Consider the following 56,234-nt stretch of genomic DNA (forward strand, 5'->3'; position numbering starts at 1 on the left):
CGCCCGACCTCACGATCATCTCCGGCGGGCTCGGCGGCAACGACATCGGCTTCCTGCGCCGGGTCTACCGCGCGCTCGGCCCGGGGGAGCGTCCCTTCGACCTCGTCGGCGTGCACCCCTGGCCCGGTGACGACGCGCCCGCGGCGGTCGACGCCTCGGCGCCGCTGACCGGCACGTTCGGCGCCTACGACGACACGTTCGCCGGGTACCGCGACGTGTGGCGGGTGCTGGTGGCACACGGCGACGACGACCTCGGTCTGTACGTGGGCGAGTTCGGCTACAGCACCAGCGACCACGGCGACGTCCGGGGAACCGACGACGCCACCCGCGCCGGCTACGTCGCCCAGGCGCTCGGCATCGCCACCTGCACCCCGTACGTCGTGGGGCTCTCCTGGTACTACCTGCACCCCACGCCGTGGAACCCCGCTTCGTGGACCCTGCTCGACGACCAGGGCACCACCAACCGGACCTACGCCGCGCTGCGCACCTGGACGCAGCGCCGCCAGGAGCTCGTGGACGAGACCGCTACCGACTCCGGTACCGGCACGGGGGACGAGTCGTGAACCTCAGCCCGCCGACCGCTCCCACCTGGGACGACTCCGCGCGTTCCCACCCCTTCGAGGAGACTCGCTTGCTACTCTCAGGCGCCGCCTGGGTCCCCGCCCGGCCCGACCAGCACGAACGTCGGACCGTCCAGTCGCGGCTCGTCCCCCCTGGAGGTAGCCGAGATGGCGTTCCGCCCCGGCCACGCGCTGCGCTCCGCAGCGGCCACGATCAGCTGCCGCTGCGGTCACCCGCGCAGTGTGCACCAGCACTACCGGGCCGGCAGCGACTGCGGTCTCTGCGAGTGCCGGGTCTTCCTGCTCCGGCTGCTCGGGCGGGTGCGCAGTGAGCGCCCGGCCGGCAGCGGCGGGGCTGCCTGACGCCACCGTCGTCGTCTGCGCCTACACGGAGAGGCGCTGGGACCAGGTCGTCGCCGGCCTCGCGGGCGTGGACGCCCAGACCCGGCCCGCGGCGCGCTACGTCCTGGTGATCGACCACAACGACGCCCTGCTCGAGCGCGCCCGAGCGGCCCTGGCACGTCCCGCGTCGCGGGAGGGGTGCGAGGTCGTGGTCGTGCCGAACACCGGTGCCCGGGGCGCCTCGGGGGCCCGCAACACGGGCACGGCCCTCGTCGACACGCCCGTCACCGTCTTCCTGGACGACGACGCCGTGCCCGAGCCCGCGTGGCTCGAGCACCTCCTCGCGCCGTACACCGACTCCACGATCGAGGCGGTCGGCGGGCACGCCGAGCCGGTCTGGCCCGACGGGGACGCGCCGCCCCAGCTCGCGCCCGAGCTGTGGTGGGTCGTGGGCTGCACGTACCGCGGGATGCCGACACGCACCTCCCCGGTGCGCAACCTCTGGGGCTGCAACATGAGCGTGCGCACCCAGGTGCTGCGCGAGGTCGGTGGCTTCGACGAGACGGCCGGCCGGGTGGACACCTTCCCGCTGGGCTGCGAGGAGACGGAGCTGTGCATCCGCATGGCGGACCGGCACGGGCGCGGACGCATCCTGCTCGAGCCGCGGGCCCGGGTGCACCACCACGTCTCCCGCGACCGCGTGGCCTGGTCCTACCTGCGTCACCGCAGCCTCCTGGAGGGTGTCTCGAAGGCCGCGATGGCCGCCCGCGTCGGCGACCACCGCGCCACCGAGACCGAGTGGGGCTACGTCGCCTCGGTGCTGCCCCGCGGCGTGCTGGCCGGTCTCGGCCGAGGCCTGCGCGGCGACCCCGCCGGCTGGTCCGCCGCGGCCGGGATCGTGGCATCGCTCGTCCTGGCCTCCCTCGGGTACGCCCGGGCGCGGCTCGGGCTGGCCGGGCGTCTCGGCAGGCTCCCCGCCGGAGGTGCCTCGTGACGGACCTGCCCGTGCTGATGTACCACTCGGTCGGCGGACACGTGCCCGCCGCGCTGCGCGAGCTCTGCGTGCCGCCCGGCCTGCTCGCCGAGCAGCTCGCGGCCCTGCGGGGCGCCGGCTACGCCCTCACGGGGCTGACGCACGCGCTGGCCCTCCGTGACCAGGGGGTCGCGGCCGCGGCGGTCACCGTCGACGACGGCTACACCGACTACGTGGAGCACGCGCTCCCCGTGCTGCGCGGCGTCGGTGCCGCCAGCACCCTGTACGTGCCGACCCGGGAGCTCGGTGGCGCCCCCGGCTGGCTGGCGGACGCGGGGGACCTGCGCCTGCTCGGGATGCCCGAGGTCGCGCGACTGGGGGCGGAGCCCGACGTGGAGATCGGCAGCCACGCCGCCGTCCACGTGCCCCTCGACGCGCAGCTCGCGGCCCGCACCGCCCGCGAGGTGGCCGAGAGCCGTCGGGTGCTGCAGGACGCCACCGGGCAGGAGGTGCGCTCCCTCGCCTACCCGCACGGCTACCACGACGGACGGGTGAGAATGGGTGTGCACGCAGCCGGGTACGAGAGTGCGTGCGCCATCGGTCACCGGGTGAGCCCCGCGGGGGAGGACCCGCTGGCCGTCAGTCGCCTGCTGGTCGGCCCCGACGACACACCGGAGGGGCTGCTGGCACGGGTGCAAGACGCCGGGGCTCCCGGCCTCTCCGCCCGGGTCAAGCAGGTGGCGGGCCCACCCTGGCGGTGGACCCGGCGCGCCGTGCACAGCGCCACCGGGAGGTACCTGACATGACGACCAGCAGCCGCGTCGAGGACGACACCACGAGCGCGTCCGCACCCCAGCCGGGGCGGCCCCGACCCGTGGGCACGGTCGGTGTCCTGGTGTGCACCCACGACGCCGCCCGCCTGGACCAGGTGACGGCCGCCGTCGCCTCCGTCCGGGCCCAGACGGCCACGGTGGACGAGGTGCTCGTCATGGTGGACGGCACCGACGACCTGCGCGACCTCGTGCGCGCCCGCCTCCCGCGCGAGCGCGTGGAGGGCCTGGGCTCCAACCACGGGGTCTCGGTGGCCCGCACCCGGGGGGCGCAGGCGCTGGACACGGACGTCGTGGTCTTCCTCGACGACGACGCCGTCGCGGACCCGGGCTGGGTCGAGCACCTCCTGCAGCCCCTGGCCGAGGACGACGTGCTCGGCGTCAGCGGCCGCTCCGCGGGGCTGTGGGACTCCCCGCGCCCCGACTGGCTGCCCGAGGAGTTCCTCTGGACGGTGGGCCTCAGCTTCGCCGGTCAGCCGACGCGCTGCAGGCGGGTGCGCAACGTCTACGGGGGCTGCGCGGCGCTGCGGCGCGACGTCTTCCTCGCCGTCGGCGGCTTCGACCCCGACCTCGGCCACCGCGCCGGCGTCAGCGGCGGGGGAGAGGAGGCGGAGTTCTGCCTGCGCGCCTCCGCGCGCACCGGTGGCACCTTCGCCTACCACCCGGACGCGGTCATCCGGCACCACGTGCCCGGTGACCGGCTGACCTGGCGCTTCTTCTGGGACCGGTGCTTCAGCGAGGGGGTGCAGAAGGTACGGCTCTCGCGACTCGTCGCGGGCGCCGCGCTCGGCGACGAGCGGGCGTTCGCGGCCCGCCTGCCGCGCTCGGTGCTCGCCGCCGCGCTGCACCGCGAGACCCGGCCGCGTGCCCTGGGCCTGGTGGTGGGTGCCCTGGCCGTCCTCGCGGGCATGGGGCGTGCACAGGTCGACGGCCGGCGGCTGCGGGGCGGTCGCGCGTGAGGGTCCTGCTGCTGGCGCAGTTCTACCCGCCCGTCATCGGGGGCGAGGAGCGGCACGTGCGCAACCTCGCCACCGCCCTGGCCGCACGAGGGCACGACGTCCACGTCGCCACGCTCGGCACCGACCGCGGGGCCCCGCAGGAGGACGACGGCGTCACCGTGCACGTGCTGGAGCACACCGGCTCCCGCGTCCCCGCGCTCTACCCGACCGCCGACCGGCCCCTGGCGCTGCCGGTGCCCGACCCGTTCACCGTGCGTGGCCTGGCGCGCCTGGCCCGTGAGGTCCGACCCGACGTGGCCCACAGCCACAACTGGATCATCAACAGCTGGCTCGCCGTGCCGGCCGCCCACCGCGTCCCGCTGGTGCACTCGCTGCACGACTACAGCCACGTGTGCGCGACCAAGCGCCTGGTGTACGAGGACGAGGTGTGCCCGGGCCCGTCCCCGCGGCGCTGCCTGTCCTGCGCGCCCGGCCACTACGGGCAGGGGCGGGGCCAGGCGATCTACGCGATGGTGCGGGCCGGGCTGCCGGTGCGACGCCGGTCGGTGGACCTGTTCACCCCCGTCAGCACCTTCGTCGGGGAGGCGAACCGGCTCTCCGAGCAGGGCGTGGACTGGGAGGTCGTGCCGAACTTCGTCCCCGACGACCTGACCGTCGGCGCCGCGGTGGACAGGGACCCGGCCCTGCCCGACGGCGACTACCTGTTCTTCGCCGGCGACCTCTCCGAGCAGAAGGGCGTGCACACCCTGCTGGAGGCGTGGCGACGCCTGCCCGGCACCGTGGGCGCGGACAAGCCGTCCCTGGTGATGGTCGGACGACCGGACGCCGACCTCGGCACCCTGCCGCCCGGGGTGCTCGTGGACCACGGCTGGACCCACGACCGGGTCGTGTCCGGCTTCCGGCACGCCCGCGCCGCCGTGCTGCCCAGCGAGTGGCCCGATCCCTGCCCGACGACCGTGCTGGAGGCCATGGCCCTGCGCGCCCCGCTGGTGACGACCCGGCAGGGCGGCATCGCCGACATGGTGACCCACGAGGAGTCGGCCCTCGTGGCCCGACCCGGGGACGCCGCCGGCCTCGGTGACGCGATCCGGCGCCTGCTCGACGAGCCGGCGCTGGCGGCCCGCCTCGCCGAGGCCGCGGAGCGCGAGGTCGTCCGCTACCGCCAGGGCAGCGTGGCCGACCGGTTCTCCCAGATCTACGCGGACGTGGTGGCGGCCAGGTCCTGAACCGGCTCGTCGCCCCGCGGCTCTCGGGGGGGCTGGCGCACCTGGAGCAGCAGCCACGTCGTCCAGCCCGCGACCATCGTCGTGCCGGCCATGTGCGCCCCGACCAGCACCTCGGGCACTCCGGTGAAGTACTGGACGAACCCGATCACCGCCTGCGCCAGCTGCACCCCGATCAGCCACCAGGCGGCCCGCACCGAGGCCCGAGGCGCGCCCGTGGCCAGCAGGAGGAGCAGCAGGCCGACGGTCAGGCCGATGTAGAGGAACACCGCGTCCGCGTGCAGCTGGGAGACCTGGAGGGTGTCGAGGCCGCTGCGCGGCACGTCGGCGTCGCCGGCGTGGGGCCCGGCTCCGGTCACCACGACGCCCAGCACGATCACCAGGGCGGCAGCCGCGAGGACGATCCACGCGAGGACGACGGCAGGGCCACGCCGCGGGGCCGAGGTGCTGTAGGTCCGGTGCAGGAGCAGGACGGAGAGCCCGATCAGGATCATCGAGAGGATCATGTGGGCGCCCACCACCCACCAGGTCAGCCCGGTGAGCACGGTGATGCCGCCCAGGACGGCCTGGACCGGGATGCCCAGCGCCGCCAGGAACGCGATCTTGCGCAGGTCGCGGCGTGCGGTGCGCCAGGCCGCGACGAAGGCCCAGATGGCGATGGCCACGAGCACGTAGGTGAGCAGTCGGTTGCCGAACTCGATGATGCCGTGCAGGTGCGCCTCGGGCGTGAAGCTCGTCGAGGTGCACTTCGGCCACGTGGGGCAACCGAGCCCCGAGGCCGTGAGGCGGACGGCTCCACCGGTCACGACGATCACCGCGTTGGCGACGATCGAGGCCCAGGCGGCCCGTCGCATGGTGCGCAGGCGAGCGGCGGGGACGACGTCGGGGTTGCTCATCGGGGTCACTCCCAGGTGAAGGTGCGGGCGGTCACCACGGTGCCGACCAGGGTCCAGGCCGCCAGCACGAGCAGGCTGGCGGCATCGATCGTGCCGTGCAGGAGGCCGGCGCGCAGTGCCTCGCCGAGCGCGCCCGACGGCAGCCAGGCGACCACGTCGCCCACCCCGCCGTACGCGGAGGCGGGCAGGACGACGGCCCCGCCGGCCATCAGCAGCAGGTAGACGAGGTTGGCGCCGGCCAGGGTCGCCTCGGCGCGCAGGGAGCCCGCCATCGCCAGGGCGAGGGAGGCGAACGCGGCCGTGCCCAGCACCCCAGCGAGCAGCGAGCCCAGCAGCCCGATGGCGCCCGGCTCCGGTCGCCAGCCCAGGGCGAGCCCCACCGCGGAGACCACGAGCACCTGGAGCACCTCGACCACCAGCAGGGCCAGGACCTTGCCGGCCAGCAGGCCGGAGCGCGGCAGGGGAGAGGCCCCCAGCCACTTGATGACGCCGTAGCGACGCTCGAAGCCCGTGGCGATGGCCAGCGAGGTGAACGACGTCGACATCACCGCGAGCGCCAGGACGCCCGGGGTGAGGACGTCGGCGACCGGCTGGTCGAAGGTGAGGCCCACCCGCTCGGCACCCAGCACCCCGCCGACCAGCACCACGACGGGGATCACGACGGCGATCAGCAGCTGCTCGCCGTTGCGCAGCAGGAGCCGGGCCTCCATCGAGGCCTGGGCGAGCACCTGCCGGCCCCAGGGGGCCGCACCGGGCTCGGGACGGAACGTGCCGCGCGCGGTCGCGACCTGCTCGTTCGACGACTGGCTCAGCTGCTCGCTCATCGGGCCACCTCCACGGAGCCGTCGGTGCCCGCAGGCAGGGGCTCGCCGCCCGGCTCCGCCGAGTCGCGCCCGGTGAGCTCCAGGAAGGCGTCCTCGAGGGACCGGGTGCCCAGGCTCAGCTGCACGGGCACCACGTCGTGCTGCTCGCACCAGGCGGCCACCCGGCCCAGCGTCGTCGAGTCGGCCGGCCCGGTGAGCACCAGCGACGTGGCGTCGAGCACCTGGAGCGTGGCGTCCAGCTCGGCGGCCAGCCGCTGCGGCGCGCCCTCGGGCACGGGCCGCTCGAGCACGAGCCGCAGGGTGGAGACCCGGCCGCCGCGGGTGAGCTCGCTCGGCGTGCCGGTGGCCACCAGTCGGCCGTGGTCGATGATGTGGACGACGTCGGCGAGCCGCTCCGCCTCGTCCATGTAGTGCGTGGTGAGCACGACGGTGACGCCGTCCCCGCGCAGCTCCTCGAGCAGCTCCCAGGTGGCGCGTCGGGCCTGCGGGTCCATGCCGGCGGTGGGCTCGTCCACGAAGACGAGCTCCGGGCGACCCACGACGGCCATCGCGAGGGCGAGCCGCTGCTTCTGGCCTCCGGAGAGCCGGCGGTAGGGCGTGCGCCCGCACTCGGCCAGCCCGAGGCGCTCGGACAGCATCGCCTGGTCCAGCGGGCGGGCGTGCAGGCGCGCGACGTGACGCAGCATCTCCTCGGCACGCACCCCCGACCAGGCGCCCCCGGACTGGAGCATGACGCCGATGCGCGGCAGGAGGGCGCGGCGGTCGGCGACGGGGTCGAGCCCGAGCACCCGCACGCTGCCCGCCTGCGGACGGCGGTAGCCCTCGCACGTCTCCAGGGTCGTGGTCTTGCCCGCGCCGTTGGGGCCCAGCACCGCGGTGATCGACCCGCGCGGCACCTCGAGCGAGAGACCGTCCACGGCCCGGGTGCTGCCGTAGGTCATGGAGAGGTCACGGACCTCCAGGGCCGGTCCGAGGCCCGCCGACGTGGCGGGGGAGGCCGCAGGGAAGGCAGCCGGCGTGGACGCGGTCGGGCGGTGGGACGGTCCGGCGTCGGCGCCGGCAGGGTGGGGCACGGGTCGAGTGTAGGAGCGGGCCGCACGCGGGCCCCAACCCGTGACCCGCGACCCGGCGTCGTGCGTGGCGTCGCCCACGCCCCTAGGCTCCCTGGTCGTGACAACGTGGATCGTGGCGCCGGTGCTGGCCCTCAGCCTGGCGGCCGCCGTGTGGACGGTCGTGATGATCGTGCGGGCCCAGCACCCGCCGAGCGATGCCTACTTCGTGCTCCTCGGCGCGCTGCTGGTGCTGCTGGTCGTGCAGATGGTCGTGGGCTTCGTGGCGCTGGGCGCCACCGACCGCCCCGTCGAGGGCGTGACCTTCGTCGCGTACCTGCTCACCACGGTGGCCGTCGTGCCGGTCGGCGCGGCGCTCGCCCTGGTGGAGCGCAGCCGCTGGGGCACCGCGGTGCTGCTCGTCGCGGTGCTCACGGTCGCGGCGTGCGAGCTGCGTCTCGAGGCCCTCTGGGACGTCGCGGCGGTGGCCGGTGCCTGAGCAGCGCACCACCCTTTCCAGCGGACCCGGGCGGCTCCTGGTCGCGCTGTACGGCCTGTTCGCCCTGGCCGCCACCGGTCGCTCGGCCGTCCAGCTCGGGATGGAGCCGGGCCGTGCGCCGCTGGCCTACACGTTGTCCCTGGTCGCAGCGGTCCTCTACCTCGTCGCCACCGTCTGCCTCCTGCTCGGCGGGCGACGTGCCCGAGTGGTGGCCCTCGTGGCGGTCAGCATCGAGCTGGTGGGCGTGCTCGGGATCGGCACCCTCACCTACCTGGAGCCCCAGCTGTTCCCCGACAAGACCGTCTGGTCGCACTTCGGCCAGGGCTACGGGTTCCTGCCCCTCGTCCTGCCGTTCTTCGGACTCGCCTGGCTGCGCAGCCGGCGCTGACGGTCCGCGCCGGCGGCACCCCGACGGGCAGGCCGTGAAGATCGCGTGAGGACGCCGCCTGGCACGCCCGCGACAGGTTAGGGGAGCCTTCCTTGAAGCCCCGCGAGCATTAACGGCACACTGACGTTGTGGAATTCACCGGGACCGAGCAGAAGCAGGAGCAGAGCACGCGACGCCGCGTGGCCTCGACGCTGCTCGCCCGGGGCCCGCAGACGGCGGCGGCCCTGGCGAGCGAGCTGGGGCTCACGCCCGCGGCCGTGCGACGCCACCTCGAGGCGCTCCAGGCGGACGGCGCCGTGGAGCCCCGCGAGCCCCGCACCGTGGGCTCGCGCGGCCGTGGCCGTCCGGCCAAGGTCTTCGCCCTCACCGAGCAGGGCCGTGAGGGCTTCGCCTCCGGCTACGACGACCTGGCCGTGCAGGCGCTGCGGTTCCTCGCCGAGACCGGCGGGGACGACGCCGTGCGCGCCTTCGCCGAGCAGCGGGTGTCCTTCATCGAGGACAACTTCGAGGACACGATGACCGAGCACCCCGAGGCCACCCCGGCCGAGGTGCTCGCCCTGGTGCTGAGCCAGCAGGGCTACGCCGCGTCCGTGCGGGACGTGCCCGCGCCGGCCGCGACGGGGGAGCAGCTGTGCCAGCAGCACTGCCCGGTCTCCCACGTGGCCCACGAGTTCCCGCAGCTGTGCGAGGCCGAGACGGCGGCGATCAGCCGCGTCCTCGAGCGGCACGTCCTGCGGCTGGCGACCATCGCCCACGGCGACGGCGTCTGCACCACCTGCATCCCCGAACCACCCGCCGTGCCGTCCTTCCCACAGGCCTCGCAGGCCTCCGCGCACTCCCGCCCGTCCGACGAAAGGAAGCAGGTCACCTCATGACCTCCATCGAAGAGCTCAACCCCGAGCTGCAGGGCATCGGCCGCTACGACTTCGGCTGGGCCGACCCGGACGTGGCCGGCGCCTCCGCGCAGCGCGGCCTCAACGAGGCCGTCGTCCGCGACATCTCGGGCAAGAAGAACGAGCCCCAGTGGATGCTCGACCTGCGCCTCAAGGGCCTGAAGCTGTTCGACCGCAAGCCCATGCCCACCTGGGGCTCGGACCTGTCGGCGATCGACTTCGACAACATCAAGTACTTCGTGCGCTCCTCCGAGAAGCAGGCCACCAGCTGGGAGGACCTGCCCGAGGACATCAAGAACACCTACGACAAGCTCGGCATCCCCGAGGCGGAGAAGCAGCGCCTCGTCGCCGGCGTCGCCGCCCAGTACGAGTCCGAGGTCGTCTACCACTCGATCCGTGAGGACCTCGAGGAGCAGGGCGTCATCTTCGTCGACACCGACACGGGCCTGCGCGAGCACGAGGAGCTCTTCAAGGAGTACTTCGGCACCGTCATCCCCGTCGGCGACAACAAGTTCTCCGCGCTCAACACCTCCGTGTGGTCCGGCGGCTCCTTCATCTACGTGCCCAAGGGCGTCCACGTGGACATCCCGCTCCAGGCCTACTTCCGCATCAACACGGAGAACATGGGCCAGTTCGAGCGGACGCTGATCATCGTCGACGAGGACGCCTACGTGCACTACGTCGAGGGCTGCACCGCGCCGATCTACAAGTCGGACTCCCTGCACTCCGCCGTCGTCGAGATCGTCGTGAAGAAGGGCGGCCGCTGCCGCTACACGACCATCCAGAACTGGTCGAACAACGTGTACAACCTGGTGACCAAGCGCGCGACCTGCGAGGCCGGCGGCACCATGGAGTGGGTCGACGGCAACATCGGCTCCAAGGTCACCATGAAGTATCCCGCCATCTACCTGATGGGCGAGCACGCCAAGGGCGAGACGCTCTCCATCGCGTTCGCCGGCGAGGGCCAGCACCAGGACGCCGGCGCGAAGATGGTCCACGCGGCGCCGCACACGTCCTCCTCGATCCTGAGCAAGTCCGTCGCCCGCGGCGGCGGCCGCACCTCCTACCGCGGCCTGATCCAGGTCAACGAGGGCGCGCACGGCTCGAAGTCGAACGTGCTGTGCGACGCGCTGCTGGTCGACCAGGTCAGCCGCTCGGACACCTACCCGTACGTCGACATCCGCGAGGACGACGTCTCCATGGGCCACGAGGCGTCCGTCTCGAAGGTCTCCGACGATCAGCTCTTCTACCTGATGTCGCGCGGCATGGAGCAGGACGAGGCCATGGCGATGATCGTCCGTGGCTTCGTCGAGCCCATCGCCAAGGAGCTCCCGATGGAGTACGCGCTGGAGCTGAACCGCCTCATCGAGCTGCAGATGGAGGGCGCGGTCGGCTGACGCCGGCCCTCCCACGCACGCCCCTCCTCGCTCACGACCAGAAAGAACTGCAGTGACCGTCACCGATGCTGCCCGCGACACCGTCGCGGCCGCGCTCGAGTCCGACCGGGTCGAGTCCCACCTCAACCCGCCGCCGTCCTACGACCTCGCCGACCACCCGCTGCCCACCGGGCGCGAGGAGGTCTGGCGCTTCACCCCGCTGAAGCGCCTGCGGGGCCTGCTGGACGGTGAGGCCTCGGACGCCCACCTGACCTGGGACACCACGATCCCCGCGGGTGCGAACCTGACCGAGATCTCCGCCGACGAGGCCCGCGGCCTCGAGCTGCCCCCGAACGAGCGGCCCGCCGCCCTGGCCGCCTCGCTCTCCGGCACGGCCACGCTGCTCGACGTGCCCGCGGACACGCGGGTCGAGGAGCCGATCGTGCTCCGGCTCTCGGGCGCCACGGTCGAGGACCTCGTCCACGGCCGGATGATCTACCGCTTCGGCGCGCACAGCGAGGCCACCGTCGTGCTGGTGCACGAGGGCTCGGCCCGCTACAACGCCATCTCCACGTTCCTCGTGGGCGACGGCGCCCAGGTCACCGTGCTCTCCCTCCAGGACTGGGCCGACGACGCCGTGCACCTGGGCCGCGACTCGATCCGCGTGGGGCGCGACGCGAGCGTCAAGCACGCCTCGATCTCCTTCGGCGGCGACGTCGTGCGGCTGCACGCCAACGTCGAGTACGCCGGCCCCGGCGGCGAGGCCGAGCTCCTCGGGCTCTACTACGCCGACGCCGGCCAGCACCTCGAGCACCGGCTCTTCGCCGACCACAACGCGCCCAGGACCAAGTCGAACGTGGTGTACAAGGGCGCGCTCCAGGGCCAGGGCGCCCACACCGTGTGGATCGGCAACGTGCTGATCCGCAAGGTCGCCGAGGGCATCGAGACCTACGAGGAGAACCGCAACCTCGTCCTCACCGACGGCTGCCAGGCCGACTCGGTGCCCAACCTGGAGATCGAGACCGGCGAGATCGAGGGGGCCGGCCACGCGTCGGCCACCGCGCGCTTCGACGACGAGCAGCTCTTCTACCTCAAGAGCCGCGGCGTCTCCGAGACCGAGGCGCGCCGTCTCGTCCTGCACGGCTTCTTCGTCGACCTGATCCGCAAGGTGGGTGTGCCCTCCCTCGAGGAGCGCCTGACCGACACGGTCGAGGCCGAGCTGGCCAAGACCGTGACGAGCGGACTGAACCAGCGATGAGCCTGGTCCGCGCCTGCACGCTCGCCGAGGTCCCTTCCGGGGAGGCGCTCGCGGTCGACGTCGAGGAGTACACCCTCGCGCTGACCCGGGACGGCGACGCCGTGATGGCGATCCAGGACCTGTGCAGCCACGCCGCTGTCGCGCTGAGCGAGGGCGACGTCGAGGCGGGCCCCGACGGGGCCTGCGAGATCGAGTGCTGGCTGCACGGCTCCCGCTTCGACATGCGCAGCGGCGCCCCGAGCGGTCTGCCCGCCACGTCCCCCGTGGCGACCTTCCGCACGGAGGTCCGCGACGAGGACGGCCAGCAGGTCGTCTACGTCGACGTCGCCACCACCCTCAACGGCGTCCGGCCGGACTGACCCGGCCACCGCCCACCCCACACACGCACCCGGCGCTCGCAGTGAGCGCACACCCGCACGCAGCACCGCGAGAACCCGCGAAAGAGAGACATCAATGAGCACCCTGGAGATCAAGGACCTGCAGGTCTCGGTCGAGACCGAGGACGGCCCCAAGGAGATCCTCAAGGGCGTCACGCTGACCATCAAGGCCGGCGAGACGCACGCGATCATGGGCCCCAACGGCTCGGGCAAGTCGACCACCGCCTACTCGATCGCCGGTCACCCCAAGTACACGATCACCGGCGGCACCGTGACGCTCGACGGCGAGGACGTCCTGGCGATGAGCGTGGACGAGCGCGCCCGCGCCGGCATGTTCCTGGCCATGCAGTACCCGGTCGAGGTGCCCGGCGTGTCCATGGCGAACTTCCTGCGCACCGCCAAGACCGCCCTCGACGGCGAGGCCCCCAAGCTGCGCACCTGGGTCAAGGACGTCAACGGCGCGCTCGAGCAGATGAACCTCGACCCGCAGTTCTCCTCCCGCTCGGTCAACGAGGGCTTCTCCGGTGGCGAGAAGAAGCGCGCGGAGATCGCCCAGCTGGACCTGCTCGACCCGAAGATCGCGATCCTCGACGAGATCGACTCCGGCCTCGACATCGACGCCCTCAAGGTCGTCTCCGACGGCATCAACCGCTTCTCGGCGCGCGAGGACAAGGGCCTGCTGCTCATCACGCACTACACGCGCATCCTGCGGTACGTGAAGCCCGACGTGGTGCACGTGTTCGTCGACGGCCGCGTGGCCGAGTCCGGCGGCCCCGAGCTCGCCGAGGAGCTTGAGGCCAACGGCTACGAGAAGTACACCGCCGTGTCGCGATGAGCGGCGCCGGGCGGCGTTGTCGACGCTCGACGGCCCGCTCCGCTCCAAGGCCGCCTTCGCGCCTCCGCCTTGCCCGGCACCACACCTCGCACCACGTCGTCGCACTTCACCCCATTAGGAGATCCACATGATCGAGGGTCTGCTGCCTGACCTGGAGGTCGTCCGCAAGGACTTCCCGATCCTCACCCGGACGACCCCGGGTGGCGGTCCGCTGGTCTACCTCGACAGCGCCAACACCTCGCAGAAGCCGCAGGTCGTCATCGACACGATGGTCGACCACCTCGAGCGGCACAACGCGAACGTGGCGCGGGCGATGCACATGCTGGGTGCCGAGGCCACCGAGGCCTTCGAGGGTGCGCGCGACAAGGTCGCGTCGTTCCTCGGCGCTCCCAGCCGGGACGAGATCGTCTTCACCAAGAACGCCTCCGAGGCGCTCAACCTCGTGGCGACGACGCTCGGCCTCAAGGGCGACCTGCAGGTCGGCGAAGGCGACCTCGTGGTGACGACCGAGATGGAGCACCACTCCAACATCGTCCCGTGGCAGATGCTCTGCGAGCGCACGGGTGCGGAGCTGGCGTGGTTCACCTTCGACGAGCAGGGCTACCTCGACCTCTCCGACATGGACCGCCTCATCACCGAGCGGACCAAGGTCGTCACCCTCACCTGGGTCTCGAACATGCTTGGCACCGTCAACCCGATCGGTGAGATCGCCCGCCGGGCCCACGAGGTCGGCGCCGTGGTCGTCGTGGACGCCAGCCAGGCGGCCCCGCAGCTGCCCATCGACCTGGCCGCCATACCGGCCGAGGAGCGGCCCGACGCGCTCGTCTTCACCGGCCACAAGGTCGTGGGCCCCACGGGCATCGGCGTGCTCTGGGGCAGCCGCGCGCTGCTCGAGGCCCTGCCCCCGTTCCTCGGCGGCGGCGAGATGATCGAGACGGTGCGGATGACCGGCTCCACCTACGCCGGCATCCCGTACAAGTTCGAGGCCGGCACCCCGCCGATCGTCGAGGCCGTCGGCCTCGGCGCCGCGGTCGACTACCTCTCCGCCCTCGGCATGGAGGCGGTGCACGCGCACGAGCAGGCCATCACCGGCTACGCCCTGGAGGGCCTGGCGAGCGTGAAGGGCCTGAAGGTCCTCGGCCCGCTGGACCCCACGAAGCGCGGGGGCGCGGTCTCCTTCGAGATCGAGGGCGTGCACCCGCACGACGTCATGACGGTGCTGGACACCCGCGGCGTCGCCGTCCGCGCCGGCCACCACTGCGCCCGCCCCGCGCACGAGAAGTACGGCGTGCAGAGCTCCACCCGCGCGTCCTCGTACCTCTACACCACGCCCGCGGAGATCGACGCCCTCGTCGACGCCGTGGAATACACCCGCTCCTACTTCCGCTTGGACGACTGATGAGCAGCGAGCTGGACGCCCTGTACCAGGAGATCATCCTGGACCACTACAAGAACCCGCACCACCAGGGCCTGCGCGACCCCTTCGAGGCCGAGGTGCACCACGTGAACCCGACCTGCGGGGACGAGCTGACCCTGCGCGTGCACCTCGAGGACGGCGCCGTCGCCGACGTCTCCTACGACGCCGTCGGGTGCTCCATCAGCCAGGCCTCGACCTCGGTGCTCGCCGACCTGCTGATCGGCAAGTCCGTGGAGGAGGCGCTGGCCGTGCACCAGACCTTCCTCGAGCTGATGCAGTCCAAGGGCACCATCGAGCCCGACGAGGAGGTGCTGGAGGACGCCATCGCGTTCGCCGGCGTCTCCAAGTTCCCCGCCCGTGTGAAGTGCGCGCTCCTGGCCTGGATGGCCTGGAAGGACGCCACCGCCCAGTCGCTGGGGACGCTCCCCGAGCCGGCCACCACCACCTCGACCCAGGAGGGCTGAGAGAGATGACCGAGAACGCCACCACCGAGGCCACCGCCCCCGACCACGGCGACCTGCCCGAGGTCCCCGAGGCGACCGGCGCGGCCGCTCCGGGCACCTCGCCCGTGTCCGAGGACGAGGTCGTCGAGGCCCTCAAGGACGTCGTGGACCCCGAGCTCGGGATCAACGTCGTCGACCTGGGCCTGGTCTACGGCGTGCACGTCGACGAGGGCTCCAACGTCGTCGTCGACATGACGCTGACCTCCGCGGCCTGCCCGCTGACCGACGTGATCCAGGACCAGACCGACGCCGCCCTCGAGGGCATCGTCAACGACGTCGCGATCAACTGGGTCTGGATGCCGCCGTGGGGCCCGGACAAGATCACCGAGGACGGCCGCGAGCAGCTGCGCGCCCTCGGTTTCAACGTCTGAGCGCTGACGTCCCGAGGAACGAGGGACGTCAGCACGCGCAGAGGTCGAGGAAGCGCACCGTCGAGCTTGCGAGACGGTGACCGCGGCTCGAGACCCGGATCGCGTCAGGCACGTCGCCCCGCCTCGGCTGAGAACAGCCCGCCGACCACCCGGTCGGCGGGCTGCGGCGTTCCGGAGGCGTCCCTAGGCTCACCCCATGACCGACGACGCGGCCGGCCCGGACGACGCTCTCCTGCAAGCCTTCTGGGACGTGGCGCGCGTCCACGCCCGGCTGGGCAGCACCGTCCCGAACTACCTCGGCCCGTCCACGCTCGAGATGCTCCGTCCGCCGTGCTGGTCGTTCGGGGACGACGAGGAGGCTCGCGTGCACACCGCCGAGGTGGTGGGTGGCCTGGTGACGGCCGGGACGTCCCTGCTCAGCGACCACGAGCCCGACGACCTGCCCCAGCCAGGCTCCCTGTCGGTGCTCCTGGACCACGGGATGAGGCCGGTGGCCCTGCTCGCCACCGACGACGTGCAGGTCGTCGCCCTGGCCGACGTCCCCGACGCCCACGTGGCCGCCGAGATGCCGGGGGAGGCCTCGCGGGAGGAGTGGCTGGCGGCGCGCCGCGCCGACCTGGTGGAGCACCCCGACGACCTGCGGCCCGAGACCGAGGTCGTCCTCGAGTCCTTCCGCGTCGTGCACCGTGCCGACTGACGGGGCGACCACGCTGCTGCTGCCCGCGCAGCGACTGCCCCGCTGGCTCGAGAACTTCGCCCGCCGCCACGGGGACCCCGCGTTCGACCTGGACGCCGGCGTCCTCGTCGGGCGCGCCCCGGACGGGGCGTGGTGCCGCGTCGCCCTGCCCGGAGGTCACGAGGCGACGGCGCCCGACGCGGCGGCCGTCGCCGCGCAGGCGTGCGCCCTGGCGCGCGCGGACCGCGGTGTCCTGCTGGTGCGGCGCGGCGGCTTCGCGGTCGCGCTCGTGCGCGACGGCGCGGTGGTCGCCAGCAAGGTAGGCCAGCGGCACGTCCAGGGCCGCACGAAGGCGGGCGGCTGGTCGCAACAGCGGTTCGCGCGGCGCCGGGACGCGCAGGCGCGCGTCGCAGGGGAGGCCGCGGCGGGCCACGCGGCGCGGGTGCTCGACGGCCTGGTCGGTCCGTTGGTGACCGGCGGCGACCGGGCCATGGTGGGCGAGGTCCTGGAGGACCTGCGGCTCGGGTCCGCGCACCCGGACGCGGCGGTGGCCGGCGTCGTGGTCGACGAGCGCTTCCTCGACGTGCCCGACCCCCGCCGCGACGTCCTCGACCGAGCCGTGGTCGCTGCGGCCGCGCTGCAGGTGGTCGTGCACAACGGCTGAGCCGTCCAGCCCGGTCCCCGACCGACCCCCGCAGGCGGCCGCGGAGGTCTAGCGTGGGGGCGTGAGCGAGCACGTCATCCACGTGGCCGGCCTGGTGAAGACGTTCGGCCGGTTCCGGGCGCTCGACGAGCTGGACCTGCGGGTGCGGGCCGGCGAGGTGCACGGCTTCCTCGGGCCGAACGGCTCCGGCAAGTCCACGACCATCCGGGTGCTGCTGGGCCTGCTGCGCAAGGACGCCGGGGAGGTGCGCCTGCTCGGCGGCGACCCGTGGCGACAGGCGCCGGCCCTGCACCGTCGCCTGGCCTACGTGCCGGGGGACGTGGCGCTGTGGCCGAACCTCACGGGCGGCGAGGCCATCGACCTGCTCGGGCGGCTGCGCGGCGGGCTCGACCCGGCGCGGCGCGACGCCCTCGTCGACGCGTTCGACCTGGACCCGACGAAGAAGGGCCGCAGCTACTCCAAGGGCAACCGGCAGAAGGTCGCGCTGGTGGCGGCGCTCGCCGCGGACGCGGAGCTGCTGGTGCTGGACGAGCCGACGTCGGGCCTGGACCCGCTGATGGAGGCCGAGTTCCAGCGGCACGTCGAGGCGTTCCGTGAGCGTGGGGGCACGGTGCTGCTCTCCAGCCACATCCTGGCCGAGGTCGAGCGCCTGTGCGACCGCGTCAGCATCGTGCGGGGCGGCCGGACGGTCGAGTCGGGGAGCCTGGCCGAGCTGCGCCACCTGACCCGCACCTCCGTGGTGGCCGACCTCGACACCCTCCCGCGTGGGCTCGGCGACCTGGCCGGCGTCCACGACCTGACCAGTGAGCCGCTGGTGGGCGACAGCGGCGGCGACACGGGCACCGGCACCGGGGTGCGGGTCCGCTGCGAGGTGGACACCGCCCGGCTGGGCGCGGCCCTGCCGCTGCTGACCGCGGCAGGCGTCCGGGCGCTCACCGCGCAGCCGCCGACCCTGGAGGAGCTGTTCCTGCGCCACTACGGCGACCCCGCCCCGTCCGAGCCCCGGGAGGGGGAGGGACGGCAGGGCCGGCACCGGAGCGCCCACCGGGACAGGCGAGCGCGGTGAGCCCGCGGGAGGCGCTGCGGGGCCTCGGCACCCTGGTGCGCGCCGACCTGCGGCGCGACCGGGTGATGATCCCGCTGTGGGCGGCCGGCATCGCGCTGCTCTACGGCAGCCAGGGCCCGGCCATCGACGGCCTGTACGCGACGCAGGAGGAGTTCGACGCCGCCGCGGCCGCGATGGGGGCCAACAGCGCCTTCGTCGCGATGGCCGGCCCGGCCCGGGCGCTGAACACGATCGGCGGTCAGGTCACCTGGCAGGCCACCGCCTTCGGGGCACTGGCTGCCGGCCTGATGAGCGGCCTCGTCGTGCTGCGGCACACCCGCGCCGAGGAGGAGCAGGGCCGCGACGAGCTGGTCCGGGCCGCGGCGGTGGGACGCTGGGCGCCGCCGGCCGCCGCCCTCGTCGTGGCGGTGGGGGCCAACGTCCTCGCCGGCGTCCTCGTGGCCCTCTCCCTGGTGGTGTTCCCGCTGGCCGTCGCCGACTCCGTCGCGCTCGGGGTGGGCCTCGCGCTCACCGGCTCGGCGTTCGCGGCGCTCGCCCTGGTGGCCGCGCAGCTGACCACCAGCAACCGCGCGGCGGGCGGGCTGGTGGCGGTCGTCCTGGGTGCCTCCTACGCCCTGCGGGCCGTGGGGGACGTCGGCGGTGGCACCCTGTCCTGGTTCTCGCCCATCGGTTGGTACCAGGCCACGCACGCCTTCTCGGGGCTGCGCTGGTGGCCGCTGCTGCTGACGGTGGGCCTGCTCGTCCTGGCGGTCGTCGCGTCGGCGGCCCTGCTGGAGCGCCGGGACATCGGCTCCGGCCTGTGGGCGACCCGTCCGGGCCCGGCTCGCGCCGGGCGGACGCTCGCCGGCCCGGTGGGGCTGGCCTGGCGGCTCCAGCGGGGCGGGGTCCTGGCCTGGTGCGCCGGCCTGTTCCTGACCGGGCTCTCCTACGGGTCGATCGGCGACGACGTCGGCTCGCTGCTGGGGGAGGGCGGTGCCTCGTCGGAGATGATGACCCAGGGCCTGGGGGTGGCGACGCCCGAGGCGCTGACGGACGCGTTCTACGCCACGAGCCTGGTGATGATGGCGTTGATCGGCGCCGGCTTCGCGGTCTCCTCGGCGCTGCGGCTGCGCGGGGAGGAGACCGCCGGCCGGGCGGAGACCCTGCTCGCGACCGGCCTCTCCCGCGGGCGCTGGGCGGGTGCCTCGGTCCTGGTCACCGTGCTGGGCACGCTCGCCGTCGTCGTGGCCGGCGGTCTGGGGATCGGGATCGGCTACGCGCTGGTCACCGGCGAGGCCGGCGCCTGGGCGCAGTACGTGCTGCCGGCGCTGGTGCCCGGTGCCGGGGTGCTGCTGCTGGCGGGGCTGGCCCGCCTGGTGCTGGGGGTGTTGCCGCGGTGGTCGGGGCTGGCGTGGGCGCCGCTCGGGCTGGCCGTCGTGGTGCTCTTCTTCGGAGAGCTGCTCCGGCTGCCCGGCTGGCTGACCGCGCTGTCCCCGTTCGATCACCTGCCGCTGGTGCCCGCCGAGTCGTTCGACGCGGCCCCCGTCGTGGTCGTGCTGGGTCTCGCCGCGCTCGCCTCCGCCGCCGGGCAGCTGGCGTTCCGGCGCCGCGACGTCGGCTGAGCGCGCTCTCCCACGCACGCCAGCGCATCGAAGGACTCGCCGACACCAGGCCCTGACCTGCACCGATCGGGGGAGAACTTCGCTACCGTCGAGCCATGTGGCAGCCACAGCCGGGCTGGCACCCGCTCCCGGGTGGTAGCGCGCCGAGCACGCTGGGGGTCTGGCGCGCCGTCGTGGGGGACGAGCCGGTGTCGGTGAAGCGGCTCGCCCGCCCCGTCCCGGGGGACCCCGAGGAGCTCTCGGACCCCGGCCACTTCGCCTACTGGCGCCGCGCCGCCGACGTGGCGCTCTCGGGGGTGCTGGCCCGGTCCGCCGGGCTGCGGCCGCCGGTGCGCAGCCAGGTCGTCGAGGACGACGAGGGCATCACGATCACCGACGACTGGGTCGAGGACGCCGCGGTCAACGGCCTCTTCGCCGCCCACGCGCTCGGACGCTTCGCCGGCACGCCCGTGCCCGAGGTCGACTGGCTCGCCCGCGACCAGCTGCGCAGCCGCCTCGCCCGCACCGAGACCCGCGGCGGGTGGCCGACGCTGGCCAGGACGCCGGTGGCCGACCTCGCCGACGTCCTGTGGCGCGCCCGCCTGCACCACCTGGCCACGCTGGACGGCCTGCCGCGGGTGCTCCAGCACGGTGACCCGACGCCCGCGAACCTGCTGGGGCGCGAGGGCGACGACGTGGTGGCGGTGGACTGGGGCACGCTCGGCACCGGGGCGCTCGGCGGCGACCTGGGCTACTACCTGCTCTCGGCGCGCGAGGAGTTCGAGCCGCTCCTGGACGCCTACCTGCTCGGTCTGCCGCCCGCCCTCGCCGACCTGCCCGACGTCCGCCACCTGGCGGGCACCGGCGCCCGGGTCGTCGCCGTCTACACCGCCCTGAGCCGCGCCGAGTGGGCCCTGGCCCGCGTCGCGCCGGGCGAGGGCCCCCTGCTGGCCAAGCTCCGGCACCCCGCCGTCGCCCCCTACATCCGCTCCCTCCAGCGGCAGTACCAGCTGATCGAGGCGCTCGTCGACGGGTGATCGCGGTGGGTCCTGCGGCCGGTGGGTGAGGTGCTGGGCACACCGGGGCGCCGTCACGGTCCAGGGAATCGCCCGCCGGGGTCGGGCGACCCTAGACTCGGTGGACGATGATCACCGCTCACCAGCTCGAGGTCCGCGTCGGCGCCCGACTCCTCATGGACGACGTCAGCTTCCGTGTCGGGGCGGGGGACAAGGTCGGTCTGGTCGGGCGCAACGGCGCCGGCAAGACGACCCTCACCAAGATCCTCTCCGGCGAGGCCCTGCCGGCGTCCGGCAACGTGACGTCCAACGGTGAGGTCGGCTACCTGCCGCAGGACCCGCGGACCGGCGACCCCGAGGTCATCGCCAAGGACCGCATCCTCTCCGCGCGCGGGCTGGACACCATCGTCGCCCGGATGCGCAAGGCCGAGGAGATGATGACCTCCGAGAAGGCCAACGAGCGGGAGAAGGCCATGCGCCGCTACTCCCGCGCCCAGGACGAGATGCAGGCGGCCGGCGGCTACGCGGCCGAGTCCGAGGCCGCGACCATCGCCTCCAGCCTCGGCATCCCCGAGCGCATCCTGGAGCAGCCGCTGAAGACGCTCTCGGGTGGTCAGCGCCGCCGGGTCGAGCTGGCGCGCATCCTGTTCTCCTCGGCCGAGGTGCTGATCCTCGACGAGCCGACGAACCACCTGGACGCCGACTCCATCATCTGGCTGCGGGACTTCCTCAAGGCCTACTCCGGCGGCTTCATCGTGATCTCCCACGACAACGACCTGCTCGCGGCCACCGTCAACAAGGTGATGCACCTCGACGCCAACCGGCAGGCCATGGACGTCTACAACATGGGCTGGAAGAACTACCTGGTCCAGCGGGAGACGGACGAGAAGCGCCGCAAGCGCGAGCGGATGAACGCCGAGAACAAGGCCAAGACGCTCACCGACCAGGCCAACAAGATGCGCGCCAAGGCCACCAAGGCCCAGGCGGCGCAGTCCATGCTCAAGCGGGCCGAGAAGCTGATGGCCGGCATCGAGGGGGAGCGGCAGAGCGACAAGGTCGCCGCGATCGCCTTCCCGAAGCCCGCGCCGTGCGGCAAGACCCCGCTCACGGGCGAGGGCTTGTCGAAGACGTACGGCTCGCTGGAGGTCTTCACCGGCGTCGACCTGGCCATCGACCGCGGCTCCCGCGTCGTCATCCTGGGTCTCAACGGCGCCGGCAAGACCACGCTGCTGCGCATCCTCGGCGGCGTCGACCAGGCCGACAGCGGCGAGGTCGTGCCCGGCCACGGGCTGAAGATCGGCTACTACGCCCAGGAGCACGAGACCCTGGACGTGAAGCGCACCGTGCTGGAGAACATGCAGTCCGCGGCGCCTCAGCTGACCGACACCGAGGCGCGCAGCGTGCTGGGCTCCTTCCTCTTCTCCGGGGACGACGTGCACAAGCCGGCCGGCGTGCTCTCCGGTGGCGAGAAGACCCGGCTGGCGCTGGCGTCCCTGGTGGTCTCGGCCGCCAACGTCCTGCTGCTCGACGAGCCCACCAACAACCTCGACCCGGCCTCCCGCGAGGAGGTGCTCGGCGCCATCCGGGCCTACGAGGGCGCGATCATCCTCGTCACCCACGACGAGGGCGCCGTGCACGCCCTCGAGCCGGACCGGGTGCTCCTGCTGCCCGACGGCACCGAGGACCTCTGGAACCCCGACTACGCCGACCTCGTCTCGCTGGCCTGACGCACCTGACGACCTCACGTTCGGTCACCAACGTGGTGCCGGACGGCCTCGGACACGGCGTTGGTGACCGAACCCGGTGCTGCGCCGGGGGTTCACCCCACCCCCGGATGCGCTCCTAGACTGCGTGGCATGACGCCCCAGGAGCTCGCGCAGGTCGGACTGTCGCTGTCGGTCACGGACGGCGTGGCCACGCTGACGCTGGACCGGCCGGAGGTGCGCAACGCCCAGACGCCGGACATGTGGCTCGCGCTCGGGCAGGTCGGCGAGGACCTCCTGGCCGACGAGGCGGTCCGGGTGGTCGTGCTGCGGGGTGCGGGGGCGGGCTTCTCGGCCGGCCTGGACCGCTCCGTGCTGGCCCCCACCGCACCCACCCCCGGGCAGCCGGCCCGGGAGAGCGTGCTCGACCTCCTCGCCCTCGACGACGCCGGCATGGCCGACCGGATCGAGGTGTACCAGCGTGGGTTCACCTGGCTGCGCGACCCTCGGATCGTCTCCGTCGCGGTCGTCCACGGGCACGCGGTCGGCGCCGGCTTCCAGCTCGCGCTGTCCTGCGACCTGCGGCTGCTCGCCGACGACGCGTCGTTCTCCATGAAGGAGGCGGCGCTGGGCCTCGTCCCGGACCTCACCGGCACCCTGCCGCTGGTCCAGGCGGCCGGGTACGCCCGCGCCCTCGAGCTGTGCACCACCGCCCGCACGGTGGACGCCGGGGAGGCGCTGCGTCTCGGTCTCGCGCTCGACGTCGTGCCGGCCGACGACCTGGACGGGGCCCTGGCCACCCTGGTGGGCGCCCTCACCGCCACCCCCGCGGCCAACGCCCGGGCGGTCAAGACGATCCTGCGCGCCGCGGTGCCGGGCGACCTCGACGCCCAGCGTCGCGTCGAGCGCGAGCACCAGGTCGGCAGGTTCCGCGAGCTCGCGGCCCTGATGGCCGCTCGCTGAGCAGGACGGCCAGACACCAGCACCCACCAGCACCACCGCAGCACCGCACCACAGCAGCACAGCAGCAGAGAGGAGCCGACACCTCCGTGTCCGGCATGATGAACGCAGGTGGCGCCTGGCGGCACCTGCGCACCGACCGCAGCGTCGTCCACCAGCGCGTCGGCTGGCCCACCGTCCGCCGCATCCTGCGCTTCGCCCGCCCCCACCGCCGGGTGATCGCGGTCTTCCTGGCGCTCACGGTGCTGGACTCCGCCCTCGTGGTGGTCGTGCCGCTGCTGACCAAGCGGCTCGTGGACGTCGGCATCGCCGAGGCGGACACCTCGCTGGTGGTCGAGCTCGCGGCAGCCATGGCCGTGTTCGCCCTGTTCAGCGCCGTGCTCAGCGTGCTCAGCGGGTGGCTGTCGTCCCGGATCGGCGAGGGCCTCATCTTCGACCTCCGCACCCAGGTCTTCGCCCACGTGCAGCGGCAGTCGATGGCGTTCTTCACCCGCACCCAGACGGGTGCGCTGGTCTCGCGCCTCAACAACGACGTCATCGGCGCCCAGCGCGCCTTCACCTCGACGCTGTCGAGCACGGTCTCCAACGTCGTGGCCGTGGTGGTCGTCGGCATCACCATGCTCGCGCTGTCGTGGCAGGTCACGCTGCTGTGCGTCGCGGTGTTCCCGGTGCTGCTCCTGGCCTCCCGCATGGTCGGGCGACGGCTCGCCGGCCTGACCCGGCAGCAGATGGACGGCAACGCCGAGCTGGGCAGCCTCATGACCGAGCGCTTCAACGTCGGCGGCGCGATGCTGCTGAAGCTGTTCGGCCGCCGGGCGGACGAGGACGCCCTGTTCGCCTCGCGCGCCGCGACCGTGCGCGACCTGGGCATCCGCATCGCCCTGGTGACCCGCATCTTCGGGGCCGCCATGACGTCCGTCCCTGCCCTGGCCGGTGCGCTCGTCTACGGCGTCGGCGGCGTGCTGGCCATCGAGGGCCGGCTCAGCGTCGGCACGCTGGTCGCCCTGGCCCTGCTGCTGCTCCGCCTGCTCGGGCCGCTCCAGGGGCTCTCGAACGTCCGGATCGACGTGATGACCGCCCTGGTCTCCTTCGACCGCGTCTTCGAGGTCCTGGACCTGCCCTCCCTGGTGCAGGAGAAGCCCGACGCCGTGGCCGTGCCGCGCGGCGCGGCCACGCTGGAGCTCGACGACGTCACGTTCGCCTACCCCGACGGCTCGGAGGCCTCCCTGCCGTCCCTGGAGGGGGTCACCCGCGAGGGCCAGGTGACGGACGCCGGACCCGTGCTGCACGGGGTCAGCCTCCGTGCCGAGCCCGGCCGGATGGTGGCGCTCGTGGGCCCGTCGGGTGCGGGCAAGACGACGGTGACCAGCCTGGTCGCCCGGCTCTACGACGTGGACGCCGGTGCGGTGCGCGTGGGCGGGCTCGACGTCCGCGACGTCACCCTGGACTCCCTGGAGGACACGGTCGGCTACGTCACCCAGGACGCCCACCTCTTCCACGACACCATCCGCGGCAACCTCCTCTACGCCCGGCCGGACGCCGACGAGGACGCCATGTGGTCCGCCCTGGAGGCCGCCCAGGTCTCGGGGATGGTCCGCCGGCTCCCGGAGGGCCTCGACACCGTGGTCGGCGACCGCGGCTACCGGCTCTCGGGTGGCGAGCGGCAGCGGCTGGCGATCGCCCGGCTGCTGCTGAAGTCGCCGTCCATCGTCGTCCTCGACGAGGCCACGGCCCACCTGGACTCCGAGTCCGAGGCCGCCGTCCAGCGTGCCCTCGACGCCGCCCTGGAGGGCCGCACGAGCCTCGTCATCGCCCACCGGCTCTCCACCGTGCGCGACGCCGACACCATCGTGGTGCTCGAGGACGGTCACGTGGTCGCCCGCGGCACCCACGAGGAGCTCCTGGCCGCCGGTGGCCTCTACGCCGACCTGTACCGCACGCAGTTCGCCACCGACGCCCCGGGCGTGGCCCGCGGCTGAGCCCGGCCGCCCACGCGCCGGGGTCCAGGGGCCGCTCAGGAGCGCGACTGGTCCCGGTCGGCGTCCTGCTGCGCCATCATCCGCGCGTACGGGTGGTTGGTCTGACGCGGCTTGCGCTCCCGCCGAGCCGCCGGCTGCGGCGGGTGCGGCCGCGCGGGGGAGCCGTCCTCGGTCGGGGACGTCGAGCCCGCTGGGCCCGTCGCCCCCGTCGCGTCGGCCGCGGCCCTGGCGGCACGCCGCCCCGTCCGCCGCTCGTCGATGGCGAGCCAGACGAACCCGACGACGGCCAGCAGCGCGAAGAACCACCACTGCAGGCCGTAGAAGAAGTGGGGGCCGTTGCCGAGGTCGGGCAGCTCGACCGGTTCCAGGGCGGTGGCCGGCTCGGGGGACTCCGAGCGGAGCTCCACCCAGCCGCCGAGCACGTCCAGGCCGAGGGCCTGCCCGACGGCCGCGCTGTCGACGGCACGCGTGGACTGGTCGTCGACCGCGGTGCTGTCGCCCTCCGCGTCCACCCGCACGTAGCCCGTGACGTCGACCTCGCCCGCCGGGGGCGCGGGCACGTCGCCCGGGTCGGCGGTGCCGGCGTTGTCCGTGGCCAGCCAGCCGCGGTCGACCAGCAGCGCCGTGCCGTCGTCGAGCAGCAGCGGGACGACGACGTCCACGCCGGCCTCGCCGTCGCGGGTGCGGTAGCGCACGATGACGGTGTCCTCGGGCTCGTAGGTGCCGGTCGCGGAGACCACCCGCCACTCGTCGGCGTCGTCGACCTCGGCGCCCACCGCGAGGACGTCGGTCGCCGGCGAGGCGTCGGCGTTCTCGTTGGCCGTGACCTGGGCGTTGGACGCCTTCTTGTCGGCCAGCCGGCCGAACTGCCACTGGCCCAGTGAGTACGCCAGCCAGGCCAGGAGGACGACCACGACAGCGAGGACCAGCCACCGGCGGCTGAGCAGGAAGGACCAGGACCGCACGGCCTCAGGGTACGGGCCCCGCCTGAGAGCGAGGTGATCCGCGTCCGGCCCGGGCAGGGCTCGCCGCTCCGAGTGGCGTCCCGACATGCCCCCGCAACAGGGCCGACGTACCCTGGTGGTGATGAGGACGCTCCCGCTGCTCGACCGGTTCGGCCGGGTCGGGCGTGACCTCCGGGTCTCGCTGACCGACCGGTGCAACCTGCGCTGCACGTACTGCATGCCGCCCGAGGGCCTGCCCTGGCTGCCCGACGAGCAGGAGCTCTCGGACGACGAGGTGGTGCGTCTGGCCACCGTGGCGGTCGAGCGCCTGGGCATCACCGGCATCCGGTTCACCGGCGGCGAGCCGCTGCTGCGTCGGGGCCTGGTGGACATCGTGCGCCGCGTCCGCGAGGTGCAGCCCGACCGCGGCCGCCTCGGCCTCTCGATCACCACCAACGCGCTCGGCCTGACCCGCCGCGCCGAGGACCTGGCCGCCGCCGGCCTGGACCGCGTGAACGTCAGCCTGGACACCGTCCGCCCCGACACGTTCCAGCAGATCGCCCTGCGCGACCGGCTGCACGACGTCGTCGCCGGCCTCGAGGCCGCGCACCGCGCCGGTCTGGGCCCCGTGAAGGTCAACGCCGTGCTGCTGCGCGACGTCAACGACGACCAGGCGCCGGAACTGCTGCGCTGGTGCCTCGAGCGCGGCTACCAGCTCCGGTTCATCGAGCAGATGCCGCTGGACGCCCAGCACGGGTGGGACCGCGCCTCCATGGTCACCGCGGACGAGATCCACGCGCGGCTCGCCGAGGAGTTCGACCTGGCGCCGGCGTCCGAGCCCCGGGGCTCCGCCCCCGCCGAGCTGTTCACGGTGGACGGCGGCCCGGCCACGGTCGGTGTGATCGCGTCGGTGACGCGGCCGTTCTGCGGCGACTGCGACCGGGTGCGGCTGACCGCCGACGGGCAGGTGCGCACCTGCCTGTTCGCCCGGGACGAGTCCGACCTGCGCACGGCCCTGCGCACCGGGGCCACCGACGAGGAGCTCGCGGAGCGGTGGGTGGTGGCCATGCGCGGCAAGGCCGCGGGTCACGGCATCGACGACGAGACGTTCCTCCAGCCCGACCGGCCGATGTCGGCCATCGGCGGCTGACACCGCCGCGTGCGCCCGCCGCCGGCGGGCAGCCGCGGGGTCCGGTTAGATCGCCAGGTCCGCGCCCGGTTCGAACGGCACGACGTCCTTGAGGAAGCCGCGGCTGCCCAGGAAGGACGTCAGGGTGGGGCGGTGCTCCTCGCAGGCCAGCCAGACCTTCCGTCGCTCGGGCGTGTGCACCTTGGGGTTGTTCCACAGCAGGGCGTGCTCGGCGGCGGCCGTGCACCCCTTGGACGAGCACACGTCGGGCTCGGTGGCGGGAGGCTCGGGAAGGGTCATCGTCCGCCCTCCACGGCGTCGCGACCCGACGACCCTCCCAGCTGGCGCTGGACGTAGGCCGACGAGCGCAGGTCCGCGCCGTCGTCCTTCGTGGTCTGCACGTTGGCGAGGATCACGGCGACGTAGGGCAGGAACAGGGCGCCCACGATGAGGATCGGCCAGAGCCAGCTGACGCCGAATACTCCGGCCAGGCCCGCACCCACGAAGCAGGCGCTGCGGATGCCCATGGAGATCAGGTAGCGCCGCTGGCGCACCTTCAGGTCCTCGGCCCGGCTGGTCGGCGCGGTGGTGATCCGGACCGGTTCGTCAGCGCGCTGCCTTGCCATGGCTCGAGTGTACGGAGGCGGTCCACAGGTGCCTCATCCCCCGGGCCCCGGGGCGACGTGGCTGGCCTAGGGTGGTGGGACGGGGGGGGGGGGCCACCCCGCCCCCCCCCCCCGCGGGCCCCCCCCCCCCCCCCCCCCCCCCCCGCCCCCCCCCCGCCCCCCCCGCCCCGCGGGGGGGGGGGGGGCCCCCCCGCGCCCCCCCCCCCCCCCCCGACCCACCCTTGAAGGAGCCCACCCCAGTGTTCAATCTGCGTTCGATGGCCCGGCGCCCGGAGTTCTCCGCGCTCATGGGCACGATCTTCGTCTTCCTGTTCTTCTCCTGGTTCGGTCGCCCGAACTTCCTCGGCTTCGCCGGCACCGCGACGTGGGTCAACGTCGCCGCCGAGCTGGCCCTCATCTCCCTGCCCGTCGCGCTCGTCATGATCGCCGGCCACCTCGACCTCTCGGTCGGCTCGGTGCTCGCCGCAGGCGCCATGACCTTCGCGATCCTCTCCGGCTACTACGAGCTGCCGTCCTGGATCGGCGTCATCGCCGGCCTCGCCGTCGGCGCCCTGCTCGGCCTCGTCAACGGCCTCCTGGTCACCAAGGTCAAGCTGCCGTCCTTCATCGTCACCCTCGCCACGATGTTCTCCATCCAGGGCATCGTCTACGGCGTCACCCGCCTCACCACCGGCACCGTGCTCGTGTCGGTGCAGGTGGACGAGGGCGTGAAGAACATCTTCGGTGGCCTGATGTTCGACCAGTTCGAGACCGCCGTCCTCTTCGCCCTCGCGATGGTCCTGGTCGTCTCCTGGATCGTCTACCGCACCCGCTTCGGCAACTGGGTCTACGCGATCGGTGGCGACGAGGTCTCCGCCCGCGCCGCCGGTGTCCCGGTCGACCGCACCACCGTCATGCTCTACATCGGCTCCGGCTTCGGCTCCGCCCTGCTCGGTGTCATCCAGGTCGCCCTGTACTCCAGCGCCCAGGTCTCCGCCGGCCAGTCCTACGTCTTCAACTCGATCATCGCGGTCGTCGTCGGCGGCGTGCTCCTCACCGGTGGCTTCGGCTCCCCGATCGGCGTCCTCTTCGGCACGATGACCTTCGCCATCGTCTACCAGGGCATCTACTACACCGGCTGGGACTCCGACTGGTCCGCGCTGATCCTCGGCATGCTGCTGCTGATCGCGGTCCTCTCGAACAACACCTTCCGCAAGCTGGCGATGTCCGCCGCGAAGCCCAAGGACAAGAAGAAGCCGGCACCTGGCGGCGGAGGCGGTCATGCCGCCACCGCGACCGCCACCACCACCGCGACGGAGAAGAAGGCGACCAATGTCTGAGTCCACCCCGTACATGGCCATCGAGAACGTCTCGAAGATCTTCGGTAGCTACGAGGCCCTCTCCGACGTCTCCCTCGACATCCACGCCGGCCAGGTGCTCTGCCTGCTCGGTGACAACGGCGCCGGCAAGTCGACGCTGATCAAGGTGCTCTCCGGCTTCCACGAGCCGACCTCCGGCACCGTGAAGATCAACGGCAAGCCCGTCCAGTTCAAGAGCCCCCGTGACGCCACGGCGGCCGGCATCTCCACCGTCCACCAGTTCGGCGGCACCTTCCCGCTGATGAGCCTGGGCCGCTCCTTCTTCACCGGCGTGGAGCCCACCAAGGGCTGGGGCCCGTTCAAGTACTTCGACAAGAAGTTCGCGAACAAGGTCGTCGTGGAGCAGATGCAGGAGATGGGCATCACCCGCGTCACCGACGGCGACCGCTTCGTCGGCAGCCTCTCCGGTGGTGAGCGTCAGGTCTCCGCCATCGCCCGTGCGGTGTACTTCGGCGCCAAGGTCCTGATCCTCGACGAGCCCACCGCGGCGCTCGGCGTGAAGGAGGCCGCCCACGTCCTCCGCATCATCATGCAGGCCAAGCACCGTGGCATCGCCGTCGTCCTGGTGACGCACAACGTCTCCCACGCGCTGACGGTCGGCGACCACTTCGCCGTCCTGATCCGCGGCGAGAAGGCCGACGACTTCGCCAAGGGTCAGCGCACCCGCGAGGAGATCACCGACCTGATGGCCGGTGGCGAGGCCATGGCCGAGCTCGAGGCCGAGCTCGCCAGCCTCACCGGCAGCGGCGACTCGATCCACGACTGAGTCGTCCCTCCCGAGGAACACGCGGCCGGCCCCGACCACTCGTCCGGTCGGGGCCGGCCCGCTCCGTCCCCTGCTCGCCGCAGCACCTCCCCAGCAAGGATCGTCATGTCCGACCTCCGCATCGCCGTCGTGGGCACCGGCCTCATGGGAGCCGACCACGTCCTCCGCATCCGTGACCGCATCGCCGGCGCCGTCGTCTCGGCGGTCATCGACCCCGACACCTCGCGCGCCGAGGCCGCCGCGGCCGACGCGCCGGGCGCCCGCTGCTTCTCCAGCCTGGCCGACGCCATCGCCGCCGACGCGATGGACGCGGTGCTGATCGCCACCCCCGGCAAGTTCCACCAGCCCGACCTCCTGGCCGTCATCGAGGCGGGTCTGCCGACGCTGTGCGAGAAGCCGCTGACGCCCGACGCCGCCTCCGCGCTGGAGGTCGTGCAGGCCGAGGCAGCCGCCGGTCGCAAGCTGATCCAGGTCGGGTTCATGCGGCGTTACGACGCCGGCTACATGGAGCTGCGGGAGATGATCGCGGACGGCGGGATGGGTGACCTGCTCGCCCTGCGCTGCGCGCACCGCAACCCCGACGTGCCCGACAGCTACACCCAGCAGATGCTGATCAACGACTCGGTCGTGCACGAGTTCGACATCGTCCGCTACCTCACCGACTCGCCCGTCACCTCGGTCGAGGTCAAGCACCTCAAGCGGAACCCGAACAACGCCGCCCACCTCGACGAGCCGATCCTGGTGCTGCTCGAGACCGCCAGCGGAGTCGTCGCCGACGTCGAGATGAACGTGAGCGTCCGCTTCGGCTACCAGGTGAAGACCGAGGCCGTCTTCGCCGACGGGATCGCGGAGATCGGTCGCACCTCCGGCACCACCGTGTGGCGCGACGGCCGCTTCTCCGGCGCCGAGCACACCACCTTCAAGACCCGGTTCGCGCCCGCCTTCGAGCACGAGATCCAGTCGTGGGTCAACGCCGCCAAGACCGGCACCATCGACGGCCCCACCGCCTGGGACGGCTACCTGGTCGCGGCCGCCTGCGCCGCCGGCGTCCGGGCCCTGGAGACGGGGGAGCGGGTCGAGGTCGACTACGCCGACCGCCCCGCCTTCTACGCCTGACGCCCCAGCCTGTCCGGCCCCGGCCCGTCCCCGCCCGCCCTCCCCGCACCGACGCGAAGGACTGCACCCCCATGAAGATCGCCCTCGACCCCTACATGTTCCGCGAGGTCCCGCTGACGCAGCTGCCCGGCGTCGTCGCCGACCTGGGTTTCGAGTACATCGAGCTGTCCCCCCGTGAGGACTTCACCCCGTTCTTCCTGCACGCCCGCGCGAACGACGACACGGTGAAGGGCTTCAAGAAGGCCCTGGACGCCGCCGGCGTGAAGCTGGCCTGCCACCTGCCGCTGTACCGCTGGGCGGGCCCGGACGAGATCCAGCGCCAGGCCGCCGTCCGCTACTGGAAGCGGGCGATCGAGCTGACCGTCGAGCTGGACTGCGACATCATGAACTCGGAGTTCAACGGTCGCCCGGAGGACGCGGAGACCAGCGAGGGTCAGTTCTGGCGCTCGATGGAGGAGCTCCTGCCGGTCTTCGAGCGCGAGGGCGTGCGCCTGCGCCTGGAGCCGCACCCCGACGACTTCGTCGAGGACGCGAAGACCTCGATCGACATGATCCGCGGGATCAACTCGAACCTCGTCTCCTACCTCTACTGCACGCCGCACACGTTCCACCACGGCGCGCACACCGCGGAGGAGATGGTGGACATCATGGAGTACGCGGGCGACCTGCTGACCCACGTGCACCTGGCCGACTGCTTCGACCACACCGCGTCGTCCGGCCTGCGCTACATCACCAACCCGCCCGGCAACTCCGTGCGCGTGCACCAGCACCTCGACATGGGGCAGGGCGAGGTCGACTTCGACGCGTTCTTCGCCAAGCTCGGCACGATGGGCTTCGCGCAGGACGACGACGCGATCCTCACCTCCTGCGTCTTCGCCTGGGAGGACCGCCGCGAGGAGTCGACCCGCTTCATGCGCAGCGAGATCGACAAGCACGTGAAGCGGTGGGGCTGATGACGTCCGCCGAGCACGGCGAGGGCTTCGTCCTCGCCGCCTGCGCCGAGATGGTCTTCACCGACCTGCCGTTCCTCGAGCGGGTCGAGAAGATCCGTGACTTCGGCCTGGCCGTGGAGATCTGGGGCTGGCCCGGCAAGGACCTCGACGCCCTGGCCGCCACCGAGGCCCGGTTCACCTCCATGACCGGCTACGTGGAGGGCGACCTCATCGACCCCGACGGTGCCGACGCGCTGCTGAAGACCGCCGAGGAGTCCATCGCGGCAGCCCGCCGGCTCGGCGCGCGCACCGGCGTCCCGAACCTCAACCTCCACGGCACGGGCCTGGACGACAAGGGCCTGCCGATCAAGCCGATCGAGCACGTCACCGGCGCCATGTGGATGGCCGCCGAGAAGACGCTGGCCCGGATCGCCGCCCTCGGCGAGCGCGAGGGCGTGGTCTTCTGCCTGGAGAACCTCAACCTGCCCGTCGACCACCCCGGCACGCCGTTCGCGCTGGCCGAGGACACCCACGCCCTCGTGGCGGCGGTCGACTCCCCGCACCTGCGGATGAACCTGGACCTCTACCACGCGCAGATCGGCGAGGGGAACCTCATCGAGCGCGTGCGCGAGAGCGCCCCGTACCTCGGTGAGGTGCAGGTCGCCGACGTGCCCGGACGGTGCGAGCCGTTCACGGGCGAGATCCGCTACCCGGCCGTCGCGGCGGCCCTCCACGACGCCGGCTACCGCGGCGTCGTGGGCATGGAGGCGTTCGCCTCCGGTGACTCCACGGTGGCACTCGAGCGCTTCCGCGAGGCGTTCACCCTGACGGCGGACTAGGAAGGGCTCCCCGGTCCGGCGAAGAAAAGGACAGGCCCCGCACCCACTGGGTGCGGGGCCTGTTCGCTTGTGACCACCGGCGCAGGCAGGGCGACGGCCTCAGAGGTCGAGGACCAGCTTCGAGGTGCAGGAGCGGGAGACGCAGATCATCATGCAGTCGTTCGCGTCGCGCTCGGTCTGGTCGAGCACGGAGTCCCGGTGGTCGGGGGTGCCCTCGAGCACGGTGACCTCGCAGGTGCCGCAGGTGCCCTCCTGGCAGGAGGAGACGGTCGGGACGCCGGCAGCAGCCACGACGTCGAGCACGGTCTCGCCCGGGTTCACGGTGACGGTACGACCGCTGGCCCGCAGCTCCACCTCGAACGCGTCGGAGCGGACGGGCTCGGTCAGCGGCTTCGCGGCGAACCGCTCGGTGTGCAGCGCTCCGCGCGGCCAGGCCGCGGTGGCGGCCTCGATCGCGTCCAGCAGCGGGCCGGGGCCGCAGCAGTAGACGGCCGTGCCCTCGGCAGGCTCGCCCAGGATGCCGGGCAGGTCCAGCAGGCCCGTCTCGTCCTGCGGGGCGATGGTCACGTTCTCGCCGTGGGCGGCGAGCTCGTCGAGGAACGCCATCGAGGAGCGGGAGCGGCCGCCGTAGGTGAGGTGCCAGTCGGCACCACGCGCCTGCGCCTCGCGGATCATCGGCAGGATCGGCGTGATGCCGATGCCGCCGGCCACGAACACGTACCGCTCGGCCTCGACCAGGCGGAAGTGGTTGCGGGGCCCGACCACGCGGACGACGTCGCCGGCGGCCAGGGCCGCGTGCACGTGCTCGGAGGTACCGCGACTGGCCGGCTCGCGCAGCACGCCGAGCCGGTAGGTCGAGCAGTCGGCCGGGTCGCCGGAGAGCGAGTACTGCCGGGTGCGGACGCCCGGGATCGCCAGGTCCACGTGCGCGCCGGGCTGCCAGGACGGGAACGGCAGGCCCGAGGTGGGCCTCAGGACGAGGGTGGCCACCCCGTCGCCGTCCAGCGTCTTGGCCTCGACGACCGCCTCGGTCATCGTCTCGCCGGTCAGCCGCGAGATGGCCTCGCCGGACTCGCCGCGCTGCTCGGGCGGGGTGAAGCGCAGCGGCAGGTGCCACCACACGTGCATGTTCGGGGTGCTGCGGTAGATCTCGGCCTCGCCGTCGATCTCGTAGCGGCCGAGGATCGGCAGGGCCTCCTCGAGCGCGATCTGCGTCTCGAGCAGCGCCAGCGGGCGGCCGAGGCAGCCGTGCAGGCCCTCGCCGAAGCCGAGGTGGTTGAAGCGTCCGCGCGTCACGCGGTACTCGTCGGGGGCCTCGAAGCGGCGCGGGTCGCGGTTGGCGGCGCCGTAGACGAGGACGACGCGGCCGCCCTCGGGGATGGTCGTGCCGTGCAGCTCGACCTCCTTCGCGGCGGTGCGGCCGACCAGCTGGAGCGGGGTGTTCCAGCGCACCGCCTCGTCCACCGCGGAGGGGATGAGCGAGGGGTCGGCCAGCACGAGCTCGCGCTGCTCGGGGTTCTCGGCCAGCAGCTTGAAGGTGGTGGCGATGAGGCCGGCGGTGGACTCCACGCCGCCCAGGAACAGCACCATCATCAGGCCGAGCACCTCGGAGGCGGGGGTGACGTCCTCGTCCGCGAACGGACGGCCGTCGACCTCGGCCTGCACGAGGTGGGTGACCACGTCGTCGCGGGGGTTCACGCGGCGGTCGTTGAGCAGGTCGACGAAGTAGTCGCGGATGCCCTCGGTGGCGGCGCGCGCGACGTCGGTGAGGCGCGGGTCGCCGGGCTTGCGGTCCTTGAGCTGGTGGACCCACACGTCGAGCCGGGCCCGGGTCTCGGGGTCTTCGCTGCGGCCGGGCAGGCCGAGCACGGCGAAGAAGACGTCGTTCGGGGTCGGCCAGGCCAGCTCCTGGGCGAGGTCGACGTGCCCGCGGTCGCGCCAGGGCGCGATGTGCTCGCGGACGACGGCGCGGATGGCGTCCTCCCGCTCGGCGATGCGGCGGGGGAGGAAGAAGGGCTGGACGATCGCGCGGATCTTGTCGTGCCGCGGGTTGTCGAGGTCGGGCAGGAAGCCGGGGCCCGCCTGGTCGGTCGCGGTGTCGTCGATGTCGATGCCCTCGTAGGAGGGGAACGTGGCCGGGTCGAGGGCCGCGTTGCGCACGTCCTCGAACCGCGAGAGCGCGTACCAGCCCCACTTCTCGCTGCGGAAGACCGGCTGCTCCTCGCGCATCCGCTCGTAGACCGGGAACGGGTCGGCCTTGAACTCCGGGGTGAAGGGGTCGTAGTCCAGCGGGGCGTCGGTCGACGGTGCGTCCGGGGCCAGGGTCATCGAGGTCCTCCTCGTCGAGGTGCGGCGGCATGGCACGTGCCACAAGGGCCTCAGTGTCTCAGGTCACAGGAGGGGGTGTCCACCGGTGGGCGCCTGTGTCCCGGCCGGGTGAGGGGCCCGCTCCTAGGCTGCTGCGATGAGCACGCAGCACCACCTGACCGGCGGCCACGAGCCCGAGGTCGCCGAGCCGTTCGACCGCATCGTGGACGAGGGGCGCCAGCGCCTCGAGCGGCCCCTGCTCTCGCTGGTCGCCACCGGGCTCATCGGCGGCATCGACATCGGCTTCGGCATCCTGGCCTACCTCGTGGTCAAGCACGAGACCGGCGACGCGCTGCTGGCCTCGCTCGCCTTCTCGATCGGCTTCGTGGCCCTGCTGCTGGCCCGCAGCGAGCTCTTCACCGAGAACTTCCTCGTGCCCGTCACCTCCGTCGCCGCCAAGCAGGGGACGCCGGTCCAGCTGCTGCGGCTGTGGGGCGTCACGGCGGTCACCAACATCGTCGGCGGCGGGCTGATCATGTGGCTGCTGGTCACCGCCAGGCCCGACCTGGGCGGTGCCCTGAGCGAGACCGGGCTGCACTACGCCGAGCTCGGCGTCGGCCTGCGCAGCTTCGCGCTCGCGGTGCTCGCCGGCGCCGTCATCACGCTGCTGACCCGCATGCAGATGGCCACCGAGAGCACCGGTGTGCAGCTGGTGCCGGCCGTGCTGTTCGGCCCGCTGCTCGTGGGGGCCGAGCTGTTCCACTGCATCCTCGACACCCTCTTCGTGCTCGGCGCGATGATGGCCGGGGCCGATGTCACGGCGCTCGACGCGCTCGTGGTCTTCGCCTGGGCGGCGGTGGGCAACGTGGTCGGCGGGGTCGGCCTGGTCACCGCGATCCGCCTGCTGCGGGTGACCCGCAAGCTCAGCGAGGCGCGGCAGGCCGCCTGAACCGCCGCCGGGCCGGCAGGCCCAGCGGCACGGTCAGGGGCACCTGGGCGACGCCTGTGGCCGACGGGCCCTAGATTGACCCCATGCCCTCCGGGAACCAGCGCCGCGTCCGCGCCGACGGCGCGCCCGCGCCGGGGGAGGGGGGAGGCGGTCGCCGCCGCCCCACGCTCGAGGACGTGGCCAAGCACCTCGGCATGTCGGCCTCCACGGTCTCGCTGGCGCTGCGCGACGCGCCCGGCCCGAGCACGGCCACCAAGGACCGGGTCCGTGCCGCCGCCGCCGAGCTCGGCTACCGCCCCGACCGGGCCGCCCAGGTGCTGGCCCGCTCGCGCGCCGACACCGTCGGCGTCGTCACCGCGCTGGGCGACCACTTCCACGCCGCCCTCGTGGAGGCGCTCTACAGCGCCGCCGAGGACCACCCGTGCGAGCTGGTGCTGAGCGCCTCGACCCGGGTGCGCAGCGAGAAGCGCGCGGCCGAGACGCTGGTCGACTCGCGCTGCAACGCGCTGGTGCTCGTGGGGCCGCACAGCAAGGACGCGGACCTGGTGACGCTGAGCGAGGTCGTGCCGGTGGTGCTCATCGGCCGCGCGGTCCAGGCGCCCGGCATCGACGTGGTGAAGGTCGACGACCGGGCCGGGATGGCCGCCGCCGTCGCGCACCTCGCGGGGCTCGGTCACCGCCGCGTCGCCTACCTGGACGCCGGTGTGGGACCCGCCCGCACCGAGCGCCGGGCCGGCTACCTGGACGGCATGTCGGCGGCCGGCCTGGGTGAGCACGCGGTGGTCGTGCAGAGCCCGCAGGACCGCCGCAGCCTGTGGGGCGCGGTGGACTCGCTGCTGGAGGCCGAGGACCGCCCGACAGGCATCGTGACCAGCGACGACGACACCGCGCTGGCCGTGCTGGAGCTGCTGGCCTCCCGCGGTGTCGAGGTGCCCGGGCAGATGTCGGTGGTGGGCTACGACGACAGCCCCCTGGACCACCGCGGGCCGGTCGGGCTCACCACGCTGAGCCAGCCCTCGAAGCCCCAGGCGGACGCCGCGCTGCGGGCCGCGCAGTCGCGGCTCGACGACCCCGACCGCGAGCCGGTGACGGTCGTGCTGGAGGCCCAGCTGGTGGTCCGCGGGTCGACCGCGCCGCCGGCGTCCGACGACTGACGGACAGCGTCGCGACGGCGGTTTTTTCTACTGAAGCGCTTGACCTTCCGATGTGAGCGCGGTCATAGTGATCGCCATCACGGGTGCCGGCCCCGTTCTTCATTCACAGAATTTCAAGCGCTTGAAAAGCGCAGGAACCGGAGAAGATCGTGACACTGACGTCTCACCGCTCCGCCGTCGCAGCGGGCTCCCGCCCGCGCCGCGGACGACGCACGCCCGCCCTCCTGGCGGTCGCCTCCCTCGCCGTCGCGGCGACCCTCTCCGGCTGTGCCGGCATCGGCGGGTCCTCCACCGCGGACGCCCCGGTCGAGGCCTCCACGGAGCTGCCGACCGAGGACGTGACCCTGAAGCTCTGGACCGTCCAGACCGGCGAGCTCCAGACCGCCCTGCAGAACGTGATCGACGCCTACGAGGCCGAGCACCCGAACGTGAGCATCGAGCTCGACTACTCCGACAACGACAGCTACTCCAAGTCGTTCAAGCTGGTCATGTCGGGTGACGACGCCCCCGACATCACCGAGTGCGGCCAGGGCTACACGCAGATGGGCCCGCTGGTGGACGCGAACCTGGTCCTGCCGCTCGACGACTACGCCGACCTCTACGGCTGGGGCGACCGCATCCCGTCCGGCTTCCTCGACCAGTCCCGCATGGACGACGAGGGCAGCTCCTTCGGCGCCGGCACCCTCTACGGCCTGCCGGTCGCCGGCAACCTGCTCGGCGTCTACTACAACCGGCCCGCCGTCGAGGCGCTCGGGATCGACGTCTCCACCATCGAGACCGTCGACGACCTCGAGGCGGCCCTGAAGGAGGCGAAGGCTGCCGGCGACGTGCCGCTCATGCTCGGCAACCAGGACGGCGACGCCGGCCAGAAGGTCTGGGAGGGCCTGCGCACCTCCTACCAGGACGCCTCGGCCAAGCGGGACTGGATCTACGGCGAGGACGGCGCGACCGTCGTCTCCGACGAGGTCACCGAGGCCACCACCGCCGCGCAGCGCTGGGCCGAGCAGGGGCTGATGTACTCCGACGCCGCCGGCACCTCCCGCGGCGACGGCGTCGCCAAGTTCGCCCAGGGCCAGGGCGACTTCATGATCCAGGGCAACTGGTACGCCGGCGACGTGGCGGCCGCCATGGGCGAGGACGTCGGCTTCTTCGCCCTCCCCGCCGCCACCGCGGGCGGCGACCCGCGCGCCAGCGGTGCCACCTCGCAGCCCTGGTGCCTCTCCTCGAAGTCGGAGAACCCCAACGTGGCGGCCAGCTTCCTGGACTTCCTCTCGGGGGACGAGGCCGCGCAGACCCTCGCGGACGGCGGCTGGCTGCCGATCGTCGACGCCGACTCCGTAAGCGTCGAGGCCGGCTCGGTGAAGGAGGACGTCCTGAACGTGTGGAACTCCGTCGTCGAGGCCGACGGGCTCACCCTGTGGTCGGACTGGGCCACCACGTCCATGGCGACCACGCTCAACCCCGACCTCCAGGAGCTGTACGCGGGCCGGCTGGGGGTGGACGCCCTCCTCGAGGACGTCCAGGGCGACTGGGACGAGTTCCAGGCCGACCGATGAGCATCGCGCAGCAGGCACCCGGCCGTCGCCGGCAGCACGGCGGCGGACGCAGCCTCGTCCCCTACCTCTACGTGCTGCCGGCCACGGTCCTCCTGGTCGTCTTCGTGGCGCTGCCGCTGGCCCAGACGGTCTTCTACTCCTTCAACGACTGGGACGGCCTGACCGCCCCGGAGTGGGTGGGGCTGGAGAACTACACGCGGGCCATCGGCGACCCCGACGTCCGGGCCGCCGTCGCCCACGCCCTGCTGCTGATGCTCTTCTACTCCGTGCTCCCGGTGTCGCTGGGCCTCGTGATGGCGGCGCTGCTCTCGCGGCGCCGCCTGCCGGGGATGCCGTTCTTCCGCACGGTCCTGTTCCTGCCGCAGATCATCACGCTCGTCGTCTCCGGCGTCGCGTGGCGCTGGATGTACGCCGACGACGGCGTGGTCAACCAGCTGCTGCGCGCCGTCGGGCTCGACGGGGTCACCCGGGCCTGGCTCGGTGACTTCACCTTCGCGCTGCCCGCCGTCGGGCTGGTCGGCATCTGGGTGGTCTTCGGCTTCTGCATCGTCCTGTTCGTCGCCGGCATCGCCGGCATCGACGAGACGCTCTACGACGCCGCCCGGGTGGACGGGGCGGGGCCGGTGCGCGAGTTCTTCAACGTGACCGTGCCGGCGCTGCGTCCGCAGATCGCCATCGCGCTGACCGTGACCGCCATCGGCGGCCTGCGCAGCTTCGACGTCGTGTACGTGACCACCGGCGGCGGCCCCGGCCGCGCCACCCAGGTCCCCGCGCTGCTCATCTACCAGCTCGCCTTCGTCGAGGGGCGGGTCGGCCTCGCGGCCGCCGTCGCGGTGGTCCTCACCGCGGTGATCGTCGCGGTGGCCGTGGCAGCGCGCCGCCTGGTCAGCACCGAGGAGGCCTGATGAGCACGACCACGAGCACCACCCGGGGCCGCGCCCCCTACCGCGCCCGCGAGGGCTCCGGCGACGCGGGCGACCCGCCCCCGAGCGGCGAGCGCGCCCGCCGACCCACCGCCGCGCAGGCCCGCGGCGCCTGGACCACCTACGCGCTGCTCGGGCTGGCCGCGATCTGGGTGCTGCTGCCGCTGTACGCGATCGTGGCGGTCTCCCTGCAGCCGCAGGACGCACAGGTCAGCGGGCTCTCGTGGCCCTCGGACCCGCAGTGGGGCAACTACGCCGAGGCGTTCCGGCAGGGCGTCTTCGGGCCGCTGCTGACCAACTCGCTGAAGATCGCGGTGAGCGTGGCGCTGCTCGGCACCACGGTCTCGATCCTGGCCGGCTACGCCTTCGCCACGATGGAGTTCCGGTTCAAGAAGCCGCTGTTCGTGCTGCTGCTGATCGGCCTGGTGCTGCCCTTCGAGGGCATGGTGCTGCCGCTGTTCTACAACCTGCGGGCCTTCGGGCTCACCAACAGCGCGTGGTCGGTGGTGCTGCCGGAGGCCGCGCTCTACAGCTCCTTCGGCATCTTCTGGATGCGGGTCGCGTTCGCCGCGGTGCCCAGCGGCATCCTCGAGGCGGCCCGGGTCGACGGCGCGAGCACCTGGCGCATCCTGCGCAGCATCATGCTGCCGGTCTCGCTGCCCTCGATCGCGACGCTGCTGGTGCTGCAGTTCCTGTGGTCGTGGAACGAGTTCCTGATCGCCCTGATCATGCTCCAGGACCCCTCGTCCCGCACCGCCCCGGCCGGCCTCGGCGCCTTCGTCGGGGAGTACTCGGTCAACATCCCGCTGCTCGCCGCCGGCGCCGTCATCGTCTCGACGCCCCCGGTGCTGCTCTACGCGTTCATGCAGCGCTTCGTCATCAGCGGGCTCACCCAGGGCGCGGTCAAGGGCTGACCGCACCCGTCCTCTCGGGCTCTCCCGCCCGCCCATCCCCGGACTACCCCCGGCCGCGACCCGCGGCCGAGAAGGAGAGACATGCAGTACGTGACCGGCATCCGACCGGAGATCTTCGAGTGGCAGCAGGTCGAGGCGCCCGCCCTGGGCGACGTCGGCGTGGCCGTCAACGGCACCGTGTGGGGCGTCGCCCTGCACGACACCTCGGGCAACGACGAGGGCACCGTGCACCGCTGGGACGGCCGGCGCTGGCACGAGCAGCCCGTCACCGCCCGGCACGTCGAGGCCGCGCCGCGCGGCGAGGCCTGGCTGGTGGACGCCGGCGGCGTGCTGCACGAGCCGGTCGACGGCGGCTGGGCGCCGGTGGAGACCCCCGGCCCGGTGCTCGACGTCAGCATCGGCCTGGACGGCGGCGTCTGGGTCGTGACCAAGGGGGAGGGCCCCGGCACCTCGGGCGTCTTCCGGCGCAAGGGGGCCGACTGGCTCGACGACCACGACAGCCCCGCCGACGTCCGCTACCCCTTCGACGTGCCGTGGGTGCCCGCGGACGACGACGACTACCACCTGCCCCACGAGGGCATCGCGCCCTCGGACCCGCTGGCCGTGGCCGCGATGGCCGACGGGCTGCCCTGGGTCGTCGACCACGACGGCTCCATGTACCGGCGCGTGCCGGGCGGCTGGCAGCTGATGCCGCACGAGCCCGCCAGCGACATCGACATCGCCCCCGACGGCAACGTCTGGATCGTCGGCCGCGACCAGCGCCGGCACGGCTTCGGGCCCTGGCGCTACTACCACGGCACCGACTGGGACTGCCACGACGGCGAGGCCGTGCGGATCTCCGCCGGCTACGACGGCCTGCCCTGGATCGTCGACGGCCTGGGCCGTCTGTTCCGCCAGCACGTGCGCCTCTGAGCGCGCCCGAGACCTCCGGAGGACCCCCATGTTCTACGAGACCACCGAGCGGTACCTGCGCGGCGAGCAGTCGCACCTGTTCGAGCAGCAGTCGCCCGAGTTCACCCGCATCCACGACTCCGCCCGCGCCAACGACCCCGCCCGCGACATCGCCATCGCCGCCAACGGCGCGGTGTGGGTGCTGAAGCTGCCCGAGGGCTACGGCCACCGCGAGGCCGAGGTCGAGAACTACGAGCTCTTCACGTTCGACGGGTTCGACCTCGTCCGGGTGGAGGGGGAGGGCGTCGCGGTCAGCGCCGACCCCGACGGCCACCCCTACCTGGTGCAGCGCGACGGGACCATCCTGCGCCGCACCGCGGCCGGCGCCTGGGAGACCCTGCCCGGCACGGCCACCGACATCGGCGTCGGCGCCGACGGCACCGTCTGGGCGATCGGCACGCAGGAGGTGCCCGGCGGGCGGCAGATCATGCGGCTCGACGGCGCCCCGGGGGAGGAAGCCTGGACCGTCGTGGACGGCGGCGGCATCCGCGTCGCCGTCGCCCCCGACGGCGAGCCCTGGGTCGCGGACGCCGACGGCCTGCTGTGGCGCCGGCTCGGCGGTCGCTGGCACCGGCTCCCGCACGGCGCCATCGACGTCGCGATCGGCGCCGACGGCAACGTCTGGATCGCCGGCATCGAGGGCGGCAAGCACGGGGGTAACGGCGTGCACCGCTGGAACGGCCGGGACTGGGACACCTGCGACGGCGCGGCCATCCGGCTCGCCGTCACGCCCAACGGGCTGCCCTGGCTGGTCAACATCCGCGGTGGCGTCTACCCCCGCCACCTGGCACGGTGAGCGACGTGAGCGCCACCACACGCATCGGCGTCGTCGGCTACGGCACCGGCGGCCAGCACTTCCACACCCCCTACGTCGCGGCCGCGCCCGGCGTCGAGCTCGCCGGGGTCGTCGCGCGGGCACCGGAGACGGTGGCCAAGGTGCAGCGGGACTGGCCCGGCGTGCCGGTGCACGGCTCGCTGGCCGAGATGATCGAGGCCGGCGTCGACGCCGTCACGATCACCACCCCGCCCGCCACCCGGCGCGGCCTGGTGCTGGAGGCGGTCGCCGCCGGCGTCCCCGTGGTGGCCGACAAGCCGTTCGCCCCCACCGCGCGCGACGCGCAGGACCTCGTGGACGCCGCCGAGCGCGCCGGCGTCCTGCTCACCGTGTTCCACAACCGCCGCTGGGACGCCGACGTGCGGACCCTCCAGGGGCTGCTGGAGCGCCGGGCGTTCGGCGAGCCGTGGCGGCTGCACAGCCGGTTCGACGCCGACGACCCGGGCACGCTCGAGGGCGGTCCGCACGGCGGGCTGCTGCGCGACATCGGCTCGCACCTGGTCGACCAGGCCCAGCACCTGCTGGGCCCGGCGCGCACGGTCACGGCGCACCTGGACGACGCGGTCACCGACGAGGGCCCCACGGACGCCTCGTTCGTGCTGCACCTCGAGCACGAGGGCGGCGCGGTCTCGGTGCTGGAGTCGACCAAGCTCAACCACCTCCAGTGCCGCGAGCTGCGCTGCTACGGCAGCGCAGGCAGCTACCGCCAGCTCGGCACGGACGTGCAGGCCACCGCGATCTTCGCCGGGCGCCGCCCGACGCAGGACCCCGCCGCCTGGGGCTACGAGCCCGAGCACGCGTGGGGCCTGCTGGCCACGGACGCCGGCACCGTCGCCGTGCCCTCGGCCCAGGGCAGCTACACCGAGTTCTACCGGCACTGGGGCGCCGCGGTCCGCGGCGAGGGCCCGGTGCCGGTCGACCCGCGCGACGGCGTCCGGGTGCTCGCGGTGCTCGACGCCGCCCGGGAGAGCGCGGCGCTCGGCGCCACCGTGGCGGTCCGGGTGCCGGCCCCGGCGTCGGTCTGAGCCGGCCCCCCGCTCCCCGTCGGCCGGACGAGCACGCCGGCCGACGGGGCCACGCCCGCGCGCGCACCAGGTGAGACGCGCGCCGGGAACACCTGCGCCTGCCCGACAGTTGTCGCACGCGGTCGGCCCGTCCCGGGTCGCCCGGCCCCGCGACGAGAGCAGGACGATGAGCCTCACCGACCAGACCGCCGGCGGCACGCCCACGGGCGCGGCCAGGAGCGAGGCCGGCGCCCCCGGTGCCCGGGAGTGGGCGGCGGTGGGCGCCCTGGCCCTGGCGATCTTCAGCCTCGTCACCAGCGAGTTCCTGCCGGCGAGCCTGCTGCCCGCGATGGCCGACGACTTCGGCGTCTCCGAGGGCGTCGCCGGCCAGGTGGTCACGGCCACCGCCCTGGTCGGCATGCTCGCCGGGCCGGGCATCACCCTGCTGTTCCCCCGGACCGACCGCCGCGTCCTCCTGCTCGGTCTGCTCGCCGTGGCCGTGCTCGCCAACGTCCTCACCGCGGTGGCGCCGGCCTACGCCGTGGTGGTCGTCGCCCGCCTGCTGCTCGGCGCGGCCATCGCCGGCAGCTGGGCGCTGGCCATCGGCGTCTGCGCCCGCCTGGTCTCGGCCGCCCGGCTGGGCCGCGCCATGTCGATCGTCAACCTGGGGCTCTCGGCCTCGCTCGTCCTCTCGGTGCCGCTCGGTGCGCTGCTCTCCTCGGCCGCCGGCTGGCGCCCGGTGTTCTGGGGCGTCGCCGCCCTCGGCCTCGTGGCGTTGGCGGCGCTCGCGGTGCTGGTGCCGTCGGTGCCCGCCTCGCCCGGGGCCGGCGCCGCGGCGCTGCTCGGCACGCTGCGCTCCCCGGTGCTGCTGCTCGGGCTGGCCGGCGTCGGCCTGCTCGTGGCCGGCCACTTCGGCAGCTACACCTTCGTCCGCCCCGCGATCGACGCCGTCGACGGGATGAGCACCGGCCTCGTCGCGCTCGCGCTGGTGCTCTACGGCGCCGGCGGGCTGTTCGGCAACGCCGCCGTCGGCGTGGTGATCGACCGGCGCCTGCCGCTGCTGCTCCTGGTGGTGCCCGGCGTCATCTGCGCCGCCGTCGTCCTGCTCGCCGTGGCCGGGGCGCTGGGCACGGGCTCGGTCCCGCTCGCGCTGGTCGCCCTGGCGGTCTGGGGCCTCGGCTTCGGCGGCATCGCCACCTCCACCCAGACGCTCACCGCCCGGGCGGAGCCGACCCGCATCGAGTCCGCCGGCGGCCTCTACGTGGCCGTCTTCCAGCTGGCCATCGCCCTGGGCACCGCGCTCGGCGGCCTGCTCCTCGACGCGGCCGGGGTGACGCCGCTGCTCGTCGCCTCGGGCGTCGTGGTGGTGCTCGGCGCACTCCTCATGCACGCCACGCGGCACCGCCTGGCCTGAGCGCGAACCCACCCCGCCGGGGGAGCGGCGGTCAGGTTCGGTGCAGGCGGGGCGGGAAACCGTGGAGGTGTGATGGCCTACCTCGACCCGCTGCTCGCCTCCCTCGGTCTCTGGGCCCCGGTGCTCGTGGGCGCGGTGCTCTTCGCCGAGACGGGCCTGCTGGTCGGCTTCTTCCTCCCGGGCGACTCGCTGCTGTTCGCCGTGGCCGTGCTCGCCTCGTCCGGGGTGCTCAGCGCCTCGATCTGGGTCTTCGCCGGCGCTGCGTGGCTCGGGGCGGCGCTGGGCGACCAGGTCGGCTACCTCATCGGGCAGCGGTGGGGGAGCCGGCTGCTGGTCTCCCGCGAGGACGGCGGCCACCGGCCGCGGTGGCTCTCGGGGCACCACATCGACGCCGCCCACCGCTTCTTCCTCGAGCACGGGCACAAGGCCGTCGTCCTGGCCCGCTTCGTGCCGCTCGTGCGCACCTTCACCCCGGTCGTCGCCGGTGCCCTCGCGATGCCGCGGCGCCGGTTCACGGTCTACAACGTGCTCGGCGGCCTGCTCTGGGTCGTGCTGCTCCTGGCCGCCGGCTGGTACCTCGGTGAGGTGCGGTTCGTGGCCGACCACGTCGACCTCGTGACCCTCGGCCTCGTGGCCGTGTCGCTGGTGCCCGCCGGGGTCGCGCTGCTGCGGCGCCGCGCGGCCTGAGCATCGCGAGGGACGCCGCGGATGAGACGCTGGGTCGCGTGAGCGAGACCGACCCGGTGGTGGACGCGCCCGTGACGGACGAGGCCGTGACCCGGGTGGGGCTGCTGCTGGAGGTGGCGGCCGGTCTCGCGACCCGGGTCGACGCCCAGCTGCGTCGTGACAGCGACATCACCGCCTCGACCTACGAGGTGCTGGTCCGGCTGCACCGCAGCGGCGGCGCCAAGCCGCTCTCCGCGCTGGGCCGCGAGCTCGCCGTCACCACCGGTGGTGTGACCCGGATGATCGACCGGCTCGAGCGCGACGGCCTCGTGCGGCGGGTGCGCAGCGAGGCCGACCGCCGCTCGGTGCTGGCGGAGATCACGGACGCCGGCACGCGGACCCTGCTCGACGCGCTGCCCGGTCACGTCGCCGACGTCCGGGACCTGCTGGCGGCGCTGGACGACGACCAGCAGGCCGCCCTGGAGAGCGCGCTGCGCACGCTGCGCGACGCCCTGGGGGACCAGCCGCGGAGCTGAGCCTCAGACCGAGGCGGACCAGTCGGCGGTGGCGGCGAGCTTCGCGCGGGCGGCGAGCAGGGTCTCGATGATCATGTCCTGCCGGCCGTCGCCGAGCCGGCTGATCGGCACGGAGACGCTCATGGCGTCCGTGGCGTGGCGGGTGAAGGGGAGCGTCACGCCGAAGCAGCGCACGCCGAGGCAGGACTCCTCGGACTCCGTGGCGTAGCCCTGCACCGCGGCGGTGTCGATGATCTCCAGCACCTCGTCCTTGGTGACGGTGGTGTGCGGGGTCATCGCCTTGATGTCGGTGGGCACGAGCGCGGCGCGCTGCTCGACGGGCATCTCCGCGAGGATCGCGCGGCCCAGCGCGGTCGAGTAGGCGGGCAGGCGACGCCCGACGGCGGAGTGCATGCGCAGCGGGTGCACCGACTCGCGCTTGCCGGTGTAGATGACGTGGTCGCCGTCGAGGCGGCCGAGGTGCACGGTCTCCTGGGTGGCCGCGGCGACCTCGTCGAGGATCGGGGCGGCGCGGGCGAGGATCGCGTCCCCGTCCAGGTAGGCCGAGCTCGCGACGAGGCAGTGCATGCCCAGCTTGTAGACGGTTCCGGTGGGGTCGGTCTCGAGCCAGCCCTTGACGACCATCGTGCGCACGAGCGCGTGCAGTGAGCTCTTCGGGATGCCCATGCGCGAGGAGAGCTGGAGCTGCGTCCCGGGGCCGCGCACGGCGATCTCGTCGAGCAGGTCGAGCGCCCTCGCGGCCGACTTCACGGTCGAGGGAGTGCTGTCTGCGCTGGTCTGAGCCATGTCGTGCCCGCCTTTTACCCAAGAAGAACGAGGGGTGCCTGTTCGGGCACACACTACGCCCTTCGTTCACATACAGAAACTCACTCCCACCTATTGACCGTGACGTGAACCACATCCTAGGTTGAACTCAGTTCACGAATACGAACGCAGTTCAGAGAATCACGTCATCAGACCAAGGAGCGCCCGTGATCCAGGTGCGACACTCAACCTCGCCGGCCGGCGCGGAGACCGCGACGACGGCGGACCTGCGGAGGGACTTCCTCGTCGAGGACCTCTTCGTCGAGGGCCAGGTCACGGCCACCTACACCCACGACGACCGGATGGTCATCGGCGGCGCGGTGCCCGGCACCGGCCAGCTCGACCTCCCCGCCTACACCGACGTCCTCGGCGTCGAGAGCCACCTCGAGCGCCGCGAGCTCGGCGTCATCAACGTCGGCGGCTCGGGCCACGTGCTCGTGGACGGCGACAAGCACGAGCTCGGCCACCTCGACGGCCTCTACGTCGGCCGCGGGAGCGAGGTCTCCTTCGCCGGCGCCGACGCCGCCTTCTACTTCGTCTCCGCCCCGGCGCACGCGACCTACCCCACCACCGCCCTCAAGCACGACGAGGTCGAGCCGGTGGCCCTGGGCAGCAAGTCCGGCGCCAACGAGCGCCACCTCTACCGCTACGCGTGGGGCGAGGAGCTCAAGACCGCCGTCCTCCAGTTCGGCGTCACCGTCATCGCCGACGGCTCGGTGTGGAACACCTTCCCGCCGCACCTGCACGACCGGCGCACCGAGGTCTACCTCTACTGCGACCTCGAGGCCGACGACCGGGTCTTCCACCTCATGGGCCGCCCCGGCGGCACCCGCCACCTGGTGGTCAAGGACCGCCAGGCCGTGATCTCCCCGCCGTGGTCGATCCACTCCGGCGCGGCCACCGGCTCCTACGCCTTCGTGTGGGCCATGGCCGGCGAGAACAACGCCTACACCGACCTGCAGTCCGTCCCCCTGGAGAGCCTGTGACCACGCTGACCGCCCCGGAGACCACGAGCCCCTTCGACCTGCACGGCCGCACCGCGGTCGTCACCGGCGCGGGCCGCGGCCTGGGCCAGGGCATCGCGATGGGCCTCGCCCAGGCCGGCGCCGACCTCGTGCTGGTCGGCCTGCCCGGCAGCCAGGAGGCGACCGCGGCGCAGGCCGTGGAGCTGGGCCGCAGCGTCCGCGTCGTCGACCTCGACGTCTCCGACCACGACGCCATCGGCCCCGCCTGCGAGTCCATCCTGGCCGCGGGCCCCGTCGACGTCCTGGTGAACAACGCCGGGATCATCGACCGCATCGACACCGTCGACGTCCCCGCCTCCTCGTGGGAGCGGGTGCTCGACATCAACCTGACCGGCCTCTTCTACATCACCCAGGGCATCGGTCGCTCCATGGTCGAGCGCGGCAGCGGCAAGATCGTCTCGATCGCCAGCCTGCTCGCGTTCCAGGGCGGCATCCGCGTCATCTCCTACGCCACCGCCAAGCACGGCGTCGCCGGCATCACCAAGGCCCTGGCCAACGAGTGGGGCCCGCACGGCGTGCAGGTCAACGCCATCGCCCCCGGCTACATGGCCACCGACAACACCACCGCGCTGCGCGAGGACCCCGAGCGCGCCCAGGCGATCCTCGACCGGATCCCGCAGGGCCGCTGGGGCACCCCCGCCGACGTCGCCGGCGCCGCCGTCTTCCTCGGCAGCCCGGCCGCCGACTACGTCAACGGCCACGTGCTGGTCGTCGACGGCGGGTGGATGGCGCGCTGAGCGCGCCCCACCCACCCACCCACGCACGCACCAGACCCACCGCACCTCCGCCACTCGGGGCGAGACGCACCACCCACCCCCGCCGGGAGACCGGCACCCGAAGTCACGAGAGATCGAGGACGAACGATGAAGTTCCAGTCACGCCCCGCCGCCCTGTTCCTGGGCCTCGCCACCGCCGCGGTGATGCTCACCGGATGCAGCGAGACGTCCACCGCCGGCGGCGGTGGCTCCAGCGCCGAGGCCGGGGCCTGCGACCCCGCCGACGTCACCCTCGTCGGGCAGGTCCGCAACGAGTCGAACCCCTACGAGGCCTCCTGGCTGGACGGCGGCGACGCGTTCGCCGAGTCCGTCGGCCTCACCCAGCAGCGCCTGACCTACGACGGCGAGTCCACCAAGCAGCAGGAGCAGATCCGCCAGGTGCTCGCCGGTGACACCGACTGCCTCGTGCTCAACGTGCTGCCCAACGGCGACGCCGACACCCAGCCGATCGTCATGGGTGCCGACGAGGCCGGCGCCTACCTGGTGACCCAGTGGAACAAGCCCGCCGAGCTCGACCCGGCCGACTACGACCGCTGGATCGCCCACATCACCTACAACGGCGAGGAGTCCGGCAAGCAGATCGGCGACGCGCTCGCCGAGGCCATCGGCGGCGAGGGCGGCATCATCGCCCTCCAGGGCGTGCTCGACACCGCCGCCGCCAAGGACCGCTTCGCCGGCCTCGAGGCCTCGCTCGCGGAGAACACCGGCGTCACCCTGCTCGACGAGCAGACCGCCAACTTCTCCCGCCAGGAGGCGCTGACGGTCACCAAGACCCTGCTCGCCAAGCACGGTGACGACATCAAGGGCATCTGGACCGCCAACGACGACATGGCCCTCGGCGCCCTCGAGGCGCTCGAGCAGGCCGGCCGCACCGACGTCGCCGTCGTCGGCATCGACGCGGTGCCGGACGCCCTCACCGCCATCGACGACGGTCGGATGACCGCCACCGTCTCCAGCGACGGCCCCTGGCAGGGCGGCATCGGCCTGGCCATGGGCTACTGCGTGGCCACCGGCGAGCTGAGCATGGACGACGTCGCCGACGAGAACCGCGCGTTCTTCGCCGAGCAGTTCCTCATCACCGACGACAACGTGGGCGACTTCCTCACCCCGTCCACCGACCCGGCCGACTTCGAGTGCGGCAACGTCTTCGACCGCGTGGCGGGTCCGCTGTCGTGACCATGACATCCCCCGCCGGCCACGTCGGCGCAGCACGCCCCCGGCCCCGGCGGGGGGTGTCGCTGCGCAACGCCGGGCCCTCGCTGGCCCTGCTCGTCGCCGTCGTCCTCTTCTCCGCGCTCAGCCCGCAGTTCCGCACCCTCACCAACCTCACCAACGTGCTGGACGCCGCCTCGGTGCTGGCCGTGGTGACGTGCGGAGTCACCTTCGTGCTGGTCATGGGGTCGATCGACCTCTCGGCCACCGGCGTCGTCGCGGCCTCGGCCGTGGCGGTGGCGCTGCTGGTCTCCAACAACCGCAACGACCTCGATCTCGGCATCCTCGGCATCGCTCTCGCGGTGGCGCTGGGTGCCGCGCTCGGCGGCCTGAGCGGGCTGCTGCTGGTCACGCTCAAGGTGCCGTCCTTCATGACGACGCTCGGCATCTCCGCCGTCGGCCTGGGCGTCGCGACGCTGATGTTCTCCGGCGTCCAGCCGAACCTGGACGGCGCCGGCCTGGAGACCTGGGCCAGCGACCGGTTCCTCGGGCTCACCCACCTCACCTGGATCGCCGTCGGCTGCGTCGCGGTCGGCTACGTGATCCAGCGCTGGACCCGACTGGGTCGCTACGCGTTCGCCATCGGCGGCGCCGAGGAGGTGCTGGCGCTCTCCGGCGTCCGCGTGGCCCCCTACAAGGTGGCCGCGTTCACGCTGGCCGGGGCGTTCTACGGCCTCGGCGGCGTCATGGTCACCAGCCAGCTCGGGGCCGGGCTGGTGCAGGCCGGCAGCGGCCTGACGTTCTCCTCCATCACCGCCGCCGTCGTCGGCGGCACCCTGCTCACCGGCGGACGCGGCGGCGTCCTGCAGTCGGCCGTCGGCGTCCTGCTCATCACCGTGCTCACCAACGGCCTCGTGCAGGTCGGCGTGAGCCCGTACTGGCAGGGCGGCGTGCAGGGCCTCATCGTCGTCGTCGCCGTCGCGGCAGCCGCGCTGCCGCTGCGGCACAGGAACCAGGTGGTCAAGTGAGCACGCAACCGATCAGCCGCCCGACCGCGGCGCACCGGGCGAGCACCCCTGCGCTGGAGGTCCGCGGCCTCGTCAAGCACTACCCGGGCGTCAAGGCGCTCGACGGCGTCGACTTCCACGTCGACCCCGGCGAGGTCCTCGGCCTCGCCGGAGAGAACGGCGCCGGCAAGTCCACGCTGCTCAAGAGCCTCGTCGGCCTCGTGAAGCCGGACGCCGGCGACATCTACCTGCGCGGCGAGAAGGTCGTGCTGCGCAGCGTCGTCGACGCCGCCGAGCAGGGCATCGGCATGGTGTTCCAGGAGCAGTCGCTGGTGCCGAACCTGACGGCCGCCGAGAACATCGTGCTCGGCAGCGAGGGCCCCGGCGTGCGCCGCGGGTTCTACCGCTGGGAGACGATGCGCCGGCTGGCCCAGGAGCAGCTCGACAAGATCGGCAGCGCCATCGACCCGCTGGCGCGCACCGACTCCCTCTCCTTCGCCGACCGGCAGATGGTCGAGATCGCCAAGGTGCTGCGCATCGAGCAGCGCACCAACGTCGCGCCCGTCATCATCCTCGACGAGCCGACCTCGGTGCTGGAGTCGGAGGAGGTCGAGACCCTCTTCACCCAGATCCGCCGGCTGAAGGAGTTCGCCTCCGTCGTCTTCGTCTCCCACCGCCTCGACGAGGTGCTCGACGTGTGCGACCGCGTGGCGGTGCTGCGCGGCGGCCGGTCCGTCGGCGACGTGAGCACGGAGGGCGCCGAGCCGGCCGACCTGCACCGGATGATGATCGGCGCCGCCACCGGCGACGACCACTACCACGAGAACCTCGCCGAGCCGGCCGAGCGGCGCGAGCGCCTGACCGTGCGCGGCCTGAGCGGCAAGAGCTTCCACGACGTCGACCTCGACATCGCCGCCGGCGAGGTCCTGGCCATCTGCGGCGTCCACGGCTCCGGGCGCGAGGACGTCTGCCGCGCGCTGTTCGGCGCCGAGCAGACCCTCGCCGGCGAGGTGACCCTCGACGGAGAGCCGCTGGACCTCTCCGGCACCCGCGCGGCGTGCGCCGCCGGCGTCGGCTACGTGCCGGCCGAGCGGAAGATCGAGGGGATGGTCGGCCCCATGTCGGTGGCCGACAACATGACGTTGACCAAGCAGGGCGTGCGCTGCGTCGGACCCTTCGTGGTGCCGGCCAAGCAGTCCTCGCTGGTGCAGCGCTGGATCGAGCGGCTCTCCATCCGCACCCCCAGCGGCTCGACCGCGATCGGCCGGCTCTCCGGCGGCAACCAGCAGAAGGTCGTCCTGGCCCGCTGGCTGGTCGCCGCCGACATCCGGCTCCTGCTGCTCGACCACCCCACGCGCGGTCTCGACATCGGCGCCCGCTCCGAGGTGTACCGCCTCATGCGCGAGCTGGCGAACACCGGCGTCGCGACCCTGCTGCTCGCCGACAGCCTCGAGGAGGCCATCGGCATGGCCGACCGGATCGTCGTCATGAGCGACGGCCGGATCGTCTCCGAGGTGGCCTGCCCGACCGGCGACAAGCCCACCCCGCTCGACCTCGTCAAGGAGATGGTGTGAGCACCTCCGCCACCACCCCGTCCACGCCGTCCGGCACCCCCGGCCCAGGCGGCCCCGGGAGCATGGCCGTCACCGATCCCGGCCGCAGCCCGGCCGGCGCGCGGCTGCGCCAGAACGGGCCCGGCGGCCAGGGCCGCGTCCTGCCCGACCCCGCCCCCGGCACGCCCTCCAGCAGCCCGGGCAGCAGCCCGGACGACGTCGTCGCCCGCGGTCGCTCGACGGCGTCCCGCCTGACCTCGCTGATGCCGGTGATCGCGCTCGTCGCGCTGGTCGCCGCCCTCACCGCGGCCGACCCGGGGTTCCTCACCGAGCGCAGCCTCGTGGCCGTCGTCAACACAGCGGCGCCCCTGGCGGTGCTCGCGGCCGGCGCCACCATCGTGGTGCTCTGCGGCGGCATCGACCTCTCCATCGCCGCGCTCTGCTCCCTGGCCAGCGTGCTGCTGGCGCTGTGGCTGCCGGACCTGGGTGGCGTCGCGATCCTCGCGGTGGTGCTGGCCGCGGCTGCGCTCGGTGCGCTCCAGGGCCTGGTCCACGTCGTGGCGCGCATCCCGTCCTTCGTGGTGACGCTCGGCGGCATGAGCGTCTTCGGCGCGGTGGCGCTGGTCGTCTCCGGGGCCGGCACGGTCGGCGTCAGCAACCTCGACCCGCTGCGCTGGGCCACGATGTACGTGGGCGGCCGCGTGCCGGTCGCGGTGCTGGTGGCGGTGCTGGTGGTGGCCGCGATCGCGTTCACCATCCGCCTCACGCCGCTGGACAGCTGCCTCAAGGCCACCGGCTACGCCGAGTCCGCGGCCCGGCTCGCCGGCATCCACGTGGACGCCGTCAAGGTGGGTGCGTTCGCGCTCTCCGGCGCGTGCGCCGGCCTGGCCGCCGTCCTGCTGGTCTCCCGCAACTTCTCCGGCAGCCCGACCATGGCCGACTCGCTGCTGCTGCCCGCGGTCGCCGCGATCGTCGTCGGCGGCACCGCCATCACCGGCGGCCACGGCGGCGTCTGGCGCACGCTGGCCGGCGCCCTGGTCGTGACGCTGCTGCGCGTCGGCCTCTCCACCGTCGGCGTCTCCAGCGCCTACGAGCAGATCCTCTACGGCGCCGTGATCGTCGCGGCCGTCGCCCTGACCCTCGACCGCTCCAAGGTCCTGACCATCAAGTAGCCGCGGGTCCCACGACCACCGTCGCCACCGGCCCGTACCGCACCCACCCTGGAAGGCAACCATGTCTCTCGACCGTCCCACCGATCGGCCCGGTCTCCTGCCCGCCGTCCGCTCGTTCCTCTCCTCGCCCCGCCAGCTGCTCATCGACGGCGAGTGGGTCGACGCCAAGGACGGACGCACCTTCGCCACCGTCGACCCCGCCACCGAGGAGACCCTCGTCCAGGTCGCGCACGCCTCGGAGGTCGACGTCGACCGCGCCGTCGTCTCCGCCCGCAGCGCCTTCGAGCACGGCTCGCCGTGGTCGAGGATGTCGCCCCGCGAGCGCTCCCACTTCCTCTGGAAGGTCGGCGACCTGATCGACGCCCGCGCGGAGGAGCTCGCGCAGCTCGAGTCCCTCGACAACGGCAAGAGCCTGGCCTCGGCCCGCGGCGACGTCGGCGTCGCCGCCGAGCTGTTCCGCTACTTCGCCGGCTGGGCCACCAAGATGGAGGGCACCTCCATCCCCATGTCGGTGCCCGGCAAGGAGTTCCACGCCTACACCCGTCGCGAGGCCATCGGCGTCGTCGCCGGCATCGTGCCCTGGAACTTCCCGCTCACCATGGCGTGCTTCAAGGTCGTCCCGGCCATCACCGCCGGCAACACGATGGTGCTCAAGCCCGCGGAGCAGACCCCGCTGACCGCGCTCTACCTCGGCCAGCTGCTGCTCGAGGCCGGCCTGCCCGCCGGTGTCGTCAACGTGGTCACCGGCTTCGGCGACGCGGGTGCCGCCCTCGTCGACCACCCGGACGTCGACAAGGTGGCGTTCACCGGCTCCACCGAGGTCGGCAAGAAGATCGCCGCCGGCGCGTCCAAGAACCTCAAGAAGGTCTCCCTCGAGCTCGGCGGCAAGGCGCCCAACATCATCTTCGCCGACGCCGACCTGGACGCCGCCGTGGCCGGTGCCGCCCTGGCCGGCTACTTCAACGAGGGCCAGTGCTGCGTCAACGGCTCGCGCCTCTACGTGCAGCGCTCCGTCTTCGACCAGGTGATCGACGGCGTCGGCAAGGCCGCGCAGGCGATCCGCGTCGGCGACGCCTTCGACCCCGCCACCACCATGGGCCCGCTGGTCTCGGCCGAGCAGCACCAGAAGGTCATGGGCTACGTCCGCGGCGCCATCGCCGACGGCGCCACGATCAACGTCGGCTCCGGCGACCCCGCCGCCGACAAGGGCTACTTCTTCGCGCCCACCCTCATCACCGGCGTCACCGAGCAGATGGCCGTGCAGACCGACGAGATCTTCGGCCCGGTCATCACCGCCATCCCCTTCGACACCGAGGAGGAGGTCATCGCCGCGGCCAACAACACCGTCTACGGCCTGGCCGCCGGCGTGTGGTCCAAGGACCTCGGCACCGCCCACCGCGTCGGTGCCCGGCTCCGGGCGGGCACCGTCTGGCTCAACACCTGGCACGCCGACGACGTCACCCTCCCTCGTGGTGGCTTCAAGCAGTCCGGGTGGGGCCGCGAGCTCGGGTCGTTCGGCCTGGACGACTACACCGAGCTCAAGACCGTCATCGCCGAGCTGCGATGACCACGCCGAGGACGCGCGACGCAGACGCGGGCACCCGCCCCGGTCAGCCGGGACCTCTCCCGCTCGGCGGTCACGGGCTGGGCCCTCACCGCGTCGTGCCCGTCGTCGTCCTCGACGAACCGGCGGCCGCCGACGACCTGGGTGCAGCCCTGGTCGCCGGCGGTCTCCCGGTCGCGGAGGTCACCCTCCGCAGCCCCCGTGCCGCCGAGGTCGTGCACCGGCTCGCCCGCCGCGGTGACGTGCACGTCGGCGTCGGCACGGTGCTCACCGCGGCCCAGGTCGAGGCGGCCCACGAGCTCGGAGCCCGGTTCGTGGTCTCGCCCGGCCTGGTGCCCGAGGTGGTGCACCGCTGCCGCGAGCTGGACCTGCCGGTCCTGCCGGGCGTGGCCACGGCCGGCGAGATCGCCGCCGCGCTCGCGCTCGGCCTCGACACCGTGAAGCTGTTCCCGGCGGAGGTCGTCGGTGGCGTGCCCGCCGTCCGCGCCTTCTCCGCGGTCTTCGGCGGGCTGCGGTTCGTGCCCACGGGCGGCATCACCGCCGCGTCCGCACCCGCCTACCTCGCGGAGCCCGCGGTGGCCGCCGTCGGCGGCAGCTGGATGGTGGCGCCCGACCTGCTCGCCGCGGGGGAGTGGGACGAGGTCGCGCGGCGGTGCGCCGCCGCTGCTGTGCTGGGCGCGCCCGAGGCCTGCGAGGCGGTGCCGGGGTGATCGACCTGCGACCCGCCGAGGAGTGCGCGTACGACGTCGTCGCCCTCGGCGAGGTGATGCTGCGCCTGGACCCCGGGGACCGGCGCATCCGCACCGCCCGCTCCTTCGACGTGTGGGAGGGCGGCGGGGAGTACAACGTGGCCCGCGGCCTGCGCTCGGTGTTCGGCCACCGGGCCGGCGTCCTGACCTCCCTGGTGGACAACGAGGTCGGCCGGCTCGTGGAGAACCTCGTGCTCGCCGGCGGGGTGGACACCTCGCTGGTGCGCTGGGTGCCGTTCGACGGCCTCGGCCGCGCCGCCCGCAACGGCCTCAACTTCACCGAGCGCGGCTTCGGG

The 56,234-nt window shown here is 73.2% G+C and carries 58 protein-coding genes (2 of these 58 only partly in view); 50 read left to right on the forward strand and 8 right to left on the reverse strand.

Translation table 11 applies throughout. The features are described from left to right. The 6 genes from M8316_RS03385 to M8316_RS03410 form a co-directional block, all read left to right on the forward strand. Positions 1-563, forward strand: partial view of a hypothetical protein gene (locus M8316_RS03385; RefSeq protein WP_250052017.1) — the 3' portion only. 2,023 nt of this gene lie to the left of the window's left edge; 563 of the gene's 2,586 nt are visible here — the last part of the coding sequence; the start codon falls outside the window, past its left edge; the stop codon is at positions 561-563. Positions 564-728: 165 nt separating this feature from the next. Further along, positions 729-923 carry a hypothetical protein gene (locus M8316_RS03390; RefSeq protein ID WP_250052019.1) on the forward strand — a complete coding sequence of 65 codons (195 nt, stop codon included), beginning with the start codon at positions 729-731 and terminating at the stop codon, positions 921-923. Then, positions 889-1,896: a glycosyltransferase family 2 protein gene (locus tag M8316_RS03395; RefSeq protein ID WP_250052021.1), complete on the forward strand. Its 1,008-nt coding sequence runs from the start codon at positions 889-891 to the stop codon at positions 1,894-1,896. The genes M8316_RS03390 and M8316_RS03395 overlap by 35 nt, the downstream gene beginning before the upstream one ends. Further along, positions 1,893-2,681, forward strand: a complete 789-nt coding sequence (locus M8316_RS03400) for a polysaccharide deacetylase family protein (protein WP_250052023.1) — start codon at positions 1,893-1,895, stop codon at positions 2,679-2,681. The genes M8316_RS03395 and M8316_RS03400 overlap by 4 nt, the downstream gene beginning before the upstream one ends. After that, on the forward strand, positions 2,678-3,664 hold the full coding sequence (locus M8316_RS03405) for a glycosyltransferase family 2 protein (RefSeq protein WP_250052026.1): 987 nt from the start codon (positions 2,678-2,680) through the stop codon (positions 3,662-3,664). The genes M8316_RS03400 and M8316_RS03405 overlap by 4 nt, the downstream gene beginning before the upstream one ends. Beyond that, positions 3,661-4,890 carry a glycosyltransferase family 4 protein gene (locus M8316_RS03410; protein ID WP_250052028.1) on the forward strand — a complete coding sequence of 410 codons (1,230 nt, stop codon included), beginning with the start codon at positions 3,661-3,663 and terminating at the stop codon, positions 4,888-4,890. The genes M8316_RS03405 and M8316_RS03410 overlap by 4 nt, the downstream gene beginning before the upstream one ends. On the opposite strand, the gene M8316_RS03415 is transcribed toward M8316_RS03410, so the two are convergent. The 3 genes from M8316_RS03415 to M8316_RS03425 are packed head-to-tail and all read right to left on the reverse strand — an operon-like array spanning position 4,860 to position 7,680. Next, positions 4,860-5,783, reverse strand: a complete 924-nt coding sequence (locus tag M8316_RS03415; protein WP_250052030.1) for a COX15/CtaA family protein — start codon at positions 5,781-5,783, stop codon at positions 4,860-4,862. The two genes, M8316_RS03410 and M8316_RS03415, sit on opposite strands and share 31 nt — an antisense overlap. 5 nt (positions 5,784-5,788) lie before the next feature. Continuing rightward, entirely contained in the window at positions 5,789-6,607 is an 819-nt protein-coding gene (locus tag M8316_RS03420) for an ABC transporter permease (protein WP_250052032.1), read from the reverse strand. Next, the gene (locus M8316_RS03425; protein ID WP_250052034.1) at positions 6,604-7,680 is read right to left on the reverse strand and encodes an ABC transporter ATP-binding protein; all 1,077 of its coding nucleotides are present in this window, start codon (positions 7,678-7,680) and stop codon (positions 6,604-6,606) included. The genes M8316_RS03420 and M8316_RS03425 overlap by 4 nt, the downstream gene beginning before the upstream one ends. 97 nt (positions 7,681-7,777) lie before the next feature. On the opposite strand from M8316_RS03425, the gene M8316_RS03430 reads away from it, so the two are divergent. The 18 genes from M8316_RS03430 to M8316_RS03515 all read left to right on the forward strand — a co-directional run bounded on the left by M8316_RS03430 (position 7,778) and on the right by M8316_RS03515 (position 25,217). Then, on the forward strand, positions 7,778-8,155 hold the full coding sequence (locus M8316_RS03430; protein WP_250052036.1) for a hypothetical protein: 378 nt from the start codon (positions 7,778-7,780) through the stop codon (positions 8,153-8,155). Then, a complete protein-coding gene (locus M8316_RS03435; RefSeq protein WP_250052038.1) occupies positions 8,148-8,543 on the forward strand; it encodes a hypothetical protein in 396 nt (131 codons plus the stop codon). The genes M8316_RS03430 and M8316_RS03435 overlap by 8 nt, the downstream gene beginning before the upstream one ends. A gap of 128 nt (positions 8,544-8,671) precedes the next feature. Beyond that, the gene (locus M8316_RS03440; protein ID WP_250052040.1) at positions 8,672-9,418 is read left to right on the forward strand and encodes a helix-turn-helix transcriptional regulator; all 747 of its coding nucleotides are present in this window, start codon (positions 8,672-8,674) and stop codon (positions 9,416-9,418) included. Next, positions 9,415-10,833: a Fe-S cluster assembly protein SufB gene (gene sufB, locus M8316_RS03445; RefSeq protein ID WP_250052042.1), complete on the forward strand. Its 1,419-nt coding sequence runs from the start codon at positions 9,415-9,417 to the stop codon at positions 10,831-10,833. Before M8316_RS03440 ends, sufB begins: the two co-directional genes overlap by 4 nt. A gap of 52 nt (positions 10,834-10,885) precedes the next feature. Next, entirely contained in the window at positions 10,886-12,070 is a 1,185-nt protein-coding gene (sufD, locus tag M8316_RS03450) for a Fe-S cluster assembly protein SufD (protein ID WP_250052044.1), read from the forward strand. Continuing rightward, complete coding sequence (locus tag M8316_RS03455; RefSeq protein ID WP_250052046.1) at positions 12,067-12,429, forward strand: non-heme iron oxygenase ferredoxin subunit; 363 nt, start codon at positions 12,067-12,069, stop codon at positions 12,427-12,429. The genes sufD and M8316_RS03455 overlap by 4 nt, the downstream gene beginning before the upstream one ends. A 94-nt stretch (positions 12,430-12,523) precedes the next feature. After that, positions 12,524-13,282 (forward strand): Fe-S cluster assembly ATPase SufC, encoded by a 759-nt coding sequence (gene sufC, locus M8316_RS03460; protein ID WP_250052048.1) that lies wholly within the window; start codon positions 12,524-12,526, stop codon positions 13,280-13,282. A 127-nt stretch (positions 13,283-13,409) separates the two neighbouring features. Then, the gene (locus tag M8316_RS03465; RefSeq protein WP_372490547.1) at positions 13,410-14,681 is read left to right on the forward strand and encodes a cysteine desulfurase; all 1,272 of its coding nucleotides are present in this window, start codon (positions 13,410-13,412) and stop codon (positions 14,679-14,681) included. Then, positions 14,681-15,163 carry a Fe-S cluster assembly sulfur transfer protein SufU gene (sufU, locus tag M8316_RS03470; protein WP_250052050.1) on the forward strand — a complete coding sequence of 161 codons (483 nt, stop codon included), beginning with the start codon at positions 14,681-14,683 and terminating at the stop codon, positions 15,161-15,163. The genes M8316_RS03465 and sufU overlap by 1 nt, the downstream gene beginning before the upstream one ends. 5 nt (positions 15,164-15,168) lie before the next feature. After that, positions 15,169-15,573, forward strand: a complete 405-nt coding sequence (locus tag M8316_RS03475; RefSeq protein WP_250052052.1) for a metal-sulfur cluster assembly factor — start codon at positions 15,169-15,171, stop codon at positions 15,571-15,573. 196 nt (positions 15,574-15,769) lie between these two features. Next, on the forward strand, positions 15,770-16,270 hold the full coding sequence (locus M8316_RS03480) for an ASCH domain-containing protein (protein WP_250052054.1): 501 nt from the start codon (positions 15,770-15,772) through the stop codon (positions 16,268-16,270). Continuing rightward, a complete protein-coding gene (locus M8316_RS03485) occupies positions 16,260-16,913 on the forward strand; it encodes an acVLRF1 family peptidyl-tRNA hydrolase (RefSeq protein WP_250052056.1) in 654 nt (217 codons plus the stop codon). The genes M8316_RS03480 and M8316_RS03485 overlap by 11 nt, the downstream gene beginning before the upstream one ends. A 61-nt stretch (positions 16,914-16,974) precedes the next feature. Continuing rightward, positions 16,975-17,979, forward strand: coding sequence for an ABC transporter ATP-binding protein (locus M8316_RS03490; protein WP_250052058.1), 1,005 nt, complete (start codon positions 16,975-16,977; stop codon positions 17,977-17,979). Continuing rightward, complete coding sequence (locus tag M8316_RS03495) at positions 17,976-19,580, forward strand: ABC transporter permease (protein WP_250052060.1); 1,605 nt, start codon at positions 17,976-17,978, stop codon at positions 19,578-19,580. Before M8316_RS03490 ends, M8316_RS03495 begins: the two co-directional genes overlap by 4 nt. A 95-nt stretch (positions 19,581-19,675) precedes the next feature. Next, positions 19,676-20,596, forward strand: coding sequence for a phosphotransferase (locus M8316_RS03500; protein ID WP_250052062.1), 921 nt, complete (start codon positions 19,676-19,678; stop codon positions 20,594-20,596). A gap of 107 nt (positions 20,597-20,703) precedes the next feature. Further along, positions 20,704-22,302: an ABC-F family ATP-binding cassette domain-containing protein gene (locus tag M8316_RS03505; protein ID WP_250052064.1), complete on the forward strand. Its 1,599-nt coding sequence runs from the start codon at positions 20,704-20,706 to the stop codon at positions 22,300-22,302. Between the two features lie 129 nt (positions 22,303-22,431). Further along, positions 22,432-23,241 (forward strand): enoyl-CoA hydratase/isomerase family protein, encoded by an 810-nt coding sequence (locus tag M8316_RS03510; protein ID WP_250052066.1) that lies wholly within the window; start codon positions 22,432-22,434, stop codon positions 23,239-23,241. A gap of 95 nt (positions 23,242-23,336) precedes the next feature. Beyond that, entirely contained in the window at positions 23,337-25,217 is a 1,881-nt protein-coding gene (locus tag M8316_RS03515; protein WP_250052068.1) for an ABC transporter ATP-binding protein, read from the forward strand. Positions 25,218-25,252: 35 nt separating this feature from the next. On the opposite strand, the gene M8316_RS03520 is transcribed toward M8316_RS03515, so the two are convergent. Next, positions 25,253-26,182 carry an SURF1 family cytochrome oxidase biogenesis protein gene (locus M8316_RS03520; RefSeq protein ID WP_250052070.1) on the reverse strand — a complete coding sequence of 310 codons (930 nt, stop codon included), beginning with the start codon at positions 26,180-26,182 and terminating at the stop codon, positions 25,253-25,255. 121 nt (positions 26,183-26,303) lie between these two features. On the opposite strand from M8316_RS03520, the gene moaA reads away from it, so the two are divergent. Continuing rightward, complete coding sequence (gene moaA / locus M8316_RS03525) at positions 26,304-27,311, forward strand: GTP 3',8-cyclase MoaA (RefSeq protein ID WP_250052072.1); 1,008 nt, start codon at positions 26,304-26,306, stop codon at positions 27,309-27,311. A gap of 45 nt (positions 27,312-27,356) precedes the next feature. Here moaA and M8316_RS03530 read toward each other — a convergent pair whose 3' ends face one another. Both M8316_RS03530 and M8316_RS03535 read right to left on the reverse strand, forming a co-directional pair. Next, the gene (locus M8316_RS03530) at positions 27,357-27,590 is read right to left on the reverse strand and encodes an acetone carboxylase (RefSeq protein ID WP_250052075.1); all 234 of its coding nucleotides are present in this window, start codon (positions 27,588-27,590) and stop codon (positions 27,357-27,359) included. After that, complete coding sequence (locus tag M8316_RS03535) at positions 27,587-27,916, reverse strand: DUF3099 domain-containing protein (protein ID WP_250052077.1); 330 nt, start codon at positions 27,914-27,916, stop codon at positions 27,587-27,589. Before M8316_RS03535 ends, M8316_RS03530 begins: the two co-directional genes overlap by 4 nt. 257 nt (positions 27,917-28,173) lie before the next feature. Here M8316_RS03535 and M8316_RS03540 point away from each other — a divergent pair, with 257 nt between their 5' ends. The 5 genes from M8316_RS03540 to M8316_RS03560 all read left to right on the forward strand — a co-directional run bounded on the left by M8316_RS03540 (position 28,174) and on the right by M8316_RS03560 (position 32,927). After that, positions 28,174-29,235: an ABC transporter permease gene (locus M8316_RS03540; RefSeq protein WP_250052079.1), complete on the forward strand. Its 1,062-nt coding sequence runs from the start codon at positions 28,174-28,176 to the stop codon at positions 29,233-29,235. Then, positions 29,228-30,040 (forward strand): ATP-binding cassette domain-containing protein, encoded by an 813-nt coding sequence (locus tag M8316_RS03545; RefSeq protein WP_250052081.1) that lies wholly within the window; start codon positions 29,228-29,230, stop codon positions 30,038-30,040. The genes M8316_RS03540 and M8316_RS03545 overlap by 8 nt, the downstream gene beginning before the upstream one ends. Positions 30,041-30,145: 105 nt before the next feature. Then, entirely contained in the window at positions 30,146-31,156 is a 1,011-nt protein-coding gene (locus M8316_RS03550; protein ID WP_250052083.1) for a Gfo/Idh/MocA family protein, read from the forward strand. 71 nt (positions 31,157-31,227) lie between these two features. Further along, positions 31,228-32,109, forward strand: coding sequence for a sugar phosphate isomerase/epimerase family protein (locus M8316_RS03555; protein WP_250052085.1), 882 nt, complete (start codon positions 31,228-31,230; stop codon positions 32,107-32,109). Further along, complete coding sequence (locus M8316_RS03560; protein ID WP_250052087.1) at positions 32,109-32,927, forward strand: TIM barrel protein; 819 nt, start codon at positions 32,109-32,111, stop codon at positions 32,925-32,927. The genes M8316_RS03555 and M8316_RS03560 overlap by 1 nt, the downstream gene beginning before the upstream one ends. A gap of 99 nt (positions 32,928-33,026) precedes the next feature. Here the strand turns inward: M8316_RS03560 and M8316_RS03565 are convergent, their stop codons facing one another. Then, the gene (locus M8316_RS03565) at positions 33,027-35,255 is read right to left on the reverse strand and encodes a cytochrome P450 (RefSeq protein WP_250052089.1); all 2,229 of its coding nucleotides are present in this window, start codon (positions 35,253-35,255) and stop codon (positions 33,027-33,029) included. 136 nt (positions 35,256-35,391) lie between these two features. On the opposite strand from M8316_RS03565, the gene M8316_RS03570 reads away from it, so the two are divergent. From M8316_RS03570 to M8316_RS03620, 11 genes are all read left to right on the forward strand, one after another. After that, positions 35,392-36,183 (forward strand): formate/nitrite transporter family protein, encoded by a 792-nt coding sequence (locus tag M8316_RS03570; RefSeq protein ID WP_250052091.1) that lies wholly within the window; start codon positions 35,392-35,394, stop codon positions 36,181-36,183. Between the two features lie 83 nt (positions 36,184-36,266). Continuing rightward, complete coding sequence (locus M8316_RS03575) at positions 36,267-37,337, forward strand: LacI family DNA-binding transcriptional regulator (protein WP_250052093.1); 1,071 nt, start codon at positions 36,267-36,269, stop codon at positions 37,335-37,337. 149 nt (positions 37,338-37,486) lie between these two features. Further along, positions 37,487-38,893, forward strand: a complete 1,407-nt coding sequence (locus tag M8316_RS03580; protein ID WP_250052095.1) for an extracellular solute-binding protein — start codon at positions 37,487-37,489, stop codon at positions 38,891-38,893. Continuing rightward, positions 38,890-39,798 (forward strand): carbohydrate ABC transporter permease, encoded by a 909-nt coding sequence (locus M8316_RS03585; protein WP_250052097.1) that lies wholly within the window; start codon positions 38,890-38,892, stop codon positions 39,796-39,798. Before M8316_RS03580 ends, M8316_RS03585 begins: the two co-directional genes overlap by 4 nt. Further along, a complete protein-coding gene (locus M8316_RS03590; RefSeq protein WP_250052100.1) occupies positions 39,798-40,730 on the forward strand; it encodes a carbohydrate ABC transporter permease in 933 nt (310 codons plus the stop codon). The genes M8316_RS03585 and M8316_RS03590 overlap by 1 nt, the downstream gene beginning before the upstream one ends. A gap of 81 nt (positions 40,731-40,811) precedes the next feature. Continuing rightward, entirely contained in the window at positions 40,812-41,642 is an 831-nt protein-coding gene (locus M8316_RS03595; RefSeq protein WP_250052102.1) for a hypothetical protein, read from the forward strand. Positions 41,643-41,670: 28 nt separating this feature from the next. Then, positions 41,671-42,477, forward strand: a complete 807-nt coding sequence (locus M8316_RS03600; RefSeq protein WP_250052104.1) for a tectonin domain-containing protein — start codon at positions 41,671-41,673, stop codon at positions 42,475-42,477. Between the two features lie 5 nt (positions 42,478-42,482). Continuing rightward, the gene (locus M8316_RS03605; protein ID WP_250052106.1) at positions 42,483-43,541 is read left to right on the forward strand and encodes a Gfo/Idh/MocA family protein; all 1,059 of its coding nucleotides are present in this window, start codon (positions 42,483-42,485) and stop codon (positions 43,539-43,541) included. Positions 43,542-43,707: 166 nt separating this feature from the next. After that, complete coding sequence (locus M8316_RS03610; protein WP_250052108.1) at positions 43,708-44,934, forward strand: MFS transporter; 1,227 nt, start codon at positions 43,708-43,710, stop codon at positions 44,932-44,934. Positions 44,935-45,006: 72 nt separating this feature from the next. After that, complete coding sequence (locus tag M8316_RS03615; protein WP_250052109.1) at positions 45,007-45,621, forward strand: DedA family protein; 615 nt, start codon at positions 45,007-45,009, stop codon at positions 45,619-45,621. A 38-nt stretch (positions 45,622-45,659) separates the two neighbouring features. After that, the gene (locus M8316_RS03620) at positions 45,660-46,136 is read left to right on the forward strand and encodes a MarR family winged helix-turn-helix transcriptional regulator (protein WP_250052110.1); all 477 of its coding nucleotides are present in this window, start codon (positions 45,660-45,662) and stop codon (positions 46,134-46,136) included. Positions 46,137-46,139: 3 nt separating this feature from the next. On the opposite strand, the gene M8316_RS03625 is transcribed toward M8316_RS03620, so the two are convergent. Further along, complete coding sequence (locus tag M8316_RS03625; protein WP_250052111.1) at positions 46,140-46,922, reverse strand: IclR family transcriptional regulator; 783 nt, start codon at positions 46,920-46,922, stop codon at positions 46,140-46,142. A 185-nt stretch (positions 46,923-47,107) separates the two neighbouring features. Between M8316_RS03625 and kduI the strand changes: the two genes are divergently transcribed. The 9 genes from kduI to M8316_RS03670 all read left to right on the forward strand — a co-directional run. Then, positions 47,108-47,926: a 5-dehydro-4-deoxy-D-glucuronate isomerase gene (kduI, locus tag M8316_RS03630; RefSeq protein WP_250052112.1), complete on the forward strand. Its 819-nt coding sequence runs from the start codon at positions 47,108-47,110 to the stop codon at positions 47,924-47,926. Beyond that, on the forward strand, positions 47,923-48,702 hold the full coding sequence (locus tag M8316_RS03635) for an SDR family oxidoreductase (protein WP_250052113.1): 780 nt from the start codon (positions 47,923-47,925) through the stop codon (positions 48,700-48,702). Before kduI ends, M8316_RS03635 begins: the two co-directional genes overlap by 4 nt. Before the next feature lie 126 nt (positions 48,703-48,828). Next, on the forward strand, positions 48,829-49,917 hold the full coding sequence (locus tag M8316_RS03640; RefSeq protein ID WP_250052114.1) for a sugar ABC transporter substrate-binding protein: 1,089 nt from the start codon (positions 48,829-48,831) through the stop codon (positions 49,915-49,917). A gap of 2 nt (positions 49,918-49,919) precedes the next feature. After that, on the forward strand, positions 49,920-50,921 hold the full coding sequence (locus M8316_RS03645) for an ABC transporter permease (protein ID WP_250052115.1): 1,002 nt from the start codon (positions 49,920-49,922) through the stop codon (positions 50,919-50,921). Then, the gene (locus M8316_RS03650; RefSeq protein WP_250052116.1) at positions 50,918-52,474 is read left to right on the forward strand and encodes a sugar ABC transporter ATP-binding protein; all 1,557 of its coding nucleotides are present in this window, start codon (positions 50,918-50,920) and stop codon (positions 52,472-52,474) included. The genes M8316_RS03645 and M8316_RS03650 overlap by 4 nt, the downstream gene beginning before the upstream one ends. Continuing rightward, entirely contained in the window at positions 52,471-53,625 is a 1,155-nt protein-coding gene (locus M8316_RS03655) for an ABC transporter permease (protein ID WP_250052117.1), read from the forward strand. Before M8316_RS03650 ends, M8316_RS03655 begins: the two co-directional genes overlap by 4 nt. 61 nt (positions 53,626-53,686) lie before the next feature. Further along, entirely contained in the window at positions 53,687-55,192 is a 1,506-nt protein-coding gene (locus M8316_RS03660) for an aldehyde dehydrogenase family protein (protein ID WP_250052118.1), read from the forward strand. A gap of 95 nt (positions 55,193-55,287) precedes the next feature. Continuing rightward, on the forward strand, positions 55,288-55,899 hold the full coding sequence (gene eda, locus M8316_RS03665) for a bifunctional 4-hydroxy-2-oxoglutarate aldolase/2-dehydro-3-deoxy-phosphogluconate aldolase (protein ID WP_250052119.1): 612 nt from the start codon (positions 55,288-55,290) through the stop codon (positions 55,897-55,899). After that, positions 55,896-56,234, forward strand: the beginning of a protein-coding gene (locus tag M8316_RS03670) for a sugar kinase (RefSeq protein WP_250052120.1). The gene runs 741 nt beyond the window's last position; only the first 339 of its 1,080 coding nucleotides appear in the window; the start codon lies at positions 55,896-55,898; its stop codon lies off the right edge, out of view. Before eda ends, M8316_RS03670 begins: the two co-directional genes overlap by 4 nt.

The sequence above is a fragment of the Nocardioides bruguierae genome, from assembly GCF_023554635.1.
Lineage (GTDB): Bacteria > Actinomycetota > Actinomycetes > Propionibacteriales > Nocardioidaceae > Nocardioides > Nocardioides bruguierae.

Bases quoted from the DNA above. Each gene is read 5' to 3' on its own strand.
- M8316_RS03545 (WP_250052081.1), top strand. From the start codon at position 29,228: ATGTCTGAGTCCACCCCGTACATGGCCATCGAGAACGTCTCGAAGATC.
- sufC (WP_250052048.1), top strand. From the start codon at position 12,524: ATGAGCACCCTGGAGATCAAGGACCTGCAGGTCTCGGTCGAGACCGAG.
- M8316_RS03660 (WP_250052118.1), top strand. From the start codon at position 53,687: ATGTCTCTCGACCGTCCCACCGATCGGCCCGGTCTCCTGCCCGCCGTC.
- M8316_RS03535 (WP_250052077.1), bottom strand. From the start codon at position 27,916: ATGGCAAGGCAGCGCGCTGACGAACCGGTCCGGATCACCACCGCGCCG.
- M8316_RS03565 (WP_250052089.1), bottom strand. From the start codon at position 35,255: ATGACCCTGGCCCCGGACGCACCGTCGACCGACGCCCCGCTGGACTAC.
- M8316_RS03640 (WP_250052114.1), top strand. From the start codon at position 48,829: ATGAAGTTCCAGTCACGCCCCGCCGCCCTGTTCCTGGGCCTCGCCACC.
- M8316_RS03480 (WP_250052054.1), top strand. From the start codon at position 15,770: ATGACCGACGACGCGGCCGGCCCGGACGACGCTCTCCTGCAAGCCTTC.
- M8316_RS03415 (WP_250052030.1), bottom strand. From the start codon at position 5,783: ATGAGCAACCCCGACGTCGTCCCCGCCGCTCGCCTGCGCACCATGCGA.
- sufU (WP_250052050.1), top strand. From the start codon at position 14,681: ATGAGCAGCGAGCTGGACGCCCTGTACCAGGAGATCATCCTGGACCAC.
- M8316_RS03615 (WP_250052109.1), top strand. From the start codon at position 45,007: ATGGCCTACCTCGACCCGCTGCTCGCCTCCCTCGGTCTCTGGGCCCCG.
- M8316_RS03625 (WP_250052111.1), bottom strand. From the start codon at position 46,922: ATGGCTCAGACCAGCGCAGACAGCACTCCCTCGACCGTGAAGTCGGCC.
- M8316_RS03530 (WP_250052075.1), bottom strand. From the start codon at position 27,590: ATGACCCTTCCCGAGCCTCCCGCCACCGAGCCCGACGTGTGCTCGTCC.
- M8316_RS03515 (WP_250052068.1), top strand. From the start codon at position 23,337: ATGATGAACGCAGGTGGCGCCTGGCGGCACCTGCGCACCGACCGCAGC.
- M8316_RS03645 (WP_250052115.1), top strand. From the start codon at position 49,920: ATGACATCCCCCGCCGGCCACGTCGGCGCAGCACGCCCCCGGCCCCGG.
- sufB (WP_250052042.1), top strand. From the start codon at position 9,415: ATGACCTCCATCGAAGAGCTCAACCCCGAGCTGCAGGGCATCGGCCGC.
- M8316_RS03390 (WP_250052019.1), top strand. From the start codon at position 729: ATGGCGTTCCGCCCCGGCCACGCGCTGCGCTCCGCAGCGGCCACGATC.
- M8316_RS03600 (WP_250052104.1), top strand. From the start codon at position 41,671: ATGTTCTACGAGACCACCGAGCGGTACCTGCGCGGCGAGCAGTCGCAC.
- moaA (WP_250052072.1), top strand. From the start codon at position 26,304: ATGAGGACGCTCCCGCTGCTCGACCGGTTCGGCCGGGTCGGGCGTGAC.
- M8316_RS03510 (WP_250052066.1), top strand. From the start codon at position 22,432: ATGACGCCCCAGGAGCTCGCGCAGGTCGGACTGTCGCTGTCGGTCACG.
- M8316_RS03475 (WP_250052052.1), top strand. From the start codon at position 15,169: ATGACCGAGAACGCCACCACCGAGGCCACCGCCCCCGACCACGGCGAC.
- M8316_RS03550 (WP_250052083.1), top strand. From the start codon at position 30,146: ATGTCCGACCTCCGCATCGCCGTCGTGGGCACCGGCCTCATGGGAGCC.
- M8316_RS03585 (WP_250052097.1), top strand. From the start codon at position 38,890: ATGAGCATCGCGCAGCAGGCACCCGGCCGTCGCCGGCAGCACGGCGGC.
- M8316_RS03500 (WP_250052062.1), top strand. From the start codon at position 19,676: ATGTGGCAGCCACAGCCGGGCTGGCACCCGCTCCCGGGTGGTAGCGCG.
- M8316_RS03575 (WP_250052093.1), top strand. From the start codon at position 36,267: ATGCCCTCCGGGAACCAGCGCCGCGTCCGCGCCGACGGCGCGCCCGCG.
- M8316_RS03505 (WP_250052064.1), top strand. From the start codon at position 20,704: ATGATCACCGCTCACCAGCTCGAGGTCCGCGTCGGCGCCCGACTCCTC.
- M8316_RS03405 (WP_250052026.1), top strand. From the start codon at position 2,678: ATGACGACCAGCAGCCGCGTCGAGGACGACACCACGAGCGCGTCCGCA.
- M8316_RS03595 (WP_250052102.1), top strand. From the start codon at position 40,812: ATGCAGTACGTGACCGGCATCCGACCGGAGATCTTCGAGTGGCAGCAG.
- M8316_RS03455 (WP_250052046.1), top strand. From the start codon at position 12,067: ATGAGCCTGGTCCGCGCCTGCACGCTCGCCGAGGTCCCTTCCGGGGAG.
- M8316_RS03570 (WP_250052091.1), top strand. From the start codon at position 35,392: ATGAGCACGCAGCACCACCTGACCGGCGGCCACGAGCCCGAGGTCGCC.
- M8316_RS03560 (WP_250052087.1), top strand. From the start codon at position 32,109: ATGACGTCCGCCGAGCACGGCGAGGGCTTCGTCCTCGCCGCCTGCGCC.
- M8316_RS03465 (WP_372490547.1), top strand. From the start codon at position 13,410: ATGATCGAGGGTCTGCTGCCTGACCTGGAGGTCGTCCGCAAGGACTTC.
- M8316_RS03420 (WP_250052032.1), bottom strand. From the start codon at position 6,607: ATGAGCGAGCAGCTGAGCCAGTCGTCGAACGAGCAGGTCGCGACCGCG.
- M8316_RS03590 (WP_250052100.1), top strand. From the start codon at position 39,798: ATGAGCACGACCACGAGCACCACCCGGGGCCGCGCCCCCTACCGCGCC.
- M8316_RS03610 (WP_250052108.1), top strand. From the start codon at position 43,708: ATGAGCCTCACCGACCAGACCGCCGGCGGCACGCCCACGGGCGCGGCC.
- M8316_RS03540 (WP_250052079.1), top strand. From the start codon at position 28,174: ATGGCCCGGCGCCCGGAGTTCTCCGCGCTCATGGGCACGATCTTCGTC.
- M8316_RS03555 (WP_250052085.1), top strand. From the start codon at position 31,228: ATGAAGATCGCCCTCGACCCCTACATGTTCCGCGAGGTCCCGCTGACG.